The organism is Pseudomonas sp. SWRI111 (assembly GCF_014268555.1).
Taxonomy (GTDB): Bacteria; Pseudomonadota; Gammaproteobacteria; order Pseudomonadales; family Pseudomonadaceae; genus Aquipseudomonas; species Aquipseudomonas hamedanensis.
In genome coordinates, this window is the sequence record NZ_JABWQQ010000013.1 from 1 (window position 1) to 56,632 (window position 56,632).

Genomic DNA, 56,632 nt, shown 5'->3' on the forward strand with positions numbered 1-56,632 from the left:
CTGTCGCCAATAGCGATGGAGCAAAAAGCGGCATAAAACGCCGTAACCGGTGTCTGGTATTACTTGACCAGTTCAGCTTGCTCGCGAAGGCGTCATGTCAGCCTGAACAGTTATTACCTGATACACCGCTTTCGCGAGCAAGCCCGCTCCCACAGTTGCAATGCATTCCCCTGCCGCCGCTGTTACAGGCTGTGATCTTTTGCTCTGGATGTTTGCAATAACCCCATGGGCGGTTAAGGTTCGTGCAGGTTTATCACCCCCACGAGTCTTCAATGTTCAACCGCTCCCTCGATAAGATTTGCGCCAGTCTGCTGCTGGCCGCCGCTGCCTTGCCGGCACACGCCAATTGGTATCTGGACGGCGAGTCTTCACGGCTGTCGTTCGTCAGCACGAAAAACGCCAACGTGTCCGAAGTGCAGCGCTTTCTGGTGCTGCACGGCAAAGTCGACCCCAACGGTCGCGCCGAAGTCGAAGTCGAGCTGGACTCGATCAACAGCGGCATCCCGCTGCGCGATGAGCGCATGCGCAAGGAGCTGTTTCAGATCGAGCAATTCCCCGACGCAACCATCACCACCCAGATCGACCTGCGTCCGATCAACGATCTGGCCCCCGGTGCGCAGCTGGAGCTGCGCCTGCCGCTGACCGTCAATCTGCACGGCAAACAGCACGAATACCCGGCCGAGTTGCTGGCTACGCGCCTGGATGACCGGCGCTTTCAAGTGGTGACACTGGAGCCGCTGGTGATCAATGCCGAGGATTTCGACCTCGCGCCAGGTCTGGAGAGTCTGCGTAAACTGGCCGGGCTGTCGGCCATCAGTCTGTCGGTACCGGTGGGTGCGGTGCTGATCTTCACGGCGCGCTGACGTGCGCGGTGCAGTGTTCCCTTGGCGCGACGGCAACCGTTTCGAATTGCTGATCGACGGCCCGCAGTTTTTTCCGCGAATGCTCGAGCACATCGCGGGCGCCAAAGAGCAGATCGAACTGGAGCTGTACCTGGTCGAGGCCGGCGCCTGTGCCGACACCATCGTCCAGGCGCTGGTGCTGGCGGCTGAGCGCGGTGTGCGCGTGCGTTGCCTGTTCGATGATTACGGCAGCCTCGCATTCACCCTCACATTGCGTCAGCGCCTGATGCAAGCAGGGGTGGAGCTGCGTTTCTACAATCGCTTGAGCTGGCGGCGCTGGGTCGGCAATTTCTATCGGGATCACCGCAAATTGCTCCTGGTCGATCAGTGCCTGGCGGTGGTCGGCGGCACTGGCGTTACCGATGAGTTCTGGACGCCGGGCTTTGATGTCAGCGAGTGGCACGAAGTGATGGTCGAGATCCGCGGCCCGTTGGTGATCGATTGGCAATTGCTGTTTGATCGGCAATGGATCGCCAACCGTTATCGCCGCGCCTGGCGCCCGGCCGCGCATTTCGGTTTGCCGCGTCTGCCGCGCGTGCCGGAAAAGGGCGAGGGCATGGGCCGTGTTGCCTACGCCGACGCCCGCCAGCACCGTGACATTCTGCAATCGCTGTCGCGTGCCTTGAACAGCGGCCAGCAGCGCATCTGGATGGCCACGCCGTATTTCCTGCCGACCTGGAACGTCCGCCGCTCCCTGCGCAAGGCCGCTGCCCGCGGCGTCGACGTGCGTTTGCTGCTGACCGGGCCGCGCACCGATCATCCGTCGGTGCGTTACGCCGGCCATCGTTATTACCCGCGCCTGCTCAAGGCCGGGGTGCAGATCTTTGAATACCAGCCGTGCTTTCTGCACTTGAAAATGGTGCTGGTGGACGATTGGGTGAGCATCGGTTCCTGCAACTTCGATCACTGGAACCTGCGCTTCAATCTGGAGGCAAATCTGGAGGCGCTGGATCCGCCCCTGACGGCGGCGGTCGAGGCGAGCTTCGTCAAGGATTTCGCCCTCAGTCAGCAGGTGAGTCTGGAAGAGTGGCGGCGCCGGCCGTTGTGGCGGCGGGTCAAGCAGCGGGTGTGGGGATGGGTGGATCGGCTGGTGGTCAACATCCTCGACCGCCGCGGGTAGCCGTTAATTCAAAGACACCGAAGTCCAATGTGGGAGGGGGCTTGCTCCCGAAGGCGGAGTGTCATTCAGCATGGATTTAGCTGATGCACCGCCTTCGGGAGCAAGCCCCCTCCGACATGGTTTTGTGCTGTTCCCCGGATTACAGCAGTTCAAAACTCTGCTGCGTCACCGCCTGCGAATCCAGGCCGATCTGCACGTTGAACTTGCCAGGCTCGGCCGCGTACTTGAGCTGGGCGTTATAGAACTTCAAGTCATCCTCGGTGATGGTGAAGTGCACGACTTTCTGTTCGCCGGCCTTGAGCATGATTTTCTGGAAGTTCTTCAGTTCCTTGACCGGGCGGATCATCGAGCCGGTGACGTCCTGAATGTACAACTGCACCACGGTTTCGCCATCACGCTTGCCGGTGTTCTTGACCATGACGCTGGCGTCGAGCTTGCCGGTGGCGTTCAGGGTGGTCGACGACAGCGCCATGTCGCTCAGGGCGAAGGTGGTGTAGCTCAGGCCATAACCGAACGGAAACAGCGGGCCGGTCGTGTCATCGAAATACTGTGAGGTGTAGTTGCCCGGCTTGCCCGGGGTGAACGGCCGGCCAATGCTCAGGTGATTGTAGTAAGTCGGAATCTGGCCCACGGAGCGCGGGAAGGTCACCGGCAGTTTGCCCGACGGGTTGTAGTCACCGAACAGCACGTCGGCAATGGCGTTGCCGCCCTCGGTGCCGCTGAACCAGGTTTCCAGAATGGCGTCGGCGGACTGGTTCTCTTCAAGAATGGTCAGCGGGCGGCCGTTCATCAACACCAGCACCAGCGGCTTGCCGGTGGCTTTCAGCGCGCGGATCAACTCGCGCTGGGTTTCCGGGATGTTCAAGTCGGTACGGCTGGATGATTCGTGGGACATGCCACGGGACTCGCCAACGGCAGCCACGATCACGTCAGCGTCTTTCGCGGCTTTCACTGCTTCGTCGATCAGCACGCTGGCCGGGCGCGGGTCATCGACGACTTCCGGCGCATCGAAGTTGAGGAAGTTCAGGTAGTCGAGGACCTTCTTGTCGCCAGTGATGTTGGCGCCACGGGCGTAGATCAGGTTGGCCTTGTTGCCGATCACTGAACTCATGCCGTCAAACAAAGTGACCGATTGCGCCGGACGCCCGGCGGCCGCCCAACTGCCCATCATGTCGATCGGCGCCTTGGCCAACGGGCCGACCAGCGCGACTTTCGCGGTTTTCTTCAGTGGCAGGGTTTCATTCTGGTTCTTCAGCAGCACCAGGCTGCGACGCGCTACCTCGCGCGCTTCGGCGCGGTGCAGGCGGCTTTCGGCGTAGGTGTCGGCCGGATCATCTTCAGCCTTGCCGATGCGCAGATACGGGTCCTTGAACAGGCCCATGTCGTACTTGGCTGCAAGCACCTCGCGCACGGCGTTGTCGATGTCCTTCTGCTCGATGTCACCGGACTTGAGCAGCCCCGGCAATTCTTTGCCATAGAGGGTGTCGTTCATGCTCATGTCGATGCCGGCCTTGATCGCCAGCTTCGCCGCTTCCCGACCGTCGCGGGCGACGCCGTGCTTGATCAGTTCAAAGATGGCGCCGTGGTCGCTGACCGCCAGGCCCTTGAAGCCCCAATCCCTGCGCAGCAGGTCGTTCATCAGCCAAGTGTTGGCCGTGGCCGGAATGCCGTTGATCGAATTCAACGCCACCATCACGCCACCGGCGCCGGCATCGATCGCGGCGCGGTAGGGCGGCAGGTAATCCTGGTACATCTTCACCGGGCTCATGTCCACGGTGTTGTAGTCGCGACCGCCTTCAACCGCGCCGTACAGGGCGAAGTGCTTGACGCTGGCCATGATGCTGTCGGCCGCGCTCGGGGTCTGGCCCTGATAGGCCTTGACCATGACGCTGGCAATGCGCGAGGTCAGGTAGGTATCTTCACCAAAACCCTCGGAACTGCGGCCCCAGCGCGGATCGCGAGAGATATCGACCATCGGCGCAAAGGTGATGTCGAGGCTGTCGGCGGCAGCTTCTTTGGCGGCAACGCGGCCGGACTGGCCGATGGCGTCCATGTCCCAGCTCGACGCGAGGGCCAGCGGAATCGGGAAAATCGTACGGTGACCGTGGATCACGTCGTACGCAAAAAACATCGGGATCTTCAGGCGACTGCGCATGGCAGCGTCCTGCATCGGACGGTTTTCGGCACGGGTGATCGAGTTGAAGGTGCCGCCGATGTTGCCGGCGGCAATTTCCTTGCGGATCAGCTCGCGGGGCATTTCCGGGCCGATGCTGATCAGGCGCAACTGGCCGATTTTTTCATCGAGGGTCATCTGCTTCATCAGGTTGCTGATGAAGGCGTCCTTGTTTTCCAGAGGAACCGGGGTCGTGGCGGCCAGTACCGGGTGACTGGCCAGGCTGACGAGCAGGCCCAGCAAACACAGCTTCTTCATGAATTTCTTCTCAAGGGCCCAAACGGTGATGTAACACCGGCCAGCCAAAATGTAGGGAGCGACTATTGTTGTTCGGGTGCCGGCGCAAAATAGCCGAGCCAAAAACCACCGCCGACAGCGGCGGGGTGAACGTGAAGGGCACTTTTTAGCCCATTCACCCGTCGCATGCCAGTGGCGGCGCCGATTATGCCCCAACCGCCGGCCGGGAATGTCCAGCGCTCGGTTTTTAAATCAAATGTGCCATGGAGCATTACTGCAATGACTATCAGTCCAACCAATCGTTCACGGTTACAGATCGCGACTTTGCTGGTGTTCGCCACGCTGTTGACCGCGTGCGGCATCAACAATATCCCGACCCTCGACGAACAGGCAAAAGCCGCGTGGGGCCAGGTGCAGAACCAGTATCAGCGCCGTGCCGACCTGATCCCCAATCTGGTGGAAACGGTGAAAGGCTATGCGGCCCACGAGCAGGAGACCCTGACCGCGGTGATCGAAGCCCGGGCCAAGGCCACATCGATCCAGGTCGATGCCAGCACCCTCGACAATCCCGAGAAGCTCAAGCAGTTCCAGCAGGCCCAGGATCAACTGACCGGTGCGTTGAGCCGCTTGATGGTGGTCTCCGAGCGTTATCCGGACCTGAAGGCCAACCAGAACTTCCTGGCCCTGCAATCGCAACTCGAAGGCACGGAAAACCGCATTGCCGTGGCGCGTCGCGATTTCATTCTGGCAGTGCAGAAATACAACACCGAGATCCGTACCTTCCCCGGTCGCCTGTGGCACAGCGTGATGTACAGCGATCTGCCAATGCGCGAAACCTTCGAAGCCACCACGCCCGGCGCGGAAAAGGCCCCGGAAGTGAAGTTCTGACTCGAGGTTGCCCATGCGTGTGTTGAAACTGGGCCTGGTGCTGATGCTGTGGCTGTTCGCCGTCAGCGCCCGGGCCGAATTGACGTTCCCGGCGCTGAGCGGGCGCGTGGTCGATCAGGCGCAGATGCTCGAGCCGTCGGTGCGCGCGCAACTGAGCCAGCAATTGCAGGCCCACGAACAGGCCACTGGCGAGCAATTGGTGGTGGTCACGGTGCCGGACCTGCAAGGCACCCCCATCGAGGATTTTGGCGTTCAACTGGGGCGGCATTGGGGCATCGGCCAAAAGGACAAAAACAACGGCGCCCTGCTGATTGTCGCCCGTGACGAGCGCAAACTGCGCATCGAAGTCGGTTATGGTCTGGAGGACCGGCTGACCGATGCGCAATCGTCGGTGATCATTCATCAGGTCATCACGCCGGCGTTCAAGGCCGGCAATTTCAACAAAGGCATCAGCGACGGCGTCGCGGCGATGCTCGTGGTGCTGGGCGGCAATCCGCTAGACGAGCCGTCGACCGTGTATGAATCCAGCGGCGACCCGGCCGATGATTTCATCTCGCGGCATCCGGCGCTGTTCATGTTTTTGGTGATGTTGTTCATCCTGACGGTGTTTGTCTGCCAGATGCTCGGTATCCTGCCTGCCGGTCGTGGCGGCTCCGGGGGAGGGGGTGGTTTTGGCGGTGGCGGTTTTGGCGGCGGAGGCGGAGGCGGGGGCTTCAGCGGCGGCGGGGGCAGTTTTGGCGGCGGCGGTTCGTCCGGCGGCTGGTGACATCAAAAGAATAATGAGCAGGCACTTTTCGACATGGCATTACTGACTGAACACGAACAACGCAAAGTCGCCGAGGCGATTGCCCGGGTCGAGCGCGACACCGACGCCGAACTGGTCACGGTACTCGCTGCCCGCGCCGACGACTATGCGTACATTCCGCTGCTGTGGGCCAGCCTGTTGGCGCTGGTGTTGCCCGGCATCGTCCATTACCTCACTGGCTGGCTGACCCTGCGCAGCCTGCTGCTGGTGCAGTGGGGCATGTTCATCGTGCTGTGCCTGTTGTTTCGCCTGCCCAGGATCACCACTCACCTGGTCCCGCGCCGCGTACGCCATTGGCGTGCGTCGAACCTGGCGCGGCGGCAGTTCCTTGAACAGAACCTGCACCACACCGCTGGCGGCACCGGCATGCTGATTTTTGTCTGCGAGGCTGAGCGGTATGTCGAGATTCTGGTGGATGAGGGGATTTCCAAGCGGCTGGATAACAGCAACTGGGACGCGATTGTCGCAGCGTTTACCGAACAGGTCCGGCAGGGCCGCACGCTGGAAGGGTTTGTGACGTGTGTGGAGGCGTGTGGTGAGTTGTTGAAGGTGCACGTGCCGGTGACGCAGATGCGCAATGAATTGCCGAATCGGTTGGTCGTCCTCGGCTGATTTTCCCGGACTCAGCAATTCCTTGTGGCGAGGGGATTTATCCCCGTTGGGCTGCGAAGCGGCCCCATGCGGTGTATCAGTGAAACCCAGTATTCAGGTGTGGCGACTGCTCCGCAGCCGAACGGGGATAAATCCCCTCGCCACAGGGTTCGGTGTCATGGATTCTGCCGTTGGGTAAATAAGAGGGTGTCCCCAACTCCCATCCCCCCTAAAATACCCGCCATTCCCGATTCCGCCCGTCCGAGGCCGCTTGTCCATGTCCGTTTCCGCTCCTTCCGCGCCGCCCGCCAAACCGGCCGCCGATCACCACGCCCAGTTCATCGAACTGCTGCAAACCAGCCTCGACGACGGCGGTTTCATCAAAATGGTGCTAGCCAAATATGTTGGTGAAGAGACGGATCTGCAGCGGATCATCATCAAGCCGGTGACGGTCAAGGCGCAGCCGTGCCTGTCCTTCGTCTACCGATACAGGACCCGCGACATCACCAAGAATCTGGCGTTGAGCGAAGGCGTGGCGACGATTGCCGGGCTGGTGCCGGAGGCCTTTAAAAATGCGCATTTACTGGCCGTGAGCGATGAAGCCCAGCTCGAATACAGCAAAAAGGGCAAATCTTCACTGTTCAAAAGCAAACCTCAGCAATTGCGCGAAGCACCGTCCGCCGAGCACAACCGCGAGAAAAACCGTTTCCTCGAACTGAGCCGCCCCTTCCTCAAAGACCTCGGCGTGACCAATGCGCAGCACGAGCTGATCCCGGCGATGTCGCGCAAATGGAAGCAGATCAACAAATTCATCGAAGTGTTCAGCCACGCGCTGACCTCGTCGCCACTGGCGCTGGACAAACCGGTGCGGGTTGCGGATTTCGGCTCGGGCAAGGGCTATCTGACGTTCGCCATTCACGACTATCTGCGCAACACCCTCAAGGCCGAGGGCGAAGTCACCGGTGTCGAGCTGCGCGAAGAAATGGTCAACCTGTGCAACGCGGCGGCGGCGAAGCTGGAGCACCCGGGCCTGGTGTTCAAGTGTGGCGATGTGCGCACGGTGGCGCCGAGTCAACTGGACGTGATGATCGCGCTGCACGCCTGCGATATCGCCACGGACTACGCGATCCACACGGGCATCCGTTCGGGCGCGTCGATCATCATGTGTTCGCCGTGCTGTCACAAGCAGATCCGCTTGCAGATCCAGAGCCCGGCGCTGCTCAAGCCGATGCTGCAATACGGCCTGCACCTGGGCCAGCAGGCGGAAATGGTCACCGACAGCCTGCGCGCACTGTTCCTTGAAGCCTGTGGGTACGAGACCAAGGTGTTCGAGTTCATCTCGCTGGAACACACCAACAAGAACAAGATGATTCTCGCCGTGAAACGCGCCGATCCGGTCGATCCGACGCAGCTGCTGACGAAAATCGAAGAACTCAAGGCGTTTTACCACATCAGCGAACATTGCCTGGAAACCCTTCTGCGCGCCGACGGCTATCTGGCCTGATTCACCGCCGAACCTTGTGGGAGGGGGCTTGCTTGCGAATGCAGCATGTCAGCCAACGAAGATGCTGGATGTGATGCCGCCTTCGGGAGCAAGCCCCCTCCCACATTCTGAAATGCAACTCTCTGTGGGAGCGAGCCTGCTCGCGAAGAGGCCGGTACAGGCGACAGATAGCCCGGACTGGTCTTTACTCTGAAGCGCGAAACCTCTCATTCGCCAGGAGAAACCAGCATGTCCGGATGGTACGAAGTGAGTAAAAGCGGCAACGGCCAATTCAGGTTCGTGTTGAAAGCGGCCAATGCCGAAACGATTCTGACCAGCGAGCTGTACACCACGCGCGCCGGGGCCGATGGCGGTATTGCCTCGGTGCAGACCAACAGCGCGGTCGATGAACGTTACGAGAAAAAGTCGACCAAGGATGGCCATCCTTACTTCAATCTTAAGGCGGCCAACCACGAGGTCATCGGCAGCAGCGAGGCGTATTCATCGCAGGCGGCGTGCGATAAAGGCATCGCCAGCGTGAAAGCGAACGGTGCAACGAAGACGATCAAGGACAAGACGCTGCCGGTGCTCTGAGTCCACCACTTCCCTTGTAGGAGTGAGCCTGCTCGCGATAAAGCCATCAGATCCAGCACAGATGTCGCCTGCCGGACCGCTATCGCGAGCAGGCTCACTCCTACAGTTGCAAAGCACTCCATTGTGGGAGCGAGCCTGCTCGCGAAGGCACCAGTCCGGCCAACATCAAACCTCAACCGGCACGGACAGCTTTGGATCGCCCAACGCATGGCTCTTGGCATCAAAAAACCGCAACTCGACCCCGGTACCGTCGAACACGTTGCTGTAATGGCGCTTCTGATGCTGGATGAACGCTGCACTGCGCGGGTAAATCGAGATCGCCACGGTTGCAGGTTTCGCCAACCGCAGTGCCCGCACCAGATGCGCATCCTGCTCGCCAAGCGCATGGCCGAAGACGCACAGGTTGCCGCCGTGTCCCAACAACTGCTCATAACAGAACGACAGATAATCCGAGCTGCGGATGGTCTTGAGCTTGTCGGCACTGGGCCCTTCGGTGACGAACAGCGGCACGTCATCCAGCGTCTTGAGGGTGTTGTTGATCGCAAAGCTGCCGAGCAGCGTGCCCTCGGTGGACGTCAGTTTGCGCGCGGTGCCATCCTGATTGCGTACCAGATGCAGGCCGCCGTGCAGGTACAGCAGGCGTGGTTTGTTCGTGTCCGTCTGGGTTAAATCGAAACTCGCGTTCGCACCGTTGAACAGGTCGTCGATGGCCTCGCTCTGGTGTTGCAGCGCCCAGTAATTGAGCAGATCGTAATTGGTGGTGAACACCGTGCGATAGCGTGCCAGTTCTTCGTTCAGCGTCGCCAATGTCGAAGCTTTCACCAGTCGCCACGGAATGTGCACCGCGTGCACGGTGTTGATCAGTGCTTCCTTGATCGCGTAGTAACGGTTGCGCGGTGCCGCCGAGCTGACGGCGAGGGCCTTGTTGACCCGACTGGTGGTTTTCAGCGCGCCCAGTACTTGCTCGAAGCTACGCGTCTGCAGTGCATCGAATACCGCCAGTTCCGACGGGCTCAGGGGTTTCTCTTCAACAGTGCGGGCGTTTTCGAACAGCGAGTCGTAGCCGAAGTCATCCCACACCGCGCGGCTGGCGCCGTTGCCCACCAGCAAAGCGCTGAAGTCGGTTGCTGTGCGCAGGGCGTTCCAGTCTTCGAGGGTGGCGTCGACATTGAGGAAATCGGTCATTACGTGGGCGGTCTCAAAACGAAGGGCAGATGGACGGCGACTTTATCACGAGCCGCCATTGAGCCAGATCAACATCCGTCGTGACTGATCGGTCGATGCTGTGCCTGTCCGCCGGCTAGCAGCAGTCGAACCGGCCCCCCGTCAGGAGATGCGCGCATGACCAGCACCTTTTTTATCCCGGCCGTCAACATCATGGGCAACGGCTGCCTCGACGAAGCCATGATTGCGATCCGTAACTACGGTTTCCACAAGGCGCTGATCGTGACCGACGTCGGCCTGGCGAAGGCCGGAGTCGCCGCCAGGATCGCGGAGAAACTGGCGATGCAGGACATCGACTCGGTGATTTTCGACGGTGCCAAACCGAACCCGAGCATCGCCAATGTCGAGATGGGGCTGGGGCTGCTCAAGGAGAGTCGCTGCGATTTCGTCGTGTCGCTGGGCGGCGGCTCGCCCCACGATTGCGCCAAAGGCATCGCCCTGTGCGCGACCAATGGTGGGCAGATTCGCGATTACGAGGGCGTCGATCGGTCGAGCCAACCGCAGCTGCCGCTGATCGCCATCAACACCACCGCCGGCACCGCCAGCGAGATGACCCGCTTCTGCATCATCACCGACGAATCGCGCCACGTGAAAATGGCCATCGTCGACCGCAATGTCACGCCGCTGCTGTCAGTCAACGACCCGCAATTGATGGTCGCCATGCCCAAGGGCCTGACCGCCGCCACCGGTATGGACGCCCTGACGCACGCCATCGAAGCCTACGTCTCGACCGCCGCCAACCCCATCACCGATGCCTGCGCCTTGAAGGCCATGACGCTGATCAGCAACAACCTGCGCCTGGCCGTGCGCGACGGCAGCGACCTCGCAGCGCGGGAGAATATGGCCTATGCGCAGTTCCTCGCGGGCATGGCGTTCAACAACGCATCCCTCGGATTTGTCCACGCGATGGCGCACCAGTTGGGCGGCTTTTATGACCTGCCCCACGGCGTGTGCAACGCCGTGCTGCTGCCCCATGTCCAGACATTCAACGCGTCGGTCTGTGCCGACCGACTGACCGACGTCGCCCATGCCATGGGCGCTGACATCCGCGGCTTCAGCGCCGAAGAGGGCGCGCAAGCGGCGATCAACGCCATCCGCAGCCTGGCCAAAGACGTCGAGATCCCCGGCGGCTTGCGTGAACTGGGCGCCAAGCTCAGTGACATCCCGGTGCTCGCCGCCAATGCCTTGAAGGACGCCTGCGGACTGACCAATCCACGGGCGGCGGATCAGCGCCAGATCGAGGAGATTTTCCGCAACGCGTTTTGAGACCGGCACAGCGCGAGCGAACGGCGTTATCCTCGCCGTTCGTTCGCGCCACTACCGCCGAGTCTTTCCATGCTGCAAAAAAGCCTGATCCGCCGCCTCGACCTGATCACTCTGCAACTGTTCGTCGCCGTCCACGAAGAAGGCACGCTGACCCGTGCGGCTGCGCGCGAAGCCATCGCCGTGTCGGCAGCGAGCAAGCGCCTGATGGAATTGGAGCAGGCGCTGGGCATCGCTCTGTTCGTGCGTCAGGCCAAAGGCATGCTCCTCACGCCGGCCGGTGAAACGCTGCTGCACCATGCGCGACAGATGCTTTTCAACGTGGAGAAGATGGGCCTGGAACTGGGCGAGCACAGCCACGGTGTGCGCGGTTATGTGCGCATGCTGGCCAATCTTTCAGCGATCATTCAGTTTCTGCCCGAAGACTTGCGCGACTTCTCGGCGCAGCATTCGCAGGTCAAGACCGACCTTGAAGAGCGCCCCAGTGCCGGGGTGATTCAGGGTGTACTCGATGGCGTCGCGGACCTCGGCATCTGCTCCGACGACAGCGATACCAAAGGCCTGCACAGCGCGTTGTATCGCCAGGACAAACTGGTGGTGGTGATGCTGCCCGAGCATCCGTTGGCTACGCGCGAATCGGTGGCCTTCGGCGAAACCCTCGGTAGCGACTACGTTGGTTTGCACGCGGCCAGTTCGATCAACATGCGCACCCACGCGGCGGCACGGCAGGCCGGCAAGGTCCTGCGCATTCGCATTCATGTGCCGGGATTCGATGCGGTCTGCCGGATGGTTCAGGCGAACATGGGCATCGGCATTCTGCCGCAGCGTGCCTACGACTTGTTTGGTCAGGCGCTGGGGTTGCGGGCGGTGCCGCTGACGGATGCCTGGGCGGATCGAACCTTGATCATAGTGGTGCGCGATGAGGCGGGGTTGTCGCCGGTGAGCCGGATGTTGTTTGAGCATTTGCGAGCACAAGGCTCTTGATCTCGATTGATTGAGCCGGCCTCTTCGCGGGCAAGCCCGCTCCCACAGTTTCCAGCGAGGATGCAAATTGTGCGGCTGACTTTGGACCCTGTGGGAGCGGGCTTGCCCGCGAAGGCGGCTTCGAATTCACCACAGCACTCTGATGCATTCGCATTTCGCGAACGCCCATTGCCGAGAGAAGGCTGGATTCGCCGATCATCGTTCCTCTAGCCTTGGCGACATATTCCAAGAACAAGAGGTACCCCGCGATGACTGCCCCTTTGAGTGCGATCAAAGTGATCGAGATCGGCACCCTGATCGCCGCGCCGTTTGCCGCGCGCATGCTTGCCGAGTTCGGCGCCGAGGTGATCAAGATCGAAGCCATGGGCCAGGGCGACCCGTTGCGCAAATGGCGCAAGCTGCACGAAGGCACGTCGCTGTGGTGGTACCTGCAATCGCGTAACAAGAAATCCCTCGCACTCAATCTCAAATCTGCTGAAGGCATCGAACTGGTCAAGCAACTGGCCGGCGACGCCGACGTGATCATCGAAAATCTGCGCCCTGGCGCGTTGGAAAAACTCGGTCTGGGCTGGGACGTGTTGCATGCCTTGAATCCGAACCTGACCCTCGTGCGTATCTCTGGCTACGGCCAGACCGGCCCGTACCGCGACCGTCCCGGTTTCGGCGCCATTGGCGAGGCCATGGGCGGCATTCGCTACACCACCGGCAACCCCGGTTCGCCACCGGCGCGGGTCGGCGTCAGCCTCGGCGATTCGCTGGCCTCGCTGCACGCGGTGATCGGTGCGTTGATGTCGCTGTTGCGGGTCAAGACCGGGCAGGGCGGGGGACAGATTGTCGATGTGTCGCTGGCCGAAAGCGTATTCAACGTCATGGAAAGTCTGGTCCCGGAATACGACATGCTCGGCCATGTCCGCGAACGCAGCGGCGGCGCTTTGCCGGGCATCGCGCCCTCCAATACTTACCTCACCGCTGACGGCGCCTACGTGGTGATCGCCGGCAACAGTGACCCGATCTACAAGCGTCTGATGCACGCCATTGGCCGCGCTGACCTGGCCGAGGCAGAAGAATTCGCCCACAACGACGGGCGTGCGGCGAAGAGCGGCTTGCTCGATGCGGCCATCACCCACTGGACCAGCAGCCTGCCGATCGACGAGGTACTGGCCGCCCTCGAAGCCGCTGAGGTGCCGGCCGGGCGCATCTACTCGGTGGCTGACATCGTCGCCGATCCACACTATCAGGCGCGGGACATGCTGCTCAATGCAGAGTTGCCTGGCGGCGCAACGGTGAAAATGCCCGGCATCGTTCCCAAGCTCTCGCAAACCCCCGGCGCAGTGAACTGGTCCGGGCCGACACTGGGCCAGCACACTGACGCCATTCTCGCCAATCTTGGCCTGACTGAACGCGACATCGAACGCCTGAAAAGCCAAGGGGTGGTGCAATGATCACAGACTATTCGCACAAACTCATCGTCCAGGAGGTCTCACCGCGCGATGGCTTGCAGATCGAGCCGACGTGGGTTGAAACCGCTGACAAGATCGCCTTGATCAATCAACTGTCACAGGCTGGATTCAGCCGCATCGAAGCCGGCTCGTTCGTCTCGCCCAAAGCCATCCCGGCCCTGCGTGACGGCGAGCAGGTGTTCAACGGCATTCAGCGCCAGCCGGGGGTGATTTACGTGGCGTTGATCCCCAACCTCAGAGGCGCGCATCGGGCATTGGCGGCGAATGCCGATGAACTGAATCTGGTGATGTCCGCCAGCCAGACCCACAACCTGGCCAATATGCGCATGCGGTGCGAGGATTCGCTGGCCGCGTTTGCTGACATCGTCGCGTTTGTCAGCGGCTCGAGTGTGCGCCTCAACGGCAGCATCGCCACCACGTTCGGTTGTCCGTTCGAAGGCCAGATTGCCGAGGATCGCGTGCTGCAAATCGTCGACGCGTATCAGGAGCTCGGCATTCAGGGCATCAGCCTCGCCGACACCACCGGCATGGCCAATCCGCGGCAGGTCGATCGCCTGGTGCGGCGGGTGCTGCAGCGGGTTTCGCCGGCCGATCTGACCCTGCATTTCCATAACACCCGCGGCCTCGGCCTGTGCAATGTACTGGCCGCATACGAGGCCGGTGCACGACGTTTCGATGCGGCGCTCGGTGGCCTCGGTGGCTGTCCGTTTGCGCCGGGGGCGTCGGGCAATATCTGCACCGAGGACCTGGTGAATCTGTGCGATGAAGTCGGCATTGCCACCGGTATCGACTTGCCGCTGCTGCTGAAACTTTCGCGCGGCTTGCCACATCTTTTGGGGCATGAAGTTCCAGGCCAATTGGCCAAGGCCGGGCGTAACTGCGACCTGCACCCCATCCCCACCTAACCCTTGTGGGAGCGGGCTTGCTCGCGAATGCGGTGTGTCATTCAACACTGATATCGACTGATCTGACGCATTCGCAAGCAAGCCCGCTCCCACAGTTAAAAGCATCCAGCAGTACCACCAGACAACAAAAACAATCGGACGTCCATCGACAGTCCGCCTGGAGAAAAAACCATGAGCCTCAACGTATTGGAGGCGGGCGTGAATCCGTCCGTCGATCACGACGCCGAAAAAGCCCTGATCAGCAAAGTCGCCTGGCGCCTGATGCCGCTGATCATGGTCTGCTACCTGTTTGCCTTTTTCGATCGCATCAACATCAGCTTTGCCAAATTCCAGTTGCAGACCGACCTGAGTCTGAGCGACACCGCTTATGGCCTCGGCGCCGGGCTGTTCGTGGTCGGTTACGTGCTGTTCGAAGTGCCGAGCAACATGATGCTGTACAAGGTCGGCGCGCGGCGCTGGATTGCGCGGATCATGATGTCGTGGGGCGTGGCGACGGCGTTGATGGTCTTCGTCACCAGCGAATGGCAGTTCTATGCGTTGCGCTTTCTGATCGGCGCGATGGAAGCCGGGTTCGCCCCGGGCGTGCTGTATTACCTGACACTATGGTTTCCGCAGCATTTCCGTGGCCGCATCACGTCGATGCTGTTTCTCGCCTCGGCGTTCGCCGGACTGGTCGGCGCGCCGTTCTCCGGGCTGGTGCTGCAACACCTTGACGGTGTATTGCAGATGCGCGGCTGGCACTGGCTGTTCCTGCTCGGTGGCGTGCCGTGCATCGGTCTTGGGTTTCTGGTGCTTACGCAGCTCAAAGACCGCATCGAGGATGCGCACTGGCTCACCGCTGACGAAAAGAAACTGCTCTCCAGCCGCATCGCCCATCACGAGCCACACAAGAGCGGCGGCTCATTGCTCGCGGCGCTGAAAATTCCCGGTTTCCTGACGTTGGGTTTGATTTACTTCCTGATCCAGGTGGCGTCCTACGGCCTGAATTTCTGGGCACCGCAATTGATCCGCAGCGCCGGCACCGAAAGCCCGGTGATGATCGGTCTACTGACCGCCATTCCCTACATCTGCGGTGCGATCAGCATGGTGGTGATCGGACGCCTGTCCGATGCCACGGGTGAACGGCGCAAGTTTGTCGCCGGGCTGGTGGTCGTCGGCGCGATAGGCTTCTTCAGCGCGGGGATCTTCGCCAGCCACACGACATTTCTGATCGTCGCTCTGGGGCTGCTCGGCGCTGGCATCATCGCTTCGATTCCGAGCTTCTGGACCCTGCCACCGAAATTGCTGGCAGGCGCCGGTGCCGGCGCGGCAGGCGGGATCGCGGTGATCAATACCCTGGGGCAATTTGGCGGGATCGTCAGCCCGGTCATGGTCGGACGCATCAAGGACCTGACCGGCAGCACCACCCCGGCGCTGTATGTCATCGGCGTCGCGGCACTGATTGCGGCCGCTTTGCTGCTGTGGGGTTTGCCGCAGAAATTGCGCACGCTGGACAAGTATTGAGATTGGCGGCGTCTGTGAAGACGCCTTCGCGAGCAGGCTCGCTCCCACATTTGGAATGCGCTTTCGCAATTTGGAGTTGGCTTATTGAATCACAGGATAGAGGAGTGGATAGTACGCCGCTGAAAACGTTATCAAGGAGCGGCAAAGTGACAGCGAAGTCCATGTGGGTCGGCAGCGCAGTGCTCTGCGGGTGTTTGGTGGCGGGGCAGGCGCTGGCTGATTGCACACCGCCCGCCGTGTCGGGTGATCTGGATTTTTCGGTGTGCAAGGAATGGCCGGCTTATCCTGGACAGACCATCAGCGCCAAAGCAGGTTTCAAGCCCTCCGCTGATGACGGCGAAGGCGGCACGCACGGGTTTTATGATCTCGATTTGTCTGTTGCGCAAGACGGGCAAAGCAGCCCTGCCGCCACTTATGATCACGCCTCTGTATACGAATCGGATGGCGTCGCGTTATCGGACATGTCCCTTGATACGGCACGCTACACACTCACCACCGACCTTCGTGCCTTCGGCGTGCGTGCCCGTTTTACTAACGCATCGCGCCTCAATCCGCTGGAAGAAGTTCAGCTTTCGCTCTACGTCAGAGAGGGCGCAACGTTGCGCCCGGTCTTGCAAAAATTATTGGTTTACCAGTTCAGCGGTGAATGGGATGACGATTGCACCGGTCAGCGAAGTGAAATGACCAGAACGGTGGAAGTGGCTAAAACCCGCTCTCACGGTTACGCGGACCTTATCGTCAAGACTCAGCAGACTGGCACAACCAGTGCGGGAAAGGGGGAGGCTTGTAAGGACAGCTCCACAGTTTATAAACCTGCCCTGACCACATTGCGTTATGACGGCAAATCCTACGTGCTGCCCCAAGGCTTCAAAGGCTTGTAACCGGCCTGATTCAAACGACTTTTATCAAGGAAGAACACCATGTTTCCCCGTGCCCCTCTGCTGATTGCCCTCAGCCTTCTTGCCCTGGCCACTCAAGCCCAGGCGTCTTGCGACATCAAAGCCTTCGATGGCAAATCCCTGTCGCGCTGCAAGGTCTGGCCCTCCATGCAGAATCAGGCGATTGCCGTCAAATCCACTTATCTGGCGGATTCGGATGACGAAGACGTCGGGGTGTTCGATCTCGATCTGGCACTCGTCAATGCAAACGACGCCAAACCTATCGCCACTTACCGCAAACCCGGTGCTTACAACTCCGACGCCATCCGCTTCGATGACCTGCGCATCGACACCGGGCGCTATCGGCTGGCGTCGGATGTCAGGGCCTTTGGTCTGCGTTCGAAATTCGCCCACCGCTCTCGCGCTATGCCGTATGAGAAAACTGATCTGGCGCTGTATATCCGCGAAGGCAATGAGTTGCGACCGGTGCTTGAAGGCTTGGTGGTCTACAAGAACAATGGTGAATTCACCGGCGACTGCGACGGGTATGTCAAACAGGTTCGCCGCACCGTCGAGATCGGCCCGGCCAGCCACCATGGTCTGGCTGATCTGCTCGTCATCAGCAACGGCACGCGTGTGAAAAACACCCGGTCAGGCAAAGAGTGCCTCTCGAAAACCACGCACCTTAAACAAACCCGAATCACCCTGACCTACGACGGCGAGCAATACACTGTCCCCGAAGACCTCAGAGGGTACTGAAACGATGCTCACCGGCCTCAACCACCTGACATTGGCGGTCCGCGATCTGAATCGCAGCCTGCGCTTCTATCGCGATGTGCTGCAACTGCGCGTCGAGGCCACGTGGGATAGCGGTGCTTATCTGTCCTTGCCGGGGCTGTGGCTGTGTCTATCGCTTGATCCGTTGCGCAAGACCGAGCCCAGCGCCGACTACACGCATTACGCCTTCAGCGTGAGCGCGGCGGATTTCCCGGTTTTCGTGCAGCACTTGCGAACGGTCGACGTCGAGGCGTGGCGGGATAACCGCAGCGAAGGCGCGTCGTTCTACTTTCTCGACCCCGACGGACACAAACTGGAAGTGCACGTCGGCGATCTCGCCTCGCGGCTGGCGGCCTGTCGGCAGAAACCGTACGCCGGCATGCGTTTTCACGACGAACCGTGATCCGGCGTAGTCGGCTGATATAGACTGGCGGCCACGTGTTCTGGCACTTGCAGGTTTTCCATGACTCCATCGTTGCTTATGGCCATTCTGGCCTCGGGTTTCATCTACGGCATCACGCCGGGGCCAGGTGTGCTGGCGGTGTTCGGCATTGGCGCCGCTCATGGGCGACGGGCCGGGGCCGGATTTCTGTGCGGGCACTTGCTGGGCGATGTGGTCTGGTGCAGCACGGCGCTGATCGCGATTGTCGGCGCCCGGGAAATCGGCAGCACTGCGTTTGATGTACTCGGCGTGCTCAGCGGTCTGTATCTGTTCTGGCTCGGCTGGCGCGCCGTGCGTGCGCGGCGGCGCAACGGTGACGAGCCGCAGGGGGCGGCGCGCAATCCGTTCTGGCACGGCATCGTATTCGGGTTGACCAACCCCAAGGCCTACCCGGTGGCGGTGGCAACGTTTACCGCGTTGCTGTCGAGCCGCGCCGAATTGCTCAACTGGTCGATGCTGCCGGCGCTGATTGCCCTGAGTTTTGTCGGTGGCGCGCTGGCCTACGCCATCCTCATTGGCGTAGTCGGGGCGCAGCGGGTGCGCACGGTGTATCAGCGTCACGAACTGCTCATCACCCGGTTGTGCGGAGTGATGTTTATCGGTTTTGCTATCAACGCGCTGATGCACGCGCTGCCGGGGCTGATGCCGAACAAGGCGTGAGGTCCGGCAGAAGGCTGCCCGGCGGCGCGTGCGCGTTCACTGACGGCGCCGTTCGTCGCGGCCCGGAGGATTTTTCTAAACCTTTGACCGTCAAAGGATTCCTAACTGAGGCGGGCGTTGGCTCGCCACGAACATTTCAGCCGCAGGGCGCTCCAGTGCCTGCTTGAATTTTCAACGAAGGAGGGCGCGACCATGAGCCGGATGGCCACCCGTATACGCAACGTCAGTTTTGCCGCCCTGTTCAGCCTGTGCGCGAACAGTGCCTTTGCCCAGTCGCCTGCCGAATTCATCAACGATGCGTCAGCCAAAGGCATGGCCGACATCGAGGCCAGCCGCTTGGCCCACGGCAAAGCCGAATCCAAAGAGGTCAAGGATTACACCATCGTCGTCATCAACGACCGCACGACGGCCAACCAGCATTTGGCGAAAATCGCCAAGAAGCTCGACCTGCCTGTCGCGCCCCGTGAAGAACTGGCCGACAAGGCCAAAGCGCTGATGCCGCAAGTGCAGGACGGCGCCACGTTCGATCAGGCCTACGCCGCCAGCCAGGTCAAGGCCACTGAAGAGGCCATCACCCAGATCGAGCAGCAGGCGAAGACCACCGACGTGCCGGAAATCAAAGCCTTTGCCGATGAGACTTTGCCGAAACTGCAGAGCCATCTGGAGAAGGCCCGCGCGTTGCAGGCCAGTCGCTAATCTCACCGAATGGTTGTAACGCGGCCCGAGCCTTCGGCGGTACCTGCTTGATGCAGGCACTGCCGAAGGTTTTTTTGCGCCCGCCAGTTGAAATGCGATGTGTCCCCTATGGGAGCGAGCCTGCTCGCGAAGGCGGAGTTTCAGGCGAACCACTATTCGCTGACACACCGCATCCGCGAGCAGCCTCGCTCCTTGTCTGTTGCCCTCACTTGAATTGCTCAGCACTCATTCAGATTCTGTTTCGGTTTGCTCTTGTCCCCCAGCCCGTCAAGATTGAACACCTCGCTTTCGCCCAACGAACGGTAATGCCGGCGCAACGCCTCAAGTTGCTTGAGATCCAGCGCCTCCAGCCCGAGCATCGCGTTCTGCGCTTCCTTGTTCACCCGCAGCAACTCATCAAGCTTTAAATGCAGAATGTCGGTGTCACGGTTTTGCGTGTTCTGAATCAGGAAGACCATCAGGAACGTAATGATCGTCGTCGAGGTATTGATGATCAGTTGCCAGGTATCGTTGTAGCCAAAAATCGGTCCACTCAAACCCCACAACCCAATCAGGATCAACGCCCCCATGAACGTCTTCGGGCTACCGGCCCACAGGGCAAGTTTCTGGGCGATTTTTGCGAATTTCATGATGGAAGTCCTTGTTTTGGGAGCTTGAAATTCAGACAGCGGCGTTGCGCTGAAAATTCTGTTTACAAAGTCATGCCGCAGGACTTTGGTAGGGAAGGCACGCCGCGCGGATCGCTGTATCGTATCGGCAGCTGTTTTTCCCACGTTGCCAGAACGCCCCGACAGGAGAACGTCATGAGTTGGTCTGCCCAGCAATACGTCGCTTTCGAAGATGAACGCACCCGCCCGGCCCGTGATCTGCTGGCGGCGATTCCCACAGCGCAGGCGCGGGCGGTGGTGGATATCGGTTGTGGGCCTGGTAATTCCACGGAATTGTTGGTGCAGCGGTTTCCCGAGGCGAATGTCAGTGGTCTGGACAGTTCGGCGGACATGATCGATGCCGCGCGCAAGCGCCTGCCCGGGTTGCAATTTGAGGTGGTCGAAATCGACCGATGGGCCGATGCCGGCCCGTTCGATGTGATCTTCGCCAACGCGGTCCTGCAATGGGTGCCTGATCACGCCTCGTTGCTGCCAGCCCTGGTGAGCAAACTTGTCGCCGGTGGCAGCCTGGCGATCCAGATGCCGGATAACCTCAACGAACCGTCCCACCGCTTGATGCGCGAAGTGGCCGCCAACGGGCCGTGGGCGAGCAAGCTCAGTGGCGCCGCCGGGCAGCGCACCGACATGGCGAGTGCCACTGAGTATTTCTCGATGCTGCGGCCGCATTGCTCGCGCGTCGATGTCTGGCGCACCACTTATCACCATCAGTTGCCGGGTGGGGCGGCAGGGGTGGTGGAGTGGTTCAAGGGCAGCGGGTTGATTCCGTTTCTGAGCCCGTTGACCGAGGAGGAGCGGGCGCAGTATCTGGAACGGTATCTGGCAGCTGTTTCAGAGGCTTATCCAGCATTGGCTGATGGCTCAGTGCTGTTGCCGTTTCCCCGGCTGTTTATTGTTGCGACCCGGTGAATGCGGCGTCTCTCTGTTTTAGTTCGACAGGTTGTTTCAGGTCGGCGCGACTCTGGAAAAGAACTCAGTCGGTTCCTTCTCCCTCGTGAGAGGGCCAGGGTGAGGGGCCGGGTGGGCAGCGCTGAATTTCGGGCAAAAAGAAACCGGTCATTGCGACCGGTTTTTTATGCGATATCTCTCTGCATCAGACACTGGCGAGCAGGCATTCATAAGGAATACGCAAGCCATCGTGCAGACGTTTGATCATTGCCAGACTCAGCTTGCGCTTGCGGTTCAACACTTCCGAAACACGGCCGCTAGTGCCGATAAAGGGCTCAAGATCCCGCGGCGTCAAACCTTGCTGATCCATACGAAATTTGATGGCTTCAATGGGATCAGAAGGCGGCATCGGAAAATTCTTCTCCTCATACTTTTCAATCAGCAGCGCGAGAATTTCCAACTCATCGCCTTCCGGCGATTCGATTTCTGCACCCCACAGCTGTTCCATGCGCAGCAATGCTGCGGTCAGGTCTTCGGGGCTACGAATGGGTTTGATGTTCATTAAACGGTCTCCGCGTTGATCTGGTCGTATTGAGCGTGGGTCCCAACGAAGCGGATAAAGCCGAGTTGCCGTTGGTAGTCGATCGCCAGAATCACTCGATATTTATTCCCGCCGATATTGAATACCACCCTGGCTCCCCTGAGGACACTGGCCGTTCTCAGCTCGGCTTTAACCTCTTGCGGAGTTCGATAAATCGCCTTTTCCATATGGCGGTACCATTCAACAAGCGGTGTTTTAGCATCAGCATGAGCTGGTGTGCTTTCCCAAAATTGTCTTAGCGTCGCTCTTGCAATTATCCGCATCCATGCCTCCTCCCGATATGGGAGATGTTAGTCGTTACTCAGTGGAGAGGCAATCTTGAATGCGCCTTTCGGACGGGCGTTCAACATTGAATTTCAAGGCATGTACTGGATGCATTGGTGCAAGCTTCAAACATGAAAAAACCAGCTACTGAGAGCCGGTTGGTCAGTAAGAGTTTTTTAACCTTGCTGCAATACCTTCAACGCCGCCGAAGCCAGAAATCCCGATCGGCTTTTTTCCTCTGGATGATGCAACACGTATTCATCAATGCGGTTGAGCAAGCGCCCTGGCAGAGTGATGTTGAGCTTCTGTGCTTTGCCCAGGTATTTGACCACGTCGATATCCACTACCGCCCACGCGCATCCGGCGTACTTCGGATTGGCGACATGCAGGCCCAATTTGCTGGCCGATGGAATCGGCGCACCGTCGTCTGCCAGAATTTCGAAATGACCTTCAATCGCCTCGCGCGCCATGGCGACGGCGTCATCAAGGTCATCGCCGGCAGAAAAACACCCGGGAATGTCCGGCACCTCAACTCCCCAAGCGTGTTCCTCATCGCCTATTGAAATCGCAATCGGGTAAAGCATGTTCGTGATCCTCCATGGCAGTGCTGAGAACGGATTCAGAGCATGGCCTGTTGCAAAATACTGATGGCCGTTTTTTTGAGCAGATCCTTTTTCGGATGCGGCACCGTTACCAGTCCAGGTTTGGTCGGATGCTTGAAGTGATGATGGCTGCCCCTGATGCGCACCAGAAACCAACCGTCTGCGACGAGTTGTCCGATTAAAAAACGGCTATTCACAACACCTCCTTGTGGTGTGCTTGGTGGTTACTATACCTACTGATCTGTGCAGATCAATAGACTTGCTACCGTGCGGCCATGGGTGCCGTCCGGCAAGGTGGCCAAGTCAGTCTAGGCCGCGCATATTTCGAGGAGAGGTGGGTGTGTTGCAGTGTTTTGCCATGAAAATTAACGCGGCAAAACGGAGGCGCATCAATCAGCCTGTAGCGACTGGTTGAGCGAACGTAGCTGTCGGTTCAACGAAGGAGGGCGGCGTTGATATCGATCCTGTTTTGAATGACTTGCAAAGTCTCTGGGGTTATCTCGTTCGGAAGCAGCTCGGCAGCAATTGTCGAAAACCGGCTGGCAACAGCGCAAATTCGATCAATCACGTCCTGCGCTTTGTGGCTGGAGACTTCCGCTTCCTGTGCAAGCCGCAGCACCTCTTTACGGCCAATTTGCAAAGCTTCACCCATGACATCCATTTGGTGATAACCGCCGGGCCCTTCGCAAAAGGTTACGTCGAAGGCAGGCGACAACTTCCACTCACCGGCAGACGACATGAGATAGGCAAAATTCTTCGGATGATCGTCCCGGTTGTTGAATGCGACGTTGAAAACCGCACGTTCGAAGGCCAGCGCTTTTTCGCGCACGTCATTCGTGCAGTGATGGGTAGCGCGGAGAAAGTTCACGTAATCCAATGCGCCGGGGGATCGAAAGTCGGCTCCAGTCAGGGCTGCGAGACTCTGCATGGGGATGCGCAGGCCGTTCTGTCGATCAAAGCGTTTGCTGGCGAAAGCGGACATCCCGTCAGGCAGGCGGAAGTGTTGGCTATCAGGCGTCTCAATGCCGCACAAACGCAGGCATTGTGAATAGGCCATTTCGACTGCGCAGACTTCGGGATGCTCGCCCTGACCGGGGAATTTCACTAGCCAGGCTTCGAATCCAGAAGCAGCCGCTGTGGTAAACGTTCCGTTTTCGGGATCGCGATATACCAAACCCTTGGGTCTGGCACCTTGCGGCGAGCCACCCACCAACAATAATTTCTGCAACAACTCTGTACCTTCACCGTTGAGCACTTCGCGTACTTCAGCCGCCAGCACTTCAATCGGGCCATGGGTAGCCGCTACCAGTAGCTCGGGAGCGACAGGCTCGAACGACATGGCGCCCATCGCGTTTCCGCCGACGTAGGCCAAACGCTCCAGAGGACCAATGCGCGCAGCGTTGAGGCCGCGACGTTTGAACAAGCGATCCATCAGAAGCATGCCCCAACCATCCGGCAACGCATCATATACAGGGCCGGGAAGACCCATTTGATGCGATGGAAAATCTCGCCGTAGTTTCCCACCCGCTAAAGGGAGGCGAAGGGAGGACAGTTCCAAGCCTTTTTTCTTTGCCTCGTCGCTGTACTCGAACACGATCAACGGACGCCCGGTCAAGGCTGTGGTGGAAACAAGCGATCCCCACAGCCAGCGCTCACCCCAACCGTCGTAATAAACGTCAACTCTTTCAAGCATTATCAGGTTTCCTTTTGATGCGCTGACGCTTGGCGCTGTTTTCGTAACGCAGAATGTCTTCCAGGGTTTCGAGCTTCGGCTGGAACAGGTCTTCGAGTTCTTTTCCTCGCCCGAGCACCATTGCAACGCGCACCAGACTCTCGAAACCGACGTTACGTCCAGACTCCAGATTGGATACGGTGTTTATTCCGATACCGGCGCGTGCAGCCACATCAGCCTGAGTCATTTCCAAAGCGAGCCGTTCCTTACGAAGCCGACCGCAGATGCGTTTGACGATTTCGGCGGGTGTGCTGAGATCAAGGTCCAGCATGACAGAATCTCTTAATGAACAAAGGAAACGTCTGAAGTAAATCCAAAATAACAGATGTTACGTGCCATCGATTCAGATAAAACACGTAAAAATGGATTTAATTTACTCGGAATGTGTTCTTTTGAAACTGAAAGGTTTTCCCTGAAATTGTCTTCTACCAAATTCCAGACACAAAAAAACCGACCATCAAGGCCGGTTTTTCTATTGCTGCATCCCTCGTCAGACAACACAACGCGAGATCAATATTCGGTGGAGCGGGTAGAGGGAATCGAACCCTCATCTAAAGCTTGGGAAGCTTTCGTTCTACCACTAAACTATACCCGCTCAAAGCGGCTGACTTTGTACCAGACTCGGCCACGGATTTGAAGTTTTCTTTTCTATCCGATGGCTTTCGTACGCATAAAGCGGTCAATCGCGAGCAAGGGCTGCGCCGGGCAAACAAACACCTCAAGCGTGCAGCCTTGCCCGCGATGACGCTGTTTCAAATGGCCAATGCATGTTGATCCTGCACAAACGAGTAGCGCATTCGGCTGGCCTGCGGCGCAGGTTTCAGAAAGCCGAGCAGGGCGTTCTGGCTGTCGCGGCAGGCGGCTTTGTGCTCCATGTCGAGAAAGTGCCCGGTGGCTTGCAGAGTGGTGAAGGTGCTGTGCGCGACGTGATTGCCGAACAGGCGTGCATCTTCGGCGGCGGTGTATTCGTCCCATTCGCCGTTTAAAAACAACACCGGTACGTTGATTTTTTTGGCCGCATTCAAATAGCACTGCCGATCGCTGTGCAGCACGTCGTTGATGTGGAAGTGCATCTGCCCGTATTCATGCTCGGCCAGGCTGCTGACGTGGCGGTAGTTGAAGCGTTTGAACAACGACGGAAGGTGTTTGCCGATGGTGTTGTTGACCAGATGGCCGACCCGGTCGCCGTCGCGGCTGCCGAGATAGTCGACGCCGCGTTCGAGGTAATCGAGCATGTGCGCGTTGATTACGGGTGAGAACGAGCTGATCACGGCTTTTTCGATGCGCCGGGGCTGCTGGGCGAGGGCGACCAGCGTCGCGGCGCCGCCCCAGGAGAACGACAGCACGTGTTCGGCGGCGAAGTGGTCGATCAGCTCCAGCAGAATCTGCCCTTCGACTTCCTTCGTCAGATGTTTCTCGTGCAGGTTGTGGGCTTTTGACCGTCCCGCGTAGGGCTGGTCGTAGCAGACCACGTTGAATTGCGGGTGCAGGTTTTTCACGGTCTGTGCAAACGACGCAGTCGTGGCCATCGAGCCGTTGACCAGAATGATGGTCTTTTCTGCGGCGTCTGCGCGATAGAACTCCGTGTAAACCCGATACTGACCCTGTATATCCAGCACAGCGATTTCTGGCCTCATGTCATAAGACTCCTGGCAAGCAAGCGGGTATGCGCGCAATCGAGATTGCACGAGCTTTGTGACAGGTAGGCATACGCCTGAAATTTGCTGGCCCATGTCGATCCGGTACGGCAGGTCGACGGGTGTTGTTATTGGCGGGCAGATTGCCGGCTGAGGCGCAGCCCTTGAGGGCAGACGACCGACAAAAAGTTTCTTGGAAGTATGTGGTGACTCATCGGTCACATTTCGGCCGACGTCCTGATTCAAGCAGGGGACTCAGGATCACGCAAGTGCCGTTGGCAAATTGTTCGACAACTTCGGCTGAGCGGTCGCCGGCTTAGAACAAATGAATCTCTTCGGTGCGTAAAGCGCGGTATTCGCCCGGTTTTAGCGCGTTATCCAGGGCCAGCTCGCCCATCGATTCGCGGTGCAGGCGCAAGACTTTGTTGTCGAAGAAACCGAACATGCGCTTGACCTGATGATAACGGCCTTCAACGATGCTCAACCGCGCCGAGCGTGGGCCGAGCAGATCGAGCTGCGCCGGTTGCGTGGTCAGGTCCTCGAAAGCGAAGTAGATGCCCTTGGCAAATTGCAGCGCATAGTCCGCGCCGATGTCCTGCTCGGTCTCAACGTAATAGACCTTCGGCAGTTTCGTTTGCGGCTGGGTCAGGCGGCGCGACCAGGCGCCATCGTTGGTGATCAACATCAGACCGGTGGTATTGAAATCCAGACGCCCGGCGATGTGCAGGTCGTCCTTGGCTGGCTCATCGAACAGGTCGAGCACGGTCATATGCTGCGGATCACGGGTGGCGCTGACGCAGCCTGGCGGTTTGTGCAGCATGAAGTAGCGCGCTGCCTTGCCGCTCTGCAGGACCTCATCGTCGACTTCGACCCGGCTGAACTCCAGCACCTCAGTGTGCGGATCGCTGACGATTTTTCCGTCGACCCGCACGCGCTTTTCCACCAGCAACAGGCGAACCTGCTGGCGGTTGTAGCGGGGCAGATTACTGAGGAAACGGTCGACGCGCATGGTCAGATTTCAACGGATAAAGGGCCGCGCATCTTACGGGATCGCTGGCTTGGCCGCTTGCAGTTGCGCCTCGACCTGGGCGCAACGCGGACACAGGCAGGACTTGTCGCGCAATGCTGGGGGCAGAGCTTCAAGCACGGCCGGGTCGATCGTCACGGAGTAGCACCAGCATTCGCGGTCGGCGGTACGCGGGTCGGCGAGGCTGCAATCGTTGCGTGCGCCGCAGGCCGGGCAGTGGTCGGGTTTGACGTCGGTATCAGGCATAGGTCGAGTGCGGCATTTCCATGCAGGTGCGGTTGCGCCCGGTTTGTTTGGCGCGGTACATCGCATGATCGGCCCGGGACAGCAGACTGTGCAAGGTGTCCTCGCGTTGCAGGGTGGTGGCACCGATGCTGACGGTCAGATGAAGGCTGTGGCCGTTGTAGGCATATTCGTGTTGTTCGACGTGTTGACGGATCTTCTCGGCAATTTTCTGACCGGTGTCACCGTCGGTGTCCTTCAACAAAACGATAAATTCCTCACCGCCCCAGCGGCAGACGATATCGGCATGGCGCAGACAGCTTTGCAGATCCCGGGCGAAACCGATCAGTATTTGATCGCCGGCCATGTGCCCATAGGTGTCGTTCAACGCCTTGAAGTGATCGAGGTCGAGCAGCAACGCGGTCAGCGGTCGGGTCTCGCGTTGGGCTTCGTGCAGGGCTTGCACAGCGAGAATGTCGAAGCCGCGGCGGTTCGGCAGTTCCGTGAGGCTGTCGAGGGTGGCCTGGGCGTGGATTTTGCTCTGGAAGCGCTTGATCACGCGGTTGAGCAAGGCCAGCACGCTCAACGTCACCAGCAGGCAGATCAGCAGATTGAGATACAGCGACTGGCGGATTTCACTCAGCGCGCCGTCTTCGCGTTTGTCGACAAACAGGTACCAGTTCAACTCGGGGATAAACCGCACGTTGAGAAAATGCCCCTGGCCGTGGGTGGAATATTCGTAGCTGCCGCTGTGCGGTTTGGGCAATTGGCTGACCAGACTTTTCATGCTCTCCAGCTCGCCGAGGCCCTGGCCAATGCGCGCGCCTTCCGGGCCACCCTCGGCGCCGGTCAAGACGAGGCGGCCAAAGGTATCAACGAAGTAGACGCTGCGTTGATAACGCTGTTGATACTTGTCGATCAGTTTGATCACCGCATCGACGGTCAGGCCAACGCCTGCCGCGCCGATGAAACGGTTGTGATAGTCGTAGACCTTGTAGTTGATAAAAAACGTCAGGTTGTCCTTGTTGGCCAAGTCCGGGTCGACGTTGATCTCATACGGATCTTTCATGTCGCGCACGCGGAAGTACCAGGCATCGCGCGGCTCATCGATCTTGACCTGTTTGAGCACGCCTTTGGCGTGGTAATAGGTCAGGCTGGTGTTGGAAACGAAAAACGCGGTGTAGGCGCCGTAATGGGTCATCACCTCGTCGAGGTAGCGGGTCATCTGCTCGGGGTTCTGCTCACCGTTGACCACCCAGTCGCGCATGAAGGTGTCGCGCGACATCATCGAAGAAATGAGGATCGGCCGGACCAGGTCTTTCTGGATTTCCGAATAGACCGTATCGGACGTCAGCGGCAGTTCGGTGTTGACGATGTTGTCGCGGATCGACGCGCGCGAGGCGTAATAGCTCAGCAGCGACGTGGCGAGAAACCCGGCGCCGAGCAGGGCGACCAGGGTGAGCACCAGTGAGCGTTGCGAGTACAGCGAAGAACGAAGCGGCATGGCAGTTCCGTTGGCAGTGGCCCGATGGGAAGCATTCTAGTGGCACTGCGCGCAAATAACTGCTCCCTGTGCGGCGCGAATGGTCGTTCCTGCGTTCGCTGGCCAAACGCAACCCTGTGGGAGCGGGCTTGCTCGCGAAGGCGTCAGGTCAGCCACCTCACGGCTGAATGACCCACCGCCTTCGCGAGCAAGCCCGCTCCCACAGGAGTTTTGCAGTGTTATTGAATTATGTGTTCAGGGTTTTCAGATACGCCCGCCATCCCCCCAAATGGCTGATATCCACCGCACCCTCCAGTCCATACGGCTCACAGATAAACCCGCTCTCCCAGCGCCCGTCCGCCAGTTGCACCTTGCCCAACCCCAGCGGCGCTGGAATGCCGGTGAGGAACGAACCCAGTTCGCTGCTCGGCAATTCCCAGACCTCCACGGCAATCGCCACGCCGCTGTCCTTCACCCGCACCATGCCCGGCCGCAGCGGAGGGCCGCCAGCCAAGGCGTGCAGTCGATAGTCCGGCGAACTGAACGTGGTTTCCAGTAGTTTCCCGCCACGCTGGGTCAACTGCCAGTTCAAGGCCAGACCTTGCAAATGCGCGCCGCAGACCACGAGCCGCGCGCGGTCATTGCGCGCAGTATTCGCTGGAGTTGGCAGTGCGGTTTGCTGCTGGCGCTGCAACGCATCCGCCACGCTCAGCAAGTATTGATCGGTAAACACCCGACCAAACAACGTCACGCCCCACGGCAAACCGTTGCTCATGAATGCGGTCGGCACGGCAACGGCAGCGTAATCGAGCAGGTTCATGAAGTTGGTGTAGTAACCCATTTCGGAGTTGCGCAGCACCGGTTCGGCGACAAGCTCCGCCAGCGTCACCGGACGGCCGATGGTCGGCGTCAGCACACAGTCGAGATTTTCCAACGCCTCATCGCAAACAGCCTTCAAGGCCTGCAATCGATACTGCGCGCGGAAAGTCTGCACGCCGGTCACGGCCGGCGCCTTCGCCAGCACCGCCCGGATCACCGGCAGCACCGCTTCGGGATTTTGTTCCATCAGTTCACCGGCAACGCTGTAGCGCTCGGCAACCCACGGCCCGTCATAGAGCAAACGCGCCGCTTCGAGGAACGGCGACAGATCCAGCTCGACCGCTTCGCCACCGAGGGCCTTGAGCCGTTCGACTGCGGCTGCGAACAATTGCGGGCCTTCGCTGCAACCGAAAAACTGCAGATCCTGCGCCCGTGGCACGCCGAAGCGAAACGGCCGTGGCGCGCCGAACGCCGAGCCGTCATTCCATGCAGGATTGGGGCGACTGTATTCATCCCTCGGATCGGGTTTTGCCGCCAGCGCCAGCAACTGACTGGCCTCGCGGGCGGTGGCGGTGAACGTGGTCACGCAATCGAGCGTGCGACACGCGGGCAGCACACCAGCGGTGGAAATCAGCCCTTTGCTTGCCTTCAAACCGACCAGATTGTTCAGCGCCGCCGGCACCCGGCCCGAGCCGGCAGTGTCGGTGCCCAAGGCAAAACTTGCCACGCCCAGCGCCACCGCCAGGGACGACCCGGCGCTGGAACCGCCGGATGGATATTCCTTCAATGCGCTGTTGGGGCACGCACCATAAGGTGAGCGACTGCCATTGAGGCCCGTGGCGAATTGATCAAGATTGGTCTTGCCCAGCGGAATCGCGCCCAGCGCCAGCAGTTGCTCGACGATGGTCGCCGAACGCTGCGGCACATAAGCAAACGCCGGGCACGCGGCGGTGGTGGCAATGCCGGCCAGGTCAATATTGTCCTTGATCGCGAACGGCACGCCGTACAGCGGCAGGCTGTCGAGGTCGCGACCGTCGAGGGCGGCGAGGTAAGGCTCCAGTTCTTCAATGCTGAGCAGGTGAATGAACAGGTGGTAATCCGGGTTCAGCGCAGCGGCTTTCTCCCGCAGGGCCAACAGCAATTGGCGCGGTGTGGTCTGGCCATTGCGATAGGCCTGGCGCAGTGCATCGAGTTGCAGATTCATCAGTTGATCCTTATCCAAATGGCTTCAGTCGAGTTCCAGCACCACGACCCGTTGCCCGGCGCGCACTGCTGAACCGGGTTGCACGCGAATCTCGCGCACCACGCCGGCCAGCGGTGCGAGCAGGGGGATTTCCATCTTCATCGACTCGAGAATCACCAGCACATCGCCCGCCGCGACACGCTGACCGGCCTCGACCTGGACCTGCCAGAGATTGCCGGCGATGTGGCTGTCGACGCTGTGCTGATCGCTGGCCAGTGGCGCGTCTTCGTTTGCTTCCGGCACCGCTTCTTCGCTGTCGAAGTGCGCCTGGCCGCTGGCGATCCAGCGTTCGCGTTCGGCGTTGAAGGCACCCTGTTGCTGCGCGCGAAAGGCGCTGATGCCCTCGGCTTGCTGGCTTAGAAACGCCTGATAGTCGGCGAGGTTGAGCTGGCTGTGCTCGATGTTCAGGTCGAAGCGACCGAGCGGGAAGTCGCGGCGAATACGCAGCAGTTCTTCGGCGCTGACCGGGTAGAACCGAATCTGATCGAAGAAGCGCAGCAGCCATGGTTTGCCATCGAACGCGGCCACCTCGCGGTAGCGATTCCACATCTGCAATGTGCGCCCGACGAACTGATAACCGCCCGGACCTTCCATGCCGTACACGCACATATACGCACCGCCGATGCCCACCGAATTCTCGGCGGTCCAGGTCCGCGCCGGGTTGTATTTGGTGGTCACCAGACGATGGCGCGGATCCAGCGGTGTGGCCACCGGCGCGCCAAGGTAAACGTCGCCAAGGCCCATCACCAGATAGCTCGCATCGAACACCGTGCGCTGCACTTCGTCGAGATTCGGCAGGTCGTTGATGCGCCGGATGAACTCCAGATTGCTCGGGCACCATGGCGCGTCCTTGCGCACGGTGGTCATGTATTTTTCGATGGCCAATTGGCAGGCCGGGTCATCCCAGGACAGCGGCAAATGCACGATACGCGACGGCACTTGCAGGTCCTTGGCGGCGCACACCGCGTCCCATTCGCCGGCGATGATGCCAAGCAGATCGGTCAGCGGCAGTTGCTCGGGTTGGTAGTGCACTTGCAGCGAACGAATGCCCGGGGTGAGGTCGATCACACCGTGCAGGGTTTTGCTTTCCAGCGCTTGCATCAGCGCGTGGGCGCGGAAGCGCAGGACCAGATCGAGTTCGGGCGCGCCGATTTCCAGCAGCAGATGCGTGTCGCCAGAAACCCGCCCGACAAGCCGCCGATCCCCATGACCCAACTCAAGAACCACAGGCGACACGATCCCCTGTAGGAGTGAGCCTGCTCGCGATGAGGCCAGATCAGACACCGCGTGAACTTCATCGCGAGCAGGCTCACTCCTACATTGATCCCATTTCAGGGCGAGGTTGCGCGCGGTTTCGAGGTCGACGGGAAGGAACTGAATTTTATCGCCGGCCTTGAGCTGTCCCAACTGCCACAGATCGGCCTCAATCACCGTCACCGGGCAGACAAACCCGCCCAGACTCGGGCCATCCGGGCCAAGAATCACCGGCATGTCCCCGGTGAAATCCACCGCACCCATCGCATACGGATTGTCATGAATGTTCGACGGATGCAGCCCCGCTTCGCCACCGTCGGCTCGCACCCATTCCGGCTTCGGTCCGATCAGGCGCACGCCGGTGCGGCTGGAATTGAAGTGCACCTCCCATTGCGTGGCGAAAAACGTGTCGATGTAGTTTTCCGTGAAATATTCCGGCGCGCCGTGCGGACCGTAGATCACGCGGATCTGCCGCACGTCGGGCAACGCGGTGATGTGGTGTTCGGCGAGCGGTTGGCCGGCGCTGCGGTCGGTCAATGCCGGCACATGCAACACGTCGCCGGCGCGTAACGCCCGTCCGCCGTGACCGCCAAACTGGCCGAGGGTGAAGGTGCTTTTGCTGCCCAGATAATCCGGGACCTGCAAGCCGCCGCGCAGGCACAGATAACTGCGCGCCCCGGCACCGTCGAGGTTGCCCAAATGCAACGTCGCGCCTGCCGGGATCAGCAGCGCGGTGTTCATCGGTACGTTTTCACCCTCAAGCGCCAAGGCGATCGGCGCGCCGGTCACGGCGACCACGGCATCGCAATTGAAGCGCAGCAACGGCCCGTTCATGGTGATTTCCAGCGCGGCTGCGCCTTCTTCGTTGCCGAGCAGGCGGTTGCCCAGGCGCAGCGCACGACTGTCCATCGGACCCGAAGGTGGCACGCCAACGGCCCAGTAACCGAGGCGCCCGGGATAATCCTGCACCGTGGTCTGCGTGCCGGCACTGAGCACCTCGAAAGTGTTGGCGCGGTAGACAAGCTTTTCCAGGCAACGGGTCCACGGCTCACCACTGGCGAACGGAGCGTCGAGCAAAATCTGGCGTAGGTAATCGCGGTTGGTTTCCACGCCATACAGCAGAGTGCCGCCCAGCGCTTGATGCAGTTCGGCGCGCGCCTGTTCACGGCTCGGCGCCCAAGTGATGACCTTGGCAATCATCGGATCGAAATACGGCGGGATCTCGACGCCGGCCTCGACCCAGGTGTCGATGCGCAACTCAACACCGTTGGCCGGCGGGAATTGCACAGCGGTCAGCAGGCCCGGACTCGGCTGAAAATCGCGCCCCGGGTCTTCCGCGTACAGACGGGCCTGAATGGCATGACCCAGCGGATCCAGCCCTTGATACAGCTCGTGCAGGGGCGGCAGATCATCGGCGGCCAGTTCGATCATCCAGCGCACCAGATCCACGCCCCACACCTGTTCGGTGACGCCGTGCTCGACCTGCAATCGCGTGTTCACTTCAAGAAAATAGAAACGCTGCGCCTCGCTGTCGAAAACGAATTCGACGGTGCCGGCGCTGCGGTAACTGACGGCTTTGGCCAGTTTGATCGCCGCAGCGCACAGCTCATCGGCCATGCCTTCGGGCAGGTTCGGCGCCGGGGTTTCTTCGAGGACTTTCTGGTTGCGCCGCTGCACCGAGCAGTCGCGCACACCAAGGGCGATGACTTCACCGCGACCGTCGCCGAACACCTGTACTTCCAGATGTCGCGCGCGCTCGATGTATTTCTCGATGAACACACCGGCGTCGCTGAAGTTGTTCTGGCCGAGGCGTTTCACCGCGTCGAACGATTCGCTCAATTCGCTGGCGCTGCGGCACACACGCATGCCAATGCCACCGCCGCCAGCCGTGCTTTTCAGCATCACCGGGTAGCCGACGTGTTCGGCGGCGGTCAGTGCGGCGTCGAGGCTGTCGAGCAGGTCGCTGCCTTCGAGCATCGGTACGCCGTGCTGTTTGGCCAGCGCGCGGGCAGTGTGCTTGAGACCGAACACTCGCAGTTGCGCAGGCGTCGGGCCGATGAAGGCTATGCCCCGGGCTTCGCAGGCTTCGGCGAAGGCTGCGTTTTCCGACAAGAATCCGTAGCCAGGATGAATGGCCGTCGCGCCGCTTTGTTGGGCAATAGCGAGAATTTTGTCGACCGCCAGATAGGTCGTGGACGCCGCGCCTTCGCCGAGACTGTGCGCTTCAGCGGCTTGGGAGATGTGCAGGCTGGCAGCGTCGGCTTCGGCATACACGGCGACGCCTTTGGCTTTCAGCACGTCAATCGTGCGCAGGATGCGACAGGCAATCGCGCCACGGTTGGCGATGAGAATTTTTTCGAACATGGCATAACCCCTGAAGGGCAAGCGGGCCGTCCCGCTGTTTTTCGACAGACATCCGGGCCGTCCCGGATGGAAACACATTCTCCAGCTCACCTCAGGTCCCTTGTGGGAGCGAGCCTGCTCGCGAATGCATTGGGTCAGTCAATATTGATGTGTCTGACACACCGTATTCGCGAGCAGGCTCGCTCCCACAGGGTTTAGTGGTGTTTGTCGGATTTCAGGCACTGGCCGGAACGCGCCTGGCACAGGGCGAATAGCAACTGGCGCAGGCGTTTCAGTTTCAGTTCCATACCAGCAACTCCGCCGGTGTCGGGTTGTAGGCATTGCACGGATTGTTCAACTGCGGGCAGTTGGAAATCAGCACGATCACGTCCATCTCCGCGCGCAAATCGACGTACTTGCCCGGCGCCGAAATCCCGTCCTCGAAGGTCAGCCCGCCATCCGCCGTCACTGGCACGTTCATGAAGAAGTTGATGTTCGGCCCGATGTCGCTTTTGCCCAGGCGCCCGTCGTGGGCGCAGGCGCGCAGGTAGTTGTCGCGGCAGCTGTGCATGTAGCGTTTTTCCAGGGCGTAGCGCACGGTGTTGCTCTCCTGCGCGCAAGCTCCGCCGAGGGTGTCGTGGCGTCCGCAGGTGTCGGCGACGATGGTCAGCATCGGCCGGCCGAGGTTGGAATACAGCACGCTGCCGGTACTCAGGTAGACGCTGTTCTGCCGGCGCAAGGTGCGTTGCACGTCGTAGCGTTCCTTGGGATTGGCGAGGCTGTAGAACAAGGTGTCGACCGCTTGATTGCCCTCAAGGTCGAGGATGCGCAGGGTCTGGCCGGCCTTGACTTCCATCAGCCAGGGTTCGCCGGCAGGAATGGTCGCGCGGTAGATCGCGCTGTCGGCTTGCTTTTGCGAAGTGGCGATTGCGAGTGACATGGCAGCGATCCTCAGGCGAACAAACGGTCGGTGTTGATGAAGCCGCGCTCGTTTTCCGGGCGCGAGGTGCGGCAGTGTTCGGCGACGCTGGCGTCGGCGTTCATCCAGCTCAGCTTCAATGGTTTTGGTGCGTATTCGGGGGACGGATCCATCGGGTGTTGCAGGGCGGTGAGCACCACCAGCGTGTCCATTGGCGCGTACAACTCGATGTAATCGCCGGCCTTCGAATGGCCTTCGACGAAGTGGAAGCGCCCGGCCTCGTCGACGTTGACCCGGCTGAACAGATTGAGGGTCATCAGCAGGTCGGACAGGCCCAGGCCCCACTTGCCGAGTTCCACCAACAGGTTGTCGGTGCCGTTGCGGAAGAAACCGTTGCGCAGTTCCTGGTAACGGCCCTGACCGTACTTTTCGGCGACTTCCTCAGCGCAGAGCACGCCGCCGAGGCTGTCGCTCCAGCCGCAGGTGTCGGCAGTGATTGCGGCCAAGATGCGGCCCATGTCCGAGTACAGGCAATGGCCGGCGGTGAGTTTGGCGGTGTGTTGGCATTTGAGGCTGTCGGGCAGGTTCAGCCGCTCGGTTTTTTCATTGGCGTTGAGCAAAGTCAGGCTGACGTTGGCGCCGCCGCGCAGGTCGGTCAGGCGCAGCAATTGTCCGCGCTTCAAGACGAACGAGCGGTGCCCGCCACCGGGCAGCAGTTCTTCGGCGAAGGGCGGAAACAGTTGGGTTGAATCAGTCATCGGCTGGTTCATCTAAGCAGTCCTCTCAAGCAGTGCGAAGGGTGCCCGCCAGCGGCAGCGGCAGGGCCTCGACGGCGGCGCGCCGGGCGCGGCGGTCGCTGTTCAACGGGATGTCGTAGGTGATGCGTGCGCCATAGGCGCCGGGGGCGTGGGGGTCGAGGCGAACCTTGTCGAACACCAGCAGGCGTGTGCCGAGATTGAATCCCTCGGACAAGTCGTGAGTGACCATGAACACCGTCAGCCGGGTCTCGCGCCACAACTCCAGCAGCAGCGCATGCATGTCTTTGCGGATGCCCGGATCGAGTGCGCCAAACGGCTCGTCAAGCAGCAACACGCGCGGTTTCATGATCAGCGCCTGGGCAATCGCCAAGCGTTGCTGCATACCGCCGGACAGTTGCGCCGGGTATTTGTCCAGGGCGTGGCCGAGGCCGACTTTGTCCAGCAGCGCCGCTGCCTGCTCGCGGGCCTCGCGTTTGGCGCCACCGAACAGCCGACCCAGCAATGGCGCGCGCGGTAATTCGAGGCCAAGGGCAACGTTGTCGAGCACGCTCAAATGCGGGAACACCGAATAGCGCTGGAACACCACGCCGCGACTGGCATCGGGTTCGCTGGCCAAGGGTTGGCCGTCGAGCAGGATCTCGCCGCGACTGGCAGTTTCCTGGCCGAGCAGCAGGCGCAGGAAAGTCGATTTACCGCATCCGGACGCACCGACCAGAGTGCAGAACTCACCCTCGTTGACGCTCAGATTCAAGCCTTCGAGCACCACTTGATCGGCGTATTGCTGCCAAACGTTTTTCACCGTGATGAAGCTCATTTTGCCGCCCCCTCGTACCAAGGGAAGGCCCGGCGGGTCAGCTGTTTCAAGCCCCAGTCCATCAGCCAGGCGAGCAGGGTGATCCACACCACGTACGGCAAAATCACGTCCATCGCCAAGTAGCGGCGCACCAGAAAAATCCGGTAGCCGAGGCCATCGGTGGAGGCAATGGCTTCGGCGGCAATCAGGAACAGCCACGCCGAGCCGAGCATCAAGCGCAGCGAGATCAGCAAGCGCGGCAGCAACTGCGGCAGGACCACGCGCAGCATCAGCGTCCAGGTCGAGGCGCCGAGCGTCTGCGCCTTGATCAGCAGTTCGGCCGGGATGTCGCGGGCACGTTGTTCCAGATCGCGAGCCAGAGCGGGGGTAATGCCGATGACAATCAGCATGACTTTCGACAACTCGCCCAGCCCGAAGACGATGAACAGAATCGGCAGGATCGCCAGCGGCGGCACCATCGACAGCACCGTCAGCAGCGGCGACAACGGCGCGCCGAACAGCGGCAGAGTACCGGCGGCGATGCCCAGGCACAGCCCGGCCAGTGCGGCGATGCCGAGGCCGATGGCCAAGCGCCGCAGACTCGACGCGGTGTCTTGCCACAGCAGGTATTCACCGGTGCGGCTGTCGGCGTTGAAAGCCAGGCGTTTCACCGCGTCGCTCATCTGCACGGCGCTGGGCAGCAGTTTGTCGTTGGGGTTGTCTGCCAGGCGTTCGGCCGAGCCTGTGAAGTAGGCGAACAGCACAAGCGCGAACGGCAGGATCACCAGCAACAGGCGACTCGGGCGATCGGGGTGGCGATTGATCAGGCGCATGGCCAAATCCTCCGTGGCTTACAGCTTGGCGTCGGCGGCCATCTGCACGTAGGTCGGATCGAAACGCAGCTTGATGTTGGCGGTGTCGCCGCTGGTCACGCCGTTGGCGAAGCTCATGCCGACCGCGCTGGAATCTTTCGCGCCTTCGCCAAGCAAGCCGTGTTCGAAGGAGAACTCGGCGACCTTGCGCAGGGTGTCCGGCAGTTGCTTGCTGGTGGCGAAACTCAGCGCTTCGCTCGGTGTAGCGAACAACCTGGTAGTGTCCAGTTGCGCCTGGAATCCGGCCAGATCGGTGCCCGAGGCCTTGGCCATGTGTTCCAGCGCGGCTTTGCTCGCGGCGTTCTTCGCGTTCATCAGAGCGATCACTTCGAACCACGCACCGGTCAGGGCTTTGCCCAGTGCCGGGTTGTCTTTGAGGGTGGCGCTGTTGACCACCATCATGTCCATGATCTCGCCGGGGATCTGGCTGGAATTGAACACTTCGGTGACGCCGGGTTTGGCCTTGATATCCGAGAGCATCGGGTTCCAGGTGGTCACGGCGTTGACTTCGTCGGTGTTGAAAGCGGCGGCAATGTCGGCGTCGGAGGTGTTGACCACTTTCAGGTCTTTCTCGGTCAGGTCTACCGAATCCAGCGCACGGGCCAACAGATAATGCGAGACGGACAGCTCGACCAGATTGACGTCCATGCCCTTGAGATCGGCGACTTTCTTGCCTTCGCCCTTGATCACGATACCGTCGTTGCCGTTGGAGAAGTCGCTGACGATCAGCGCAGTGCTGTCGACGCCACCGGCCGCAGGAATGGTCAGCGCGTCCATGTTGGTCATGGTGCAGCCGTCGAACTGGCCAGCGGTGTACTGGTTGATCGATTCGACGTAATCGTTGATTTGCACGACGTCGATCTTGATCCCGTACTTCTTCGCCCATTTGTCGACAATGCCTTGGCTGCCGGCGTATTCCCACGGCATCCAACCGGCGTAGATGGTCCAGCAGACGCTGAAGTGGTCTTTCTGTGCGGCAAAAGACGGGGTGCTGATGAGCGCGGCGAAGGCGGCGGCGAGCAGGGCGGGCAAACGTAGTCGGGTCATGGCGGATTCTCCAGTTGATCGAGGGCGGACAGGAAGGCAACGCGGCACCGCGAACGGTGGCTTGTCTCCCGGGCTTTTGTCCCGCCGTGTAACCTCAACTGGAGGTCGCCAACTCTCGGACCAGCCACTCGCGATTGCGAGCCGGAACCCTAGTCAGCCATTGCAAATTGTGGTGCCGCGAACCTGTGATGACTCCTGCACGGGTTTGCTAAAGCGAGAGACGTGCCAAGTCCGGCAGAGGCCTCTGGGGCGGGGATTCGCTGGATTGCCGAGGTGGGCGGGGCGACAATGGCGCATCGTGGTGGTGCGCGATTGCACCGTCATGCAGCGTGTCCGCGGTTCAATTGATCGGCCATTTGGGGATTAACAAGATTTCATAATCACTTGTTTCAACTTGTTGCAGGAACGCACCAGATTCCGAAATCGCTGTCTGATTCTTCGACAGTCACCCAATTGATGATTGTCGCCTGCCAGCGTCGCTGGTGTGGCCAACCCGCGGTCCAGGAGGCCGCCATGTATCGCCGAATCCTACTGCTTGCCGTGATGCTTTTTTCCCTTGGCGGATGCGTCCCTTATTCCTATGGAGACAGCTATTACAGGTCAGAGGTCTACACATCACCCGCACCGGGGTACTACAGCGGTGGCGGCTCTTATTACCGCAGCGGCGGCACCTATTACACCCAGCCGCGCTACTACCAACCGGCGCCGCGGTATTACCAGCAACCGCGTTATTACCAGGCGCCACGTCACTATCAACCGGCCCCGCGTTATTACGAAAGTCGTCGCTGGCACGGCAATGATCGCGGGCGCTGGGAAGGCCACCGTCGCGGTGGCTGGGACAACGACCATCGGGGTCGCGGCAACTACGACCGCCACAGCAATCGTCGTGACCACAACGGCCGTGGCAACCGTTGGTAAACAACCGCAAATAAAAAAGCGGCGCATGAAGCGCCGCTTTTTTTTGCCCGGCGAAAAGTGGTTACGTTTGCCATCTCCTAAGACATTCCCGGAAGCGTCCTACAGTTTCATTTCGTGGCATTTGTTAGCGTTTGTCGATGCCGGACGAGGCGAGAAATCCTCAGCTCGATAGCGGCGATAAATGGACGTTAGCGCTATGAAGCTTCTGGTTATCCATCAAAATTTTCCGGGTCAGTTCCGTCATGTGGTGCTGGCAGCGATGGCCCGACGTGATGAGGTTGTGGCGATAGGCCGGGACACAGCGCCGGGCCTCGTCGGGGTGAAAACCCATCGATATCGAGCGACCAGCCGAGCGCCCGGCAATATTCACCCGTATCTGATCCGCTACGAACAAGCGGTGATTGACGGGCAGAAGGTCCTTGAAATTCTGAGCAGGCTGAAGCAGTCGGGTTATCAGCCCGACGTGATTCTTGCTCATCCCGGATGGGGCGAAACGTTGTTCGCCAAGGACGTCTACCCCGATACGCCGCTTGTTCACTATTGCGAGTATTACTATCGAGCGCAGGGCGCCGATTCCGGCTTTGATCCTGAATTTCCGCGCGCCACAAGAGAGTCGTCAAGGCTGCGAGTGCTCAATTCGCTGCATCTTTTGAATCTTGATCAATGTGATATCGCCATCGCGCCTACGCAATGGCAGCGCAGCCTTTTCCCGGCTGCTTACCGGTCGGCGATTCGGGTCATTCACGAAGGTGTCATTCAAAGTTCTGACCCGGCAGAAGTCGGGGCAGTCAGGTTGCCCAACGGAGTCGAACTGAGAGCCGGACAGCGGATCGTTACCTATGTCGCCAGAAACCTTGAGCCTTATCGCGGCTTTCACAGTTTCATGCGGGCGATCCCGCTTATTCAGGCCGAGTGCCCCGATGCGCAGATCATCGTGGTTGGCGGTGATGGCGTCAGTTATGGGGGGAGGCCTCTTGGATTTGCAAATTGGCGCAGCAGGATGGAGGCGGAGGTAAGTTTTGATCACGCCAGAGTGCATTTCACAGGGAAGCTTCCTTACCAGACTTACCGAGCGGTTCTGCAGTGTTCGAAAGTCCATGTTTATCTGACGTATCCGTTTGTTTTGTCGTGGTCGTTATTGGAGGCGATGGCGTCGGGTTGTGTGGTGGTAGCTTCGGATACGGCACCGGTAAAGGAAGTGATCGTTGATGGGGTTAATGGAGTGTTGGTGGATTTTTTTGAGCATCAAGGAATTGCCAATAATGTATGCAAGATTTTGCAGTCTTCTGGTAAGTACGATTTTCTTGCCCGCGCTGCGAAGTTGACGGCAAGTCGGTTTAGTGTGAAATCTGGCGTGAGCCAATATTTTGAGATTTTTGAAAGCGCGATGTCCAGGCATAGCGATAAACAAACCGTTCCCGAGTTTGCTAGGGAGGTTTGAAATGTCCAGGGCGTCGCGTAAGCAAGCGATCAAGTGGTTTAAAAGGTTGTTGAAGTATGGCCTGTTTGTGTATGCCTGTTATTGCGTTGCGGATTTTTATATTCGCAAAGAACAATCCGCCGAGTCGGCGGCTGTTCACCAGGCAGACGAGAAGGCCTGCCAGAACAAGCTGGCGAGCATGCAGCAGGTGCCGATACTAGGCGGCGCCTATGTGGATAAGATGCTGGTCCCCGAGTTTTACGTTGGCATGCCTGAATTGGTAAATAAAAAAGCATGCCTGGCAATTGCTCTCAAGGGGCTTTTCTGGTGGACCGGAACGGGGCTGCACCGGTACCAGGATCAGCGCCTGGAGTCGATACCCGAAAGTTGGCGGCTTTATAAATTGAATGCCGGGCTTTTCACCAAAAAGGACACCGCTGAACCCCATGAGCGGGGTTATCGACACGTCAACTGGCCGGATGAGTTGATTGTGAAGCTAAAGAATTACCCGGGACTGGAACTTTGGCTTAATGCACCTCCGCCGCATTTCAAGAATCTGTCATCCGTACGAAAGTTTGTCATTACTGGTTGGCCGCGGCGAGACGGAACCCCTCGTTTGATCAAGTGTGATGGCTTGATTCGCCCGGCTTCCGAGGAACAACTGACTGACGAAAAACTGGCAAAGCTCAGCAGGATCGAATTGGAAAATCTGGATTTCGGCAAATTGAATTTTTTTTGCACTGTGAATCTGGATAACTTCGACTTCGCTGGGGGGCACGGTAGCGTAGGTCTCGGTACATCGTCATTACGCGAAGCACCTGAGATGCTCAAGTATCTCAGTAATTATCTTTCACGCTCTGTTATTACAAGGAAGTAACGATGAGTTATGTTTTTAGCGATGTGGAAAAATCGGAAATTTTTAATGCGGCAAATAGTTGCAAAGGCATGACGTTAGATTCTGAGGATGTCGAGTACATTGCACTGAAATCAGCAGGGGCGAGCTGCGCTCCCTTATATCAAAAACTATTCGATATTATTGGCGGAAAAGTTTCTGAGGTTTTCGCTGCCGATAAAGAGGCTGGAAAAGTTCTGAAAAACGCCAGGCTCTGGCTCGCCGTGGCCATCGATGCCAACGGTGGAAGCGGTGCCTACTCCGCCCTGATTCGCGGCTACACCTCGCGCCAAGGCGAACTGAGACTGAATAAAAGTTTCAGTGAAGATCTGATGCAGCTTTCATCCAACCAGGTCGCCGTTAATTTCATCAATACCCTGATCAACGGATCCCTTGCCGGTCAACTGGCACCCTGGACCGTTCCGTCAATCAGCCAGATCGCAGAAATCGACGCCAGCGCGATTGGTGAAGCACTGTTCAGGGAGGCTTGCGGGGTGGACGATACGGCCGTGAAACGAAACGCCGGCTGGTCCGGGACCGTCGGTTTCAGCCTGTTGGGCGGAACGCCACCCTATGAAACCTGGAGACTGGTCTCTGCTGGTGAACCGGAGGTGAACGATGACGGCCCGCCGATTTACGCAAAAGCCAACAGGCTCGACGACTATAAAAACGTTCTCTTCGCGATCGATTCCTATAGCGTCGGCCTGCGAGCGGCGATCAGCAATTTCGGCGTCAATCCATTGCAAAGTCTGCTTTCAGTGGTGCCGGAGCAAATCAATATCGCGCTCGCCAGTGGCAGTGTTAATCCGCTGATTCAGTATGTAGTGAAAGGCACGTCCGTTGCCGCCGTGGTCGAGCTGATCTTGCGTTACGGCCAGAACGCATTTCTCGACATGTTCAAGCGTACCTACGACGGCGATTCTGCTGCCACACCCACCACCGACGAAACCTTCGCCAGCAATGCTCACGCCTTCTTCTCGGCGTTTTCCCCGGAGCAGTCGCAAAGCATCGTCACCCGGACAATAGGCGAATTCGGCAATGCCAATGCATGGGCAAAACTGGCAGGCGAGGCGACGCCGCTCGGTCTGGCGTTGCGCAACTCCCTGCAGCAACTCAGCGAAGTCGTCATAGAGCGAACCGACGGTTATCCCGGCCGCAACCTCGAGCTTTACGATTCGCACACTGGCGAAGGTTTTATCACCGCGCAGTGGCTGGCGGATCGTGCGCAGATGCTGGCCCGTTTGATTGCCCGAACCCGCGGCTCGTTCGCAGAGCACTCGCTGCAGAAGTTTTCCTACTCCGATCTCGCCTCTGGTCAACAGGCGCTGATGACCACCGGTGTGTTGAACCCGCTGGCCATGTTCAGTGACGACGGCGGACGATCTTTCGCCGGTGGCGCAAATGGCGATCATCTGTATGGCGGCGAGGGCAATGACTCGATCAATGGCATGGCCGGTAACGATGTCATTGAAGGCGGCCGCGGCAATGACTCGCTAGCCGGAGGCGACGGCAATGATGCGCTGTACGGAATGGCCGGTGATGATGTTCTGCTCGGAGGGAAAGGTAACGATTCTCTGATCGGTGGCGAAGGCAGCGATCGCTACGAGTTCGCCAGTGGCGATGGCATCGACGAGATTTTTGAGGCCAATGCGAATGGGCAGCTGTGGATCAACGGCGCGCCGATTCCTTCACTCAAGCGCCGGGCGCCTTTGAGCAATATCTGGTCTACCGAGGATCAGGCCATCACCCTGACGCTTATTGAAGACACGCTCAACATCAAATACGGCCAGAGCGATCTGGTAGTCATCAAGAACTTCCAGCCCGGGATGCTTGGCATTCACCTGTCTGAGTACCAGGGGCAGCCGGTCACCGTTGCGGATCTGACGCTCCAGGGCGACTGGAAAGCCAAAGATACCGAACTCGATGTCCCCGGCGATCAACTTGCCTTTGATGGGTTGGGCAATGTCGTGCCGCTCGCCGACGTGAAACACAGAAACAAGGCAGACGTACTTTACGGTTCCGCGAAAGACGACGTCATTCTCGGCATGGGCGGTTCTGATCGATTGTTCGGCAGGGCTGGAGACGATCGGTTATTTGGCGACAAGCAGACCACGCTCGAAAAAGCCCTGGCCGCTGGCGATTCAAAAGGCAAGGCGGGCCGAGGTGATTGGCTTGATGGAGGGGCCGGTGATGACCTGTTGATCGGTAGTGCCACCCGGGACGTATTGCTGGGGGGAAGCAATCGAGACACGCTGGTTGGGGGAGCAGGTGACGATGTTTTATCCGGAGACGATACGACTGGATCTGTCAACGAGGGATGGGGTTTCAAGCAAATCAAGAATCTCGTGGGCGATGTTTCCAGACACCGCACGGTGTTTTCCAAGGCCTCATTGGTTAGCCCATCGCAAGGCGACAGTGACGTTCTTTACGGTCAGGGTGGTCGGGACGTCCTCCATGGCGGTTGGGGCGCAGATCTGCTCGATGGCGGAACGGAAGATGATTTGCTTGCCGGGGATGGGGGGGATGACACGCTTGTCGGAGGAAGTGGTGACGACACACTGATGGGCGACAACCTCGCCTTGTTCGACGGACTTCCAAGCGAACACCATGGCCACGATGTGCTGGAAGGGGGCACTGGCGACGATCAACTTGCCGGTAATGGTGGAAGCGATGCGTTGTATGGCGGGCCGGGAAATGACGACCTGAAAGGGGATGACTGGATTCTGTCCGGCAGCGCCGGTGACGCGGCCCATGTCTATGGGCGCGATCTACTGGACGGTGGTGCGGGAAACGACACGCTCTGGGGCGGCGGCGCCGATGACCGGTTATTGGGCGGCCCAGGTGACGACGACCTGACCGCGGATTACCTCACTGACGCAATTGAACATCACGGGGATGATTTCCTTGATGGTGGCGAGGGGGACGACACCCTGCGAGGCATGGGTGGCTCCGATACATTGATCGGTGGCGCAGGGGCCGATGCGTTGGATGGCGATGCCGCGAACTTGCAACCGGGTGGAACCCATAATGACTACCTGCAGGGCGATGAGGGAAACGATACGTTACTCGGTGGTTTCGGTGCCGACACGCTGTATGGCGGCGCGGACGATGACCTTCTAGTCGGCGACTACGGCCAAACAGATGAAACCAGTCACGGCGCCGATTATCTGGACGGCGGTTCAGGCAATGACACTTTGCTGGGTGGCGGTGGCAACGACACGTTATTGGGTGCTGAAGGGACGGATCAGCTTCGCGGCGACTCCGGTGATAACGTTTTTGATGGCGGTGCGGGCGATGACCTGTTGGAAGGGCTGGATGGCGCAGATATCTACTATTTCGGCGCAGGCGATGGCCTGGATGTTGTTACCGATTCCGGTGGCAGCAACGTTGTAAGATTCGGCGCCGGCTTCTACGCGCAAAGCCTGAAAGCCGACATCATTGAAGGCTCCACAGGCAAGATGCTGCGGCTGAGCAACGGCGCGGGCGACGCAATGCTCATCAAGCATCACGAGCAGTGGAAGGATTCCACTTTCAGCTTCCGCGACGGCGTTGTACTTGGCTATGAAGACGTCTTGCGCAAAACACTGCCACCGATAGAGGGGCCCGAGTTACCCGTATCGGAAGTTGTCACCGCGATGGGAACCACCGATTTTATCAATGCCTCTGAAGTTGCGGATCCGATTCAGCCAGACGATATAACCACAGCGGTGCAACGCCCGGTGGCATCTGATCAGCCCACTGACTGGGCAGACAGATTCCTCGCGCAAATCAAGTCAAGACGCTCCGCCAGCAGACATGCAACAGGCTTTACCCTGAACGATCAAGGCGTCTGGGTACGTAGCCATGTCTTCACCAGCGACACCGGTTACACCACTCACACCGACTTGCTAAGTAACAGCGTCGAAACGGCGGCACTGGCTGCAACGCCGCCATGGATGGGCGCTAGTGTCGGGCAAGCCGTGTTCAGTGAAAGACAGGCAAGCTCAACAACTCGGGTCGAACATAAAGATGTAAGAACCGAGGGCGCAACGCCATCTTCAAGCAAAGAGCCTCGCTATTATGAATCCGGTTCTGCCAGTGGTTTTGTGTTCACAACCGGCGAAGTGGTCGTAGAGGACTGGAACGACGCAGGCGGTATCAAAGGTTGGTACATCTATCCGGCCGGAAGCTTCGGTTCGGGCGAAACAGTGCGCAAGGAATTGCGCCTGCATGTCGAAAATACGACGATCAAAAACAAAATCGTCCACGGCGACGATGTCGGTGGACGAGTCAATGTCGAAGTTGAAAATGTTTTCCACGGCGGTGCGGGAGACGACCTGATCGTCGCTTACGCAGGCTCCCCACTTGATTACGGTGCTCCCGGTGACAGAACACCGGGCGCGTTTTTATCCGCTGGGGCAGGTGACGATACGTTGCTGGGTTCCAAGGGCACCGACTATCTGATCAGCGGGGCAGGAGATGATTGGCTTTACGGCGAAGACGGCGCCGACACTTACATAGTGCAAGCGCATGCCGGAGCAACGACCACGATTGCGGATGTGCTGAACCCTGTGTTCCTTCGGCCAGAAGTGGGGGTGGCGGACTGGAGGGACGAATTCGGGTTGGTCGATCAGGATACGGTCGTTCTCCCAGCACAAGCAAAGCGCGATGCGCTGCAGTTTAGCTGGGGTGCTGCGTTAATCGAAACGACCAACATTGAGCTGGCGCCCAGTCCAACGCGCGGTGCTTATCGCCATCCACCTCGGGCGAAAATGCTCTACTCGACGCTCGATATCAAATGGGGCGGGACACAAAAAGTCCGCATTGTCTTGCCCAGCGCCGGCGATCTGGAGGGCGCCGGTATCGAACTCATAAAATTCGCCGATGGGTCGAGCGTCAGTTTGAAGCAGCTCCTGACATCGAGTCAGTTGGGCCCCGCACCTGACACTTCTCATAGTGGCGTAGTCGTTAACAATTCTTCGCGCCACACATCCATACGAGATGGCCGAGCTCTCCCGTTAGTTGGCGGTCGTGGCAATGACACGATAAGCGGGGCAGGAGAAATCCGCGGCATGCAAGGTGATGACTTGCTCACGGGTGGCCCCGGTGATGACCTGCTGTCAGGTGGGGCGGGCAATGACACGCTGTCCGGCGGCGCTGGTAATGATATTTACCAATACGATGGCTTGGGCAGAGACGTGATCATCAACAATGGGGGCGGACGGGATGGAATCGATTTTTCCGAGCGCAGGCTGACTATCGACAACCTGAAGTTTCACCGTGAGCGTGATGATCTAGTGATCGTGGTGGATTACGGTATGGCTCCCAAGATTCGGGTTGCCAGTCATTTTTCCGGAGAAAAAAGTGCCATCGGGTTCATAAGAGTTAGCGACGGAACGACGATTCAAGACTACACCGCAACGCAAATAGCTGAACGTCTGCATCCTCTTCCGCCATTAGGGGATGACGAGGACATTCTGATAAAGGGCGACGATGACGCACAGCGGGCGATGACGCAAATCATCCAGTTTTACCAACTGAATGTCTGAGTCGCAGGGCGCCCGATTGAGCCAGCCCGCGATTGAAAGCCAGTCGCCATCGCGGGCAATGGGTCAATTTCAATACTGGGTCAAATCCGCCAGCGGATGCCGCCCCTCCCAGACCTTGTGAAAATGCGCCTCGACCACCGCCTCCGGCACGTTATTGATATCCGGCCAATGCCAGTGCGGTTTCTGGTCCTTGTCGATCAAGCGGGCGCGCACGCCTTCGCTGAATTCCGGGTGACGGCAGCAATTGAGGCTCAGGGTGTATTCCATCTGAAACACTTCAGCCAGCGACATGTGCCGCGCGCGGCTGATCTGTTCCCAGACCAGATGCGCGGTCAGCGGCGAGCCCTCGGTCATGGTCTTCGCCGCGCGGGCGATCAGCGGATCGTTGCTGTCGCGGTGCAGACTGATGGCTTTCCACGCACAGGCTACATCGCTGACGTCGAGCAGTTCGTCGATCTGCTGACGGCGCGGCAGCCACTGCGCTTCGGGCATTTGCTCAACTGCTTCCTGCTGCAGAGCCTTGAGCAGGCTGTTGAGCTGCATGGCGGTCTGTTCCTGCCAATTGAGTTGCAGCAGGCCTTCGATCAGTTGCGGTTGTTGCTCGTCGAGCAGGAAACGGTCGGCCAGATCCAGGTCCAGCGCGTCTCGGCCATTGATGTGCGCGCCGGTCAGACCGAGAAACAGGCCAAGCTTGCCCGGCAGCCGGGCGAGAAACCAACTGGCGCCGACATCCGGGTACAGGCCAATGCTGATTTCCGGCATCGCCAGACGACTGCTCGGTGTGACGATCCGTGTGCTCGCGCCTTGCAGCAAACCCATGCCGCCGCCCAGTACATAGCCGTGACCCCAGCAGATCAGCGGTTTTGGATAGGTGTGCAGGCTGTAATCCAGGCGATATTCGGCGCTGAAAAACTGCGCAGCCAGCGGCGGCACTTCACCGGGGTGCGCACGGCAGGCTTCAACCAGGCTACGCACTTCGCCACCGGCACAGAATGCCTTGGCGCCGTTGCCGCGCAGTAGTACGCAGACGATTTGCGGGTCGTTGGCCCAGGCGTGCAGCCTGTCGCTCAAGGCGTTGATCATCGGCAATGACAGCGCATTCAGCGACTTTTCAGCATCGAGGGTGGCGATGCCGAGGCGGGCGCCATCGGTGCCGGTGAGTTCTTCGAAGTGCAGATTCATCGTGACCTCGCTCGGAAATTTGAACGATCAGTATGATCGCTGCGTGGGAACGTGCCTGATCTGCGTCAGATCAATTGACAAGCGTGGTCGGCTTTCCTAGGGTTCGCCCCATTGTTTTTGCCGGGTATGACCATGACTGCTGACGACCGTATCAAACTCGAACCAAGCTGGAAGGAGGCACTGCGTGCTGAGTTCGACCAGCCCTATATGGCAGAGTTGCGCAACTTCCTGCAGCAGGAGCGGGCGGCCGGCAAGGAAATCTATCCGCCGGGACCGATGATTTTCAATGCGCTGAATTCGACGCCACTGGATAAAGTGAAAGTGGTGATCCTCGGCCAGGATCCGTATCACGGCCCGGGCCAGGCCCATGGTCTGTGCTTTTCGGTGCAACCGGGCGTGCCGGCGCCGCCGTCGCTGGTCAACATCTATAAAGAGTTGAAGCGCGACCTGAACATCGACATTGCCAATCACGGCTATTTGCAGAGCTGGGCTGATCAGGGCGTGTTGATGCTCAACACCACCATGACCGTCGAGCGCGCCAATGCCAATGCGCACAAGGACAAGGGCTGGCAGCACTTCACCGACCGGATCATCGAAGTGGTCAGCGAAAAGCAGCCGCACCTGGTGTTCATGCTCTGGGGCGCCCATGCACAGAGCAAGCAGAAGCTGATCGACGCGACCAAACACCTGGTGCTGACCTCGGTGCATCCGTCGCCGTTGTCGGCGTATCGCGGATTTTTGGGCTGCGGACATTTCAGCCGCACCAACAAGTTTCTCGAGCAGAATGGCGAAACGCCGATCGAGTGGCGCCTTCCGCCGATTTAAAGGCATCGCGAGCAGGCTCACTCCTACAGGGAAATGCATTCCAATGTAGGAGTGAGCCTGCTCGCGATAGGGGCAACTCGGTCTTCAGACCTACTCTGGATTGCGGTTCCAATACTTGAACAGCGGCTCCGCCAGAAACAGCACAAACAACAGCCGCATCACCTGCATCGCCGTCACCAGTGGCACCGACAATTGCAGCGTTTCCGCTGTCAGGCTCATCTCGGCAATTCCGCCGGGCATCATGCCCAGCGTCAGCGAACGCAAATCCAGATGGGTCAGGGCACTCAAGCCCAATGCCGCCAGTGTGGCGATCAGCATGGTCAGCGCCGTACCGATCAGCGTCCTTCCCATAAAGGACGGCGCGCGCCGGAAGAACTGCCGGTTGAAGTGACAACCCAGGCCGCTGCCGATCAGCCATTGGCCGATCTGGCTACCGCCGTCGGGCAAGCCGATGTGCAGATCCCAGCCGATGCTCACCGCCGCACTTACCAGCAGCGGCCCGAACAGCCACGGGTTGGGTTGGCGCAGACGTTGCCAGAGCCAGGCGAGCAGGGCGCCCGCAGGAAACAGAAGCGCCAGCCAGCGCCAATCCACGCTGCCGGCATGGGACATCGGCGTGCCGTCGCCGAGCAGATACTTGAAGGCCGCCGGCACGCACAAAACCACCACCAGCACGCGCAAACTTTGTCCCGCCGCCACATGGCTAAGCAGAGCGCCATTGCGCGCGCCGAGGTTGACCATCTCCCCGGAACCACCGGGCATGCTCGAAAAAAACGCCGTGGCGCGGTCCTCGCCGGTGCGCCGCATCAGCCACACGCCGACCACTGCCGACAGGCTGGTGACCAACGCACCGAAGAAAATCAAACCGAAATGACTAAGCACCTGCTCCATCACTTGCGGGGTGAAATGCAGGCCAATGCCGATACCGACGATCCACTGGCCGCACTTGCGGCCGCCAGGGATTTCGGCAAGTTGCCAGGGCGTCAGGCAGCGCACGAGGATGATCGCCAGCAACGAGCCGACCATCCACGGTAGCGGCCAGCCGATCTGGCTGGCGATGTAGCCGCCCAGCAGACCGACCAGCGGGGTGCCCCACCAGGCTTTCAGGGAGAGGCGATCAGACATCCGCGATGACGCGACGCGCAGCCGAACGTTTGCGCCAGATACGAATTATCGGCATCAACAGCATGATCGCCGTCAGTATCCAGCAACCGAAGGTGATCGGACTCGACCAGAGAATCTCCAGAGCGCCATTGGAAATCGACAGGGCGCGACGCAGATTCTGTTCCATCAGGCCGCCAAGGATGAAGCCCAGCAGCAGCGGCGACAGCGGGAAGTCCAGCTTGCGCAGGATGTAACCGAAGATGCCGATACCAATCATCAGGAACAGGTCGAAGGTGGTGGCGTGAACCGCATAAACGCCGATCCCGGTGATGATCGCGATGACCGGCACCAGTGCCCAGTTCGGCACGGCGAGGATGCGGGTGAACACGCGGATCATTGGAATGTTGAGGATCACCAGCATGACGTTGGCGATGAACAACGAAGCGATCAGGCCCCAGACAATGTCCGGTTGCTGTTGAAACAGCAGTGGACCCGGGGTGATGTTGTACAGCGACAGCGCGCCAATCATCACCGCGGTGGTGCCCGAACCCGGAACGCCGAGGGTCAGCATCGGCACCAGTGCGCCGCACGCCGCGCCGCCGATAGCGGTTTCCGGCGCGGCGAGCCCGCGGGGGTCGCCTTCACCGAATTTACCGCTGGCGCCGGCGATGCGCTTCTCGGTCATGTAGGCCACGGCACTGGCGAGCGTTGCGCCGGCACCCGGCAGTACGCCCATGATGAAACCGAGCACGCCGCAACGGACGTTGACCACGAAGACCGACGCCGCTTCCTTGAAGTTGAACATCATGCGGCCGGTGGCTTTCACCGCTTCCTGGCCGTGGTGGGTTTTTTCCAGCAGCAGCAGAATTTCGCTGATCGAGAACAGGCCCAGCACCAGCACGACGAACTGGATGCCGTCGGTCAGGTGGATGTTGTCGCCAGTGAAACGGTACACACCGCTGTTGGCGTCGATGCCGACGGTAGAAAGGAACAGACCGATCAGCGCCGCGATAAAGGTTTTCAACGGTCGATCGCCGGCCATGCCGCCGAGACAGACAATCGCAAACACCATCAACACGAAGTATTCCGCAGGTCCGAAGGCGATCGCCCATTTCGCCAGCAGCGGCGCAAACAGCACCATGCCGCAAGTGGCGATAAACGCACCGATGAACGAACTCCACGCCGACAGGGACAGCGCGACACCGGCCAGGCCTTTGCGGGCCATCGGGTAGCCGTCCAGGGTAGTCATTACGGTGGATGCTTCACCCGGAATGTTCAGCAGGATCGAACTGATGCGTCCGCCGTATTCGCAGCCCAGGTATACCGCCGCGAGCAGGATCAGCGCCGACTCGGGTGGCAGACCGAGGGCAAACGCGATGGGAATCAGCAATGCCACGCCGTTGATCGGGCCGAGGCCCGGCAGCAGGCCGACGACGGTGCCGATCAGGGTGCCGCACAGTGCGGTGACCAGGTTGTACGGGCTCAGCGCAACGCCGAAGCCCTGACCCAAATAGCCAAGGGTATCCATATCAGTTCTCCAGGACGCTGAGCAGGCCGAGGGGCAGCGGAACATCCATCAAGCGATCGAACAGCAGATAGAGACCAATCGCCATCAGGCTGATGATCACTACACTCGGTAGCCAGCGGCCGCCGTACAGACGGGCCATCGGCACACCGGTAATGATGCTGGCGACGATGAAGCCAAGGGGTTCGAAGGTGCCGGCAAACACCAGCAACAACGCGACACAGACCGCGATCTTGGTCAGGGTTTCACGATCCAGTGGCGGCTCGTCGTCGCTGTGTTTGATCGATGCCGGGCGGAACACCATGTACAACAGGGCCGCGCCCATCAGGCCGAGCATCAACAGCGGGAAGGCGCGAGGGCCGACCGGTTCGTAGGAAAAAGCCGCCTGGTACGGCCACGCCATCAGAGCCAGGCCGGCACACACCAGCAACAGCACCGAGGCGAAAATACGTTGAATAAGCATGGGAGCTCCTGTGCCGCGTCCCCGGAGCCGGGAACGCAGCCGCTAGACAGAGACGATCACTGGATCAGGCCGAACTCTTTGGCCAGCACTTTGTAGTCCGCAACCTGCTTCTTCACGTAGGTGTCCAGTTCCGGCCCGGTCATGGCGAACGGGAACAGTTCACGCTGATCGCGCAGGGTGGCGAACTCGTCGGAGGCCAACAGTTTGTCGAACGCGTCTTTCCACCAGGCGTAGTCTTCGTCGCTGACTTTTGGCCCGAGGTAGAAGCCGCGCACCACCGGCCAGACGATGTCGTAGCCCTGTTCGCGAGCGGTCGGGATGTCCTTCATTTCCGGCTCGTCGAGACGCTTGTCGGCGAACACCGCCAGCAGACGCATGTCACCGCTCTGGATGTGCGGCATGGAGTCGGAGATGTCGGTACTGCCGACCTGGATATGGCCGCCGAGCAGGGCGGTGGCGATTTCACCGCCGCCTTCGAGCGCCACGTAACGCAGCTCGCGCGGATTGATCCCGGCGGCCTTGGCGATGAGTGCAGTCTGCATCCAGTCCTGGCTGCCGACGGTGCCGCCGGAACCGATGACTACCGAGCCTGGATCTTTCTTCAGGGCCTGAACGAGATCGTCGAGGGTCTTGTAAGGTGAATCGCTTTTAACGGCGATGGCGCCATAGCTGGTGCCGACGGCCGCGAGCCAGCGCACGTTGGTTTCATCGAAACGGCCGAACTTGCCCTGAGCCAGGTTCAACAGCGAACCGCTCGACCAGGCGACCAGCGTGCCGGCATCGGCCGGACGCTGCGCGACCACGGCGTTGTAGGCCACCGCGCCGACGCCGCCGGGCATGTAGGTCACGCGCATCGGTTTGGTCAGCAATTTCTGATTGACCAGTGCGCTCTGCACCAGTTTGCAGGTCAGGTCGAAACCGCCGCCCGGGGAGGCCGGCGCGATACATTCCGGGCGTTTCGGTTCGGCCATGAGTTGGCCGGCGAATAGCATCGCGCCAGCGGCGAGAGCAACTTTACGCAGTGATAAGTTCATCTGAGTCTCCTTGGGAGTTGTTGTTATGGACGTGCAGAATTACCAAAGGGCAACGCTTGGCTCAGCAACAGGCGCAGGTTTTCGCAGCGCGGGCGCATTGACGGGTATATCGGAAGGGAAATCGGCGTGGCCCGGCACGCAAATATCGGCCAGGGCGGAGTTGTAGCGGGGAGGGTGGGCCTGTGTGATAGCCCTGGGTTGCATGGACGGCATGCGGGTGTGCTCCGTTTATTGTTCTTATTGGTCGAAAACGCTTCGTGGCGTTCTTCGTGCGCTGTGTGGCAGCAGCGACGGCAGTCGAAACTGTCCGTAAACCGACTCTAACGGGCTAACCTTTCGCTAACCTTTCAGCCGACTTTCACGGTTTTCGGGCTTCACAGCGGCGGTTGCGGCTGTAAACTCCGCGGCAAAGCGTGGCGTTGGCCATCCCAGAACGAGGTAAAAATCCATGCGTGTCCTGCTCGTCGAAGACCATCTGCAACTGGCCGAAAGTGTCGCGCAGGCGCTCAAGAGCACCGGTCTGACCGTGGATGTGCTGCACGATGGCGTGGCCGCCGACCTGGCGCTCGGCAGTGAGGAATACGCCGTGGCGATCCTCGATGTCGGGCTGCCGCGCATGGACGGTTTCGAAGTGCTGGCGCGCCTGCGTGCGCGCGGCAAGAACCTGCCGGTGCTGATGCTGACCGCGCGCAGCGATGTGAAGGATCGGGTGCACGGCCTTAATCTCGGCGCTGACGATTACCTGGCCAAGCCGTTCGAACTGACGGAGCTGGAAGCGCGGGTCAAAGCCCTGTTGCGCCGCAGTGTCCTGGGCGGTGAGCGTCAGCAGCGCTGTGGCGTGCTGGCCTATGACCTCGACACCCGGCGCTTCACCCTTGGCGAAGAATTGCTGACGCTGACCTCGCGCGAACAGGCCGTGCTCGAAGCGTTGATCGCCCGGCCGGGGCGGGTGATGAGCAAGGAGCAACTGGCCGCCCAGGTCTTCGGTCTTGACGAAGAAGCCAGTCCGGACGCGATCGAAATCTACGTGCACCGGTTGCGCAAGAAGCTCGACGGCCATCCCGTGGCCATCGTGACCTTCCGCGGCCTCGGCTACTTGCTGGAAAGTCGCGATGCATAAGCCCAGCAGTCTGCGCTGGCGGTTGCTGTGGAACCTCGGGTGGTTACTGGTAGTGCTGATGCTCGCCAGTGGCTTGAGTGCGTACTGGAACGGTCGCGAAGCTGCCGATACCGCCTATGACCGCACGCTGCTGGCCTCAGCGCGCACCATTGCTGCCGGGTTGTCGCAACGCGACGGCAGCCTCAGCGCCGACGTGCCTTACGTGGCGCTGGACACCTTCGCCTATGACAGCGCCGGGCGCATTTATTACCAGGTCAACGACATCCATCAAAAGCTGATTTCCGGCTACGAAAACCTCCCCGGCCCGCCACCCGGCACGCCCCGCACCGACAGCTATCCGGCACTGGCACGCTTTTACAACGCCAAGTACAACGGCCAGAACGTGCGCGTGGTCAGCCTGCTCAAAGCCGTGACCGAACCGAACATGAACGGCATGGCGGAGATCCGCGTCGCCGAAACCGACGAGGCGCGGGTAAGCATGGCGCGCAGTCTGGCGGCCGATACTTTGCTGCGTCTGGGCATGCTGGCCGTGGGTGCGTTATTGCTGGTGTGGTTCGCAGTCAGTGCGGCGTTGCGCCCGCTGGAGCGCTTGCGTACTGCGGTGGAAGAGCGCCAGCCCGACGACTTGCGCCCACTGCCGTTGGTGGAAGTGCAGCATGAGTTAGGCCCCTTGGTTCGCGCGCTCAACCATTTCACCGAACGCCTGCGCGGTCAGTTCGAGCGGCAGGCGCAGTTCATTGCTGATGCCGCCCACGAATTACGCACGCCGTTGGCGGCATTGAAAGCGCGGCTGGAGCTGGGCCTGCGCTCCAATGAGCCCGAGATATGGCGCACAACCCTGGAATCTTCGGCGCAAAGCACCGATCGCCTGACGCATCTGGCCAATCAGTTGCTATCGCTGGCCCGTGTCGAAAACGGCGCCCGGGCAATTGCCGAGGGCGGCGCGCAGTTGCTTGATCTGAGTCAGTTGGCCCGGGAACTGGGCATGGCCATGGCACCGCTTGCGCACAAGCGTGGCGTGGCGCTGGCACTGGAGGCCGACGAACCCGTGTGGCTGCGCGGCGAGCCGACCCTGCTCAATGAGCTGCTGAGCAATCTTGTGGATAACGCGCTGGCGCACACGCCATCGGGCGGCAATGTGATATTGCGCGTGACGGCGCCGGCGGTGCTTGAGGTCGAAGATGACGGACCGGGGATCCCGCTGGAAGAGCGCGACCGGGTGTTCGAACGGTTTTACCGGCGTAATCAGCAAGTGGCGGGATCGGGCCTGGGGCTGGCGATTGTCGGCGAGATCTGCCGGGCGCATCTGGCACAAATCACGTTGCATGATGGCGAGCGGGCGGGGTTGAAGGTGCGGGTCAGCTTTATTGCCGGGTGAGCGCCGTGTCCTCTTCGCGAGCAGGCTCGCTCCCACATTTAAAATGCATCGTTCCTGTGGGAGCGAGCCTGCTCGCGAAAGTCGCGCTTGGGTTCCGGATCAGTAGAACATCGTCCGCGATTCTTCCAGGTCCGCGCACAATTGCTTGTTCTCCGGATCGATCCGCAACTTCCTGAATGCCGGGACACTCAACGGGTCAATCCGCGCAAACGGATGGTCGCTGTCCTTGTGGCAATACAGACTCGCGACCTGCACGACATCCACGTAATCAATGCTCGCCGAGTCGCGCTCGAAGTTCTGATAGAGCAACGGCAGTTGCACCAGACGTTCGGGAAACTCCCAGACCCGCAACAGCTTTTCACCCAGCAATGGATGAATCTGCTCGATCACATGGGTGAGGCTGACCGCATCCGAAAGCAGTTCGTTGTGGTCTTCGGCGTACGTCAGAATCGGCAGCACACCAATCTGATGCACCAGCCCGCCGAGCGC

General features: G+C 59.8%; 51 protein-coding genes, 1 tRNA gene, 1 pseudogene and 1 riboswitch (1 of these 54 cut by a window edge). Of the genes and pseudogenes, 26 read left to right on the forward strand and 27 right to left on the reverse strand.

Translation table 11 applies throughout. The features are described 5' to 3' along the window. The 3 genes and pseudogenes from HU755_RS27490 to HU755_RS16000 all read left to right on the forward strand — a co-directional run. Positions 1-221 (forward strand): annotated as a pseudogene (locus HU755_RS27490) (hypothetical protein); the annotation flags it as partial. 51 nt (positions 222-272) lie between these two features. Further along, positions 273-863 carry a YceI family protein gene (locus HU755_RS15995; RefSeq protein WP_186552098.1) on the forward strand — a complete coding sequence of 197 codons (591 nt, stop codon included), beginning with the start codon at positions 273-275 and terminating at the stop codon, positions 861-863. Between the two features lies 1 nt (position 864). Beyond that, on the forward strand, positions 865-2,022 hold the full coding sequence (locus tag HU755_RS16000; RefSeq protein ID WP_186634341.1) for a phospholipase D-like domain-containing protein: 1,158 nt from the start codon (positions 865-867) through the stop codon (positions 2,020-2,022). Positions 2,023-2,161: 139 nt separating this feature from the next. Here HU755_RS16000 and bglX read toward each other — a convergent pair whose 3' ends face one another. Further along, on the reverse strand, positions 2,162-4,453 hold the full coding sequence (gene bglX, locus HU755_RS16005; protein ID WP_186634344.1) for a beta-glucosidase BglX: 2,292 nt from the start codon (positions 4,451-4,453) through the stop codon (positions 2,162-2,164). Between the two features lie 258 nt (positions 4,454-4,711). Between bglX and HU755_RS16010 the strand changes: the two genes are divergently transcribed. From HU755_RS16010 to HU755_RS16030, 5 genes are all read left to right on the forward strand, one after another. Beyond that, the gene (locus tag HU755_RS16010; protein WP_186552101.1) at positions 4,712-5,320 is read left to right on the forward strand and encodes a LemA family protein; all 609 of its coding nucleotides are present in this window, start codon (positions 4,712-4,714) and stop codon (positions 5,318-5,320) included. A gap of 13 nt (positions 5,321-5,333) precedes the next feature. After that, positions 5,334-6,086 carry a YgcG family protein gene (locus tag HU755_RS16015; RefSeq protein ID WP_186634347.1) on the forward strand — a complete coding sequence of 251 codons (753 nt, stop codon included), beginning with the start codon at positions 5,334-5,336 and terminating at the stop codon, positions 6,084-6,086. Positions 6,087-6,119: 33 nt separating this feature from the next. Beyond that, positions 6,120-6,737 carry a TPM domain-containing protein gene (locus tag HU755_RS16020; protein WP_186621076.1) on the forward strand — a complete coding sequence of 206 codons (618 nt, stop codon included), beginning with the start codon at positions 6,120-6,122 and terminating at the stop codon, positions 6,735-6,737. Positions 6,738-6,993: 256 nt separating this feature from the next. Next, entirely contained in the window at positions 6,994-8,220 is a 1,227-nt protein-coding gene (locus HU755_RS16025; RefSeq protein WP_186634350.1) for an SAM-dependent methyltransferase, read from the forward strand. Between the two features lie 228 nt (positions 8,221-8,448). Next, on the forward strand, positions 8,449-8,793 hold the full coding sequence (locus HU755_RS16030) for a YegP family protein (RefSeq protein WP_186621072.1): 345 nt from the start codon (positions 8,449-8,451) through the stop codon (positions 8,791-8,793). Positions 8,794-8,958: 165 nt separating this feature from the next. Here HU755_RS16030 and HU755_RS16035 read toward each other — a convergent pair whose 3' ends face one another. After that, complete coding sequence (locus HU755_RS16035; RefSeq protein ID WP_186634353.1) at positions 8,959-9,978, reverse strand: DUF4917 family protein; 1,020 nt, start codon at positions 9,976-9,978, stop codon at positions 8,959-8,961. A gap of 156 nt (positions 9,979-10,134) precedes the next feature. On the opposite strand from HU755_RS16035, the gene yiaY reads away from it, so the two are divergent. The 10 genes from yiaY (at position 10,135) to HU755_RS16085 (ending at position 19,585) form a co-directional block, all read left to right on the forward strand. Further along, entirely contained in the window at positions 10,135-11,283 is a 1,149-nt protein-coding gene (yiaY, locus tag HU755_RS16040) for an L-threonine dehydrogenase (protein WP_186634356.1), read from the forward strand. 69 nt (positions 11,284-11,352) lie between these two features. Continuing rightward, positions 11,353-12,264: a LysR family transcriptional regulator gene (locus HU755_RS16045; RefSeq protein ID WP_186634359.1), complete on the forward strand. Its 912-nt coding sequence runs from the start codon at positions 11,353-11,355 to the stop codon at positions 12,262-12,264. 248 nt (positions 12,265-12,512) lie between these two features. Then, positions 12,513-13,706, forward strand: a complete 1,194-nt coding sequence (locus tag HU755_RS16050) for a CaiB/BaiF CoA-transferase family protein (RefSeq protein ID WP_186634362.1) — start codon at positions 12,513-12,515, stop codon at positions 13,704-13,706. After that, positions 13,703-14,629, forward strand: a complete 927-nt coding sequence (locus HU755_RS16055) for a hydroxymethylglutaryl-CoA lyase (RefSeq protein WP_186634365.1) — start codon at positions 13,703-13,705, stop codon at positions 14,627-14,629. The genes HU755_RS16050 and HU755_RS16055 overlap by 4 nt, the downstream gene beginning before the upstream one ends. 171 nt (positions 14,630-14,800) lie before the next feature. Then, positions 14,801-16,132 (forward strand): MFS transporter, encoded by a 1,332-nt coding sequence (locus tag HU755_RS16060; RefSeq protein ID WP_186634384.1) that lies wholly within the window; start codon positions 14,801-14,803, stop codon positions 16,130-16,132. 104 nt (positions 16,133-16,236) lie between these two features. Next, positions 16,237-17,013, forward strand: a complete 777-nt coding sequence (locus HU755_RS16065) for a hypothetical protein (protein WP_346655437.1) — start codon at positions 16,237-16,239, stop codon at positions 17,011-17,013. Between the two features lie 39 nt (positions 17,014-17,052). Further along, positions 17,053-17,769 carry a hypothetical protein gene (locus tag HU755_RS16070; RefSeq protein ID WP_186634386.1) on the forward strand — a complete coding sequence of 239 codons (717 nt, stop codon included), beginning with the start codon at positions 17,053-17,055 and terminating at the stop codon, positions 17,767-17,769. 4 nt (positions 17,770-17,773) lie between these two features. Next, a complete protein-coding gene (gene fos / locus HU755_RS16075) occupies positions 17,774-18,190 on the forward strand; it encodes a fosfomycin resistance glutathione transferase (protein ID WP_186634388.1) in 417 nt (138 codons plus the stop codon). Between the two features lie 60 nt (positions 18,191-18,250). After that, positions 18,251-18,889, forward strand: a complete 639-nt coding sequence (locus HU755_RS16080; protein WP_186548950.1) for a LysE family translocator — start codon at positions 18,251-18,253, stop codon at positions 18,887-18,889. 192 nt (positions 18,890-19,081) lie between these two features. Continuing rightward, positions 19,082-19,585, forward strand: coding sequence for a DUF4142 domain-containing protein (locus tag HU755_RS16085; protein ID WP_186548949.1), 504 nt, complete (start codon positions 19,082-19,084; stop codon positions 19,583-19,585). 218 nt (positions 19,586-19,803) lie between these two features. Here the strand turns inward: HU755_RS16085 and HU755_RS16090 are convergent, their stop codons facing one another. Continuing rightward, complete coding sequence (locus HU755_RS16090; protein WP_186621950.1) at positions 19,804-20,214, reverse strand: low affinity iron permease family protein; 411 nt, start codon at positions 20,212-20,214, stop codon at positions 19,804-19,806. A 174-nt stretch (positions 20,215-20,388) separates the two neighbouring features. Between HU755_RS16090 and tam the strand changes: the two genes are divergently transcribed. Continuing rightward, a complete protein-coding gene (gene tam, locus HU755_RS16095; protein WP_186634390.1) occupies positions 20,389-21,159 on the forward strand; it encodes a trans-aconitate 2-methyltransferase in 771 nt (256 codons plus the stop codon). A gap of 184 nt (positions 21,160-21,343) precedes the next feature. Here the strand turns inward: tam and HU755_RS16100 are convergent, their stop codons facing one another. From HU755_RS16100 to HU755_RS16185, 18 genes are all read right to left on the reverse strand, one after another. Next, on the reverse strand, positions 21,344-21,700 hold the full coding sequence (locus tag HU755_RS16100; RefSeq protein ID WP_186621947.1) for a type II toxin-antitoxin system HigA family antitoxin: 357 nt from the start codon (positions 21,698-21,700) through the stop codon (positions 21,344-21,346). Then, the gene (locus tag HU755_RS16105) at positions 21,700-22,002 is read right to left on the reverse strand and encodes a type II toxin-antitoxin system HigB family toxin (RefSeq protein ID WP_186621946.1); all 303 of its coding nucleotides are present in this window, start codon (positions 22,000-22,002) and stop codon (positions 21,700-21,702) included. The genes HU755_RS16100 and HU755_RS16105 overlap by 1 nt, the downstream gene beginning before the upstream one ends. Positions 22,003-22,179: 177 nt before the next feature. Next, complete coding sequence (locus HU755_RS16110; RefSeq protein ID WP_186634392.1) at positions 22,180-22,587, reverse strand: type II toxin-antitoxin system HicB family antitoxin; 408 nt, start codon at positions 22,585-22,587, stop codon at positions 22,180-22,182. A gap of 35 nt (positions 22,588-22,622) precedes the next feature. Beyond that, positions 22,623-22,802 (reverse strand): type II toxin-antitoxin system HicA family toxin, encoded by a 180-nt coding sequence (locus HU755_RS16115; RefSeq protein ID WP_016771297.1) that lies wholly within the window; start codon positions 22,800-22,802, stop codon positions 22,623-22,625. A 236-nt stretch (positions 22,803-23,038) separates the two neighbouring features. Continuing rightward, entirely contained in the window at positions 23,039-24,298 is a 1,260-nt protein-coding gene (locus tag HU755_RS16120) for a type II toxin-antitoxin system HipA family toxin (protein ID WP_186634394.1), read from the reverse strand. After that, positions 24,291-24,608: a helix-turn-helix transcriptional regulator gene (locus HU755_RS16125; RefSeq protein ID WP_186634397.1), complete on the reverse strand. Its 318-nt coding sequence runs from the start codon at positions 24,606-24,608 to the stop codon at positions 24,291-24,293. The genes HU755_RS16120 and HU755_RS16125 overlap by 8 nt, the downstream gene beginning before the upstream one ends. 250 nt (positions 24,609-24,858) lie before the next feature. Continuing rightward, a tRNA-Gly gene (locus HU755_RS16130) sits at positions 24,859-24,932 on the reverse strand. A 157-nt stretch (positions 24,933-25,089) separates the two neighbouring features. After that, positions 25,090-25,974, reverse strand: a complete 885-nt coding sequence (locus HU755_RS16135; RefSeq protein WP_186634398.1) for an alpha/beta fold hydrolase — start codon at positions 25,972-25,974, stop codon at positions 25,090-25,092. A gap of 316 nt (positions 25,975-26,290) precedes the next feature. Further along, complete coding sequence (locus tag HU755_RS16140) at positions 26,291-26,983, reverse strand: pseudouridine synthase (RefSeq protein WP_186634400.1); 693 nt, start codon at positions 26,981-26,983, stop codon at positions 26,291-26,293. A gap of 33 nt (positions 26,984-27,016) precedes the next feature. Next, positions 27,017-27,247 (reverse strand): cysteine-rich CWC family protein, encoded by a 231-nt coding sequence (locus tag HU755_RS16145; RefSeq protein WP_186634403.1) that lies wholly within the window; start codon positions 27,245-27,247, stop codon positions 27,017-27,019. Then, positions 27,240-28,727: a sensor domain-containing diguanylate cyclase gene (locus tag HU755_RS16150; protein WP_186621940.1), complete on the reverse strand. Its 1,488-nt coding sequence runs from the start codon at positions 28,725-28,727 to the stop codon at positions 27,240-27,242. Before HU755_RS16150 ends, HU755_RS16145 begins: the two co-directional genes overlap by 8 nt. 226 nt (positions 28,728-28,953) lie before the next feature. Beyond that, on the reverse strand, positions 28,954-30,729 hold the full coding sequence (gene atzF / locus HU755_RS16155) for an allophanate hydrolase (protein WP_186634406.1): 1,776 nt from the start codon (positions 30,727-30,729) through the stop codon (positions 28,954-28,956). Between the two features lie 24 nt (positions 30,730-30,753). Then, positions 30,754-34,386 (reverse strand): urea carboxylase, encoded by a 3,633-nt coding sequence (gene uca, locus HU755_RS16160; RefSeq protein WP_186634409.1) that lies wholly within the window; start codon positions 34,384-34,386, stop codon positions 30,754-30,756. Positions 34,387-34,663: 277 nt separating this feature from the next. Next, positions 34,664-35,305 carry an urea amidolyase associated protein UAAP2 gene (locus HU755_RS16165; RefSeq protein ID WP_186634412.1) on the reverse strand — a complete coding sequence of 214 codons (642 nt, stop codon included), beginning with the start codon at positions 35,303-35,305 and terminating at the stop codon, positions 34,664-34,666. 11 nt (positions 35,306-35,316) lie between these two features. After that, complete coding sequence (locus tag HU755_RS16170) at positions 35,317-36,042, reverse strand: urea amidolyase associated protein UAAP1 (RefSeq protein ID WP_186634415.1); 726 nt, start codon at positions 36,040-36,042, stop codon at positions 35,317-35,319. Between the two features lie 25 nt (positions 36,043-36,067). Next, on the reverse strand, positions 36,068-36,856 hold the full coding sequence (locus HU755_RS16175; RefSeq protein ID WP_186634419.1) for an ABC transporter ATP-binding protein: 789 nt from the start codon (positions 36,854-36,856) through the stop codon (positions 36,068-36,070). Beyond that, the gene (locus HU755_RS16180) at positions 36,853-37,668 is read right to left on the reverse strand and encodes an ABC transporter permease (protein ID WP_186548921.1); all 816 of its coding nucleotides are present in this window, start codon (positions 37,666-37,668) and stop codon (positions 36,853-36,855) included. Before HU755_RS16180 ends, HU755_RS16175 begins: the two co-directional genes overlap by 4 nt. Before the next feature lie 18 nt (positions 37,669-37,686). Continuing rightward, the gene (locus tag HU755_RS16185; RefSeq protein WP_186634421.1) at positions 37,687-38,754 is read right to left on the reverse strand and encodes a putative urea ABC transporter substrate-binding protein; all 1,068 of its coding nucleotides are present in this window, start codon (positions 38,752-38,754) and stop codon (positions 37,687-37,689) included. 63 nt (positions 38,755-38,817) lie between these two features. Beyond that, positions 38,818-38,918: riboswitch (guanidine-I (ykkC/yxkD leader) on the reverse strand. A gap of 349 nt (positions 38,919-39,267) precedes the next feature. Here HU755_RS16185 and HU755_RS16190 point away from each other — a divergent pair. The 4 genes from HU755_RS16190 (at position 39,268) to HU755_RS16205 (ending at position 47,512) form a co-directional block, all read left to right on the forward strand. Continuing rightward, on the forward strand, positions 39,268-39,672 hold the full coding sequence (locus tag HU755_RS16190) for a hypothetical protein (RefSeq protein WP_186548917.1): 405 nt from the start codon (positions 39,268-39,270) through the stop codon (positions 39,670-39,672). A 196-nt stretch (positions 39,673-39,868) separates the two neighbouring features. Further along, positions 39,869-41,113 (forward strand): glycosyltransferase family 4 protein, encoded by a 1,245-nt coding sequence (locus HU755_RS16195; protein WP_186634423.1) that lies wholly within the window; start codon positions 39,869-39,871, stop codon positions 41,111-41,113. A gap of 1 nt (position 41,114) precedes the next feature. Further along, complete coding sequence (locus HU755_RS16200; protein WP_186634426.1) at positions 41,115-41,969, forward strand: hypothetical protein; 855 nt, start codon at positions 41,115-41,117, stop codon at positions 41,967-41,969. Between the two features lie 2 nt (positions 41,970-41,971). Then, complete coding sequence (locus HU755_RS16205) at positions 41,972-47,512, forward strand: calcium-binding protein (RefSeq protein WP_186634429.1); 5,541 nt, start codon at positions 41,972-41,974, stop codon at positions 47,510-47,512. Between the two features lie 69 nt (positions 47,513-47,581). Here the strand turns inward: HU755_RS16205 and HU755_RS16210 are convergent, their stop codons facing one another. After that, entirely contained in the window at positions 47,582-48,694 is a 1,113-nt protein-coding gene (locus HU755_RS16210; RefSeq protein ID WP_186634432.1) for an enoyl-CoA hydratase/isomerase family protein, read from the reverse strand. Positions 48,695-48,826: 132 nt separating this feature from the next. Here HU755_RS16210 and ung point away from each other — a divergent pair, with 132 nt between their 5' ends. After that, positions 48,827-49,519, forward strand: a complete 693-nt coding sequence (gene ung, locus HU755_RS16215) for a uracil-DNA glycosylase (protein ID WP_186548908.1) — start codon at positions 48,827-48,829, stop codon at positions 49,517-49,519. 90 nt (positions 49,520-49,609) lie between these two features. On the opposite strand, the gene HU755_RS16220 is transcribed toward ung, so the two are convergent. Genes HU755_RS16220 through HU755_RS16235 form a run of 4 tightly spaced genes read right to left on the reverse strand, consistent with a single transcriptional unit; the run spans position 49,610 to position 53,645 of the window. Further along, positions 49,610-50,644, reverse strand: a complete 1,035-nt coding sequence (locus HU755_RS16220; RefSeq protein WP_186548906.1) for an AbrB family transcriptional regulator — start codon at positions 50,642-50,644, stop codon at positions 49,610-49,612. Further along, positions 50,637-52,151, reverse strand: coding sequence for a tripartite tricarboxylate transporter permease (locus HU755_RS16225; RefSeq protein ID WP_186548904.1), 1,515 nt, complete (start codon positions 52,149-52,151; stop codon positions 50,637-50,639). Before HU755_RS16225 ends, HU755_RS16220 begins: the two co-directional genes overlap by 8 nt. Position 52,152: 1 nt before the next feature. Then, positions 52,153-52,611, reverse strand: a complete 459-nt coding sequence (locus HU755_RS16230) for a tripartite tricarboxylate transporter TctB family protein (RefSeq protein ID WP_186634435.1) — start codon at positions 52,609-52,611, stop codon at positions 52,153-52,155. 56 nt (positions 52,612-52,667) lie between these two features. Beyond that, positions 52,668-53,645: a tripartite tricarboxylate transporter substrate binding protein gene (locus tag HU755_RS16235; RefSeq protein WP_186548899.1), complete on the reverse strand. Its 978-nt coding sequence runs from the start codon at positions 53,643-53,645 to the stop codon at positions 52,668-52,670. Between the two features lie 448 nt (positions 53,646-54,093). Between HU755_RS16235 and HU755_RS16240 the strand changes: the two genes are divergently transcribed. Together HU755_RS16240 and HU755_RS16245 are read left to right on the forward strand one after the other, a co-directional pair. Next, positions 54,094-54,765 (forward strand): response regulator, encoded by a 672-nt coding sequence (locus HU755_RS16240; protein WP_186548897.1) that lies wholly within the window; start codon positions 54,094-54,096, stop codon positions 54,763-54,765. Next, a complete protein-coding gene (locus tag HU755_RS16245; RefSeq protein ID WP_186548895.1) occupies positions 54,758-56,143 on the forward strand; it encodes a sensor histidine kinase in 1,386 nt (461 codons plus the stop codon). The genes HU755_RS16240 and HU755_RS16245 overlap by 8 nt, the downstream gene beginning before the upstream one ends. 99 nt (positions 56,144-56,242) lie before the next feature. Here the strand turns inward: HU755_RS16245 and HU755_RS16250 are convergent, their stop codons facing one another. Beyond that, positions 56,243-56,632, reverse strand: partial view of an HDOD domain-containing protein gene (locus HU755_RS16250; RefSeq protein ID WP_186621925.1) — the 3' portion only. The gene runs 432 nt beyond the window's last position; only the last 390 of its 822 coding nucleotides appear in the window; its start codon lies off the right edge, out of view — the gene reads right to left on this strand; it ends in the stop codon at positions 56,243-56,245.

What these genes read in the sequence shown, in the direction of transcription:
- HU755_RS15995 (WP_186552098.1), top strand. Translation starts at nt 273, where the DNA reads ATGTTCAACCGCTCCCTCGATAAGATTTGCGCCAGTCTGCTGCTGGCC.
- bglX (WP_186634344.1), bottom strand. Translation starts at nt 4,453, where the DNA reads ATGAAGAAGCTGTGTTTGCTGGGCCTGCTCGTCAGCCTGGCCAGTCAC.
- HU755_RS16010 (WP_186552101.1), top strand. Translation starts at nt 4,712, where the DNA reads ATGACTATCAGTCCAACCAATCGTTCACGGTTACAGATCGCGACTTTG.
- HU755_RS16015 (WP_186634347.1), top strand. Translation starts at nt 5,334, where the DNA reads ATGCGTGTGTTGAAACTGGGCCTGGTGCTGATGCTGTGGCTGTTCGCC.
- HU755_RS16020 (WP_186621076.1), top strand. Translation starts at nt 6,120, where the DNA reads ATGGCATTACTGACTGAACACGAACAACGCAAAGTCGCCGAGGCGATT.
- HU755_RS16025 (WP_186634350.1), top strand. Translation starts at nt 6,994, where the DNA reads ATGTCCGTTTCCGCTCCTTCCGCGCCGCCCGCCAAACCGGCCGCCGAT.
- HU755_RS16030 (WP_186621072.1), top strand. Translation starts at nt 8,449, where the DNA reads ATGTCCGGATGGTACGAAGTGAGTAAAAGCGGCAACGGCCAATTCAGG.
- HU755_RS16035 (WP_186634353.1), bottom strand. Translation starts at nt 9,978, where the DNA reads ATGACCGATTTCCTCAATGTCGACGCCACCCTCGAAGACTGGAACGCC.
- yiaY (WP_186634356.1), top strand. Translation starts at nt 10,135, where the DNA reads ATGACCAGCACCTTTTTTATCCCGGCCGTCAACATCATGGGCAACGGC.
- HU755_RS16045 (WP_186634359.1), top strand. Translation starts at nt 11,353, where the DNA reads ATGCTGCAAAAAAGCCTGATCCGCCGCCTCGACCTGATCACTCTGCAA.
- HU755_RS16050 (WP_186634362.1), top strand. Translation starts at nt 12,513, where the DNA reads ATGACTGCCCCTTTGAGTGCGATCAAAGTGATCGAGATCGGCACCCTG.
- HU755_RS16055 (WP_186634365.1), top strand. Translation starts at nt 13,703, where the DNA reads ATGATCACAGACTATTCGCACAAACTCATCGTCCAGGAGGTCTCACCG.
- HU755_RS16060 (WP_186634384.1), top strand. Translation starts at nt 14,801, where the DNA reads ATGAGCCTCAACGTATTGGAGGCGGGCGTGAATCCGTCCGTCGATCAC.
- HU755_RS16070 (WP_186634386.1), top strand. Translation starts at nt 17,053, where the DNA reads ATGTTTCCCCGTGCCCCTCTGCTGATTGCCCTCAGCCTTCTTGCCCTG.
- fos (WP_186634388.1), top strand. Translation starts at nt 17,774, where the DNA reads ATGCTCACCGGCCTCAACCACCTGACATTGGCGGTCCGCGATCTGAAT.
- HU755_RS16080 (WP_186548950.1), top strand. Translation starts at nt 18,251, where the DNA reads ATGACTCCATCGTTGCTTATGGCCATTCTGGCCTCGGGTTTCATCTAC.
- HU755_RS16085 (WP_186548949.1), top strand. Translation starts at nt 19,082, where the DNA reads ATGAGCCGGATGGCCACCCGTATACGCAACGTCAGTTTTGCCGCCCTG.
- HU755_RS16090 (WP_186621950.1), bottom strand. Translation starts at nt 20,214, where the DNA reads ATGAAATTCGCAAAAATCGCCCAGAAACTTGCCCTGTGGGCCGGTAGC.
- tam (WP_186634390.1), top strand. Translation starts at nt 20,389, where the DNA reads ATGAGTTGGTCTGCCCAGCAATACGTCGCTTTCGAAGATGAACGCACC.
- HU755_RS16100 (WP_186621947.1), bottom strand. Translation starts at nt 21,700, where the DNA reads ATGAACATCAAACCCATTCGTAGCCCCGAAGACCTGACCGCAGCATTG.
- HU755_RS16105 (WP_186621946.1), bottom strand. Translation starts at nt 22,002, where the DNA reads ATGCGGATAATTGCAAGAGCGACGCTAAGACAATTTTGGGAAAGCACA.
- HU755_RS16110 (WP_186634392.1), bottom strand. Translation starts at nt 22,587, where the DNA reads ATGCTTTACCCGATTGCGATTTCAATAGGCGATGAGGAACACGCTTGG.
- HU755_RS16120 (WP_186634394.1), bottom strand. Translation starts at nt 24,298, where the DNA reads ATGCTTGAAAGAGTTGACGTTTATTACGACGGTTGGGGTGAGCGCTGG.
- HU755_RS16125 (WP_186634397.1), bottom strand. Translation starts at nt 24,608, where the DNA reads ATGCTGGACCTTGATCTCAGCACACCCGCCGAAATCGTCAAACGCATC.
- HU755_RS16135 (WP_186634398.1), bottom strand. Translation starts at nt 25,974, where the DNA reads ATGAGGCCAGAAATCGCTGTGCTGGATATACAGGGTCAGTATCGGGTT.
- HU755_RS16140 (WP_186634400.1), bottom strand. Translation starts at nt 26,983, where the DNA reads ATGCGCGTCGACCGTTTCCTCAGTAATCTGCCCCGCTACAACCGCCAG.
- HU755_RS16145 (WP_186634403.1), bottom strand. Translation starts at nt 27,247, where the DNA reads ATGCCTGATACCGACGTCAAACCCGACCACTGCCCGGCCTGCGGCGCA.
- HU755_RS16150 (WP_186621940.1), bottom strand. Translation starts at nt 28,727, where the DNA reads ATGCCGCTTCGTTCTTCGCTGTACTCGCAACGCTCACTGGTGCTCACC.
- atzF (WP_186634406.1), bottom strand. Translation starts at nt 30,729, where the DNA reads ATGAATCTGCAACTCGATGCACTGCGCCAGGCCTATCGCAATGGCCAG.
- uca (WP_186634409.1), bottom strand. Translation starts at nt 34,386, where the DNA reads ATGTTCGAAAAAATTCTCATCGCCAACCGTGGCGCGATTGCCTGTCGC.
- HU755_RS16165 (WP_186634412.1), bottom strand. Translation starts at nt 35,305, where the DNA reads ATGTCACTCGCAATCGCCACTTCGCAAAAGCAAGCCGACAGCGCGATC.
- HU755_RS16170 (WP_186634415.1), bottom strand. Translation starts at nt 36,042, where the DNA reads ATGACTGATTCAACCCAACTGTTTCCGCCCTTCGCCGAAGAACTGCTG.
- HU755_RS16175 (WP_186634419.1), bottom strand. Translation starts at nt 36,856, where the DNA reads ATGAGCTTCATCACGGTGAAAAACGTTTGGCAGCAATACGCCGATCAA.
- HU755_RS16180 (WP_186548921.1), bottom strand. Translation starts at nt 37,668, where the DNA reads ATGCGCCTGATCAATCGCCACCCCGATCGCCCGAGTCGCCTGTTGCTG.
- HU755_RS16185 (WP_186634421.1), bottom strand. Translation starts at nt 38,754, where the DNA reads ATGACCCGACTACGTTTGCCCGCCCTGCTCGCCGCCGCCTTCGCCGCG.
- HU755_RS16190 (WP_186548917.1), top strand. Translation starts at nt 39,268, where the DNA reads ATGTATCGCCGAATCCTACTGCTTGCCGTGATGCTTTTTTCCCTTGGC.
- HU755_RS16195 (WP_186634423.1), top strand. Translation starts at nt 39,869, where the DNA reads ATGAAGCTTCTGGTTATCCATCAAAATTTTCCGGGTCAGTTCCGTCAT.
- HU755_RS16200 (WP_186634426.1), top strand. Translation starts at nt 41,115, where the DNA reads ATGTCCAGGGCGTCGCGTAAGCAAGCGATCAAGTGGTTTAAAAGGTTG.
- HU755_RS16205 (WP_186634429.1), top strand. Translation starts at nt 41,972, where the DNA reads ATGAGTTATGTTTTTAGCGATGTGGAAAAATCGGAAATTTTTAATGCG.
- HU755_RS16210 (WP_186634432.1), bottom strand. Translation starts at nt 48,694, where the DNA reads ATGAATCTGCACTTCGAAGAACTCACCGGCACCGATGGCGCCCGCCTC.
- ung (WP_186548908.1), top strand. Translation starts at nt 48,827, where the DNA reads ATGACTGCTGACGACCGTATCAAACTCGAACCAAGCTGGAAGGAGGCA.
- HU755_RS16220 (WP_186548906.1), bottom strand. Translation starts at nt 50,644, where the DNA reads ATGTCTGATCGCCTCTCCCTGAAAGCCTGGTGGGGCACCCCGCTGGTC.
- HU755_RS16225 (WP_186548904.1), bottom strand. Translation starts at nt 52,151, where the DNA reads ATGGATACCCTTGGCTATTTGGGTCAGGGCTTCGGCGTTGCGCTGAGC.
- HU755_RS16230 (WP_186634435.1), bottom strand. Translation starts at nt 52,611, where the DNA reads ATGCTTATTCAACGTATTTTCGCCTCGGTGCTGTTGCTGGTGTGTGCC.
- HU755_RS16235 (WP_186548899.1), bottom strand. Translation starts at nt 53,645, where the DNA reads ATGAACTTATCACTGCGTAAAGTTGCTCTCGCCGCTGGCGCGATGCTA.
- HU755_RS16240 (WP_186548897.1), top strand. Translation starts at nt 54,094, where the DNA reads ATGCGTGTCCTGCTCGTCGAAGACCATCTGCAACTGGCCGAAAGTGTC.
- HU755_RS16245 (WP_186548895.1), top strand. Translation starts at nt 54,758, where the DNA reads ATGCATAAGCCCAGCAGTCTGCGCTGGCGGTTGCTGTGGAACCTCGGG.